At 65.0% G+C, this 55,494-nt stretch carries 59 protein-coding genes and 3 pseudogenes (1 of these 62 only partly in view); 28 read left to right on the forward strand and 34 right to left on the reverse strand.

What is annotated here, in order from left to right; all coding sequences use genetic code 11:
- Positions 1–107: 107 nt before the first annotated feature.
- On the forward strand, positions 108–890 hold the full coding sequence (locus GJ631_RS09685) for a hypothetical protein (RefSeq protein ID WP_156708961.1): 783 nt from the start codon (positions 108–110) through the stop codon (positions 888–890).
- A 15-nt stretch (positions 891–905) separates the two neighbouring features.
- Here the strand turns inward: GJ631_RS09685 and GJ631_RS09690 are convergent, their stop codons facing one another.
- Positions 906–1,175, reverse strand: coding sequence for a hypothetical protein (locus tag GJ631_RS09690; protein ID WP_156708962.1), 270 nt, complete (start codon positions 1,173–1,175; stop codon positions 906–908).
- Between the two features lie 93 nt (positions 1,176–1,268).
- Between GJ631_RS09690 and GJ631_RS09695 the strand changes: the two genes are divergently transcribed.
- The gene (locus GJ631_RS09695) at positions 1,269–1,790 is read left to right on the forward strand and encodes a metal-dependent hydrolase (RefSeq protein ID WP_156708963.1); all 522 of its coding nucleotides are present in this window, start codon (positions 1,269–1,271) and stop codon (positions 1,788–1,790) included.
- A 1-nt stretch (position 1,791) separates the two neighbouring features.
- Here the strand turns inward: GJ631_RS09695 and GJ631_RS09700 are convergent, their stop codons facing one another.
- Positions 1,792–2,247 (reverse strand): plastocyanin/azurin family copper-binding protein, encoded by a 456-nt coding sequence (locus GJ631_RS09700; RefSeq protein WP_156708964.1) that lies wholly within the window; start codon positions 2,245–2,247, stop codon positions 1,792–1,794.
- A gap of 160 nt (positions 2,248–2,407) precedes the next feature.
- On the opposite strand from GJ631_RS09700, the gene GJ631_RS09705 reads away from it, so the two are divergent.
- Together GJ631_RS09705 and GJ631_RS09710 are read left to right on the forward strand one after the other, a co-directional pair.
- On the forward strand, positions 2,408–4,399 hold the full coding sequence (locus GJ631_RS09705; protein ID WP_156708965.1) for a hypothetical protein: 1,992 nt from the start codon (positions 2,408–2,410) through the stop codon (positions 4,397–4,399).
- Positions 4,396–6,060: a hypothetical protein gene (locus tag GJ631_RS09710; protein ID WP_156708966.1), complete on the forward strand. Its 1,665-nt coding sequence runs from the start codon at positions 4,396–4,398 to the stop codon at positions 6,058–6,060. The genes GJ631_RS09705 and GJ631_RS09710 overlap by 4 nt, the downstream gene beginning before the upstream one ends.
- On the opposite strand, the gene GJ631_RS09715 is transcribed toward GJ631_RS09710, so the two are convergent.
- The 8 genes from GJ631_RS09715 to GJ631_RS09750 all read right to left on the reverse strand — a co-directional run bounded on the left by GJ631_RS09715 (position 6,053) and on the right by GJ631_RS09750 (position 15,212).
- Positions 6,053–6,826, reverse strand: a complete 774-nt coding sequence (locus GJ631_RS09715) for a glycosyltransferase (protein WP_156708967.1) — start codon at positions 6,824–6,826, stop codon at positions 6,053–6,055. The two genes, GJ631_RS09710 and GJ631_RS09715, sit on opposite strands and share 8 nt — an antisense overlap.
- Complete coding sequence (locus tag GJ631_RS09720) at positions 6,823–7,761, reverse strand: glycosyltransferase family 2 protein (RefSeq protein ID WP_370518627.1); 939 nt, start codon at positions 7,759–7,761, stop codon at positions 6,823–6,825. The genes GJ631_RS09715 and GJ631_RS09720 overlap by 4 nt, the downstream gene beginning before the upstream one ends.
- Positions 7,762–7,768: 7 nt before the next feature.
- Positions 7,769–9,004: a glycosyltransferase family 4 protein gene (locus tag GJ631_RS09725; protein ID WP_156708968.1), complete on the reverse strand. Its 1,236-nt coding sequence runs from the start codon at positions 9,002–9,004 to the stop codon at positions 7,769–7,771.
- Entirely contained in the window at positions 9,001–10,236 is a 1,236-nt protein-coding gene (locus GJ631_RS09730; protein ID WP_156708969.1) for a glycosyltransferase family 4 protein, read from the reverse strand. Before GJ631_RS09730 ends, GJ631_RS09725 begins: the two co-directional genes overlap by 4 nt.
- Complete coding sequence (wecB, locus tag GJ631_RS09735; RefSeq protein ID WP_156708970.1) at positions 10,223–11,326, reverse strand: non-hydrolyzing UDP-N-acetylglucosamine 2-epimerase; 1,104 nt, start codon at positions 11,324–11,326, stop codon at positions 10,223–10,225. Before wecB ends, GJ631_RS09730 begins: the two co-directional genes overlap by 14 nt.
- A 108-nt stretch (positions 11,327–11,434) precedes the next feature.
- Positions 11,435–12,697 carry a hypothetical protein gene (locus GJ631_RS09740; RefSeq protein WP_156708971.1) on the reverse strand — a complete coding sequence of 421 codons (1,263 nt, stop codon included), beginning with the start codon at positions 12,695–12,697 and terminating at the stop codon, positions 11,435–11,437.
- Positions 12,698–12,772: 75 nt separating this feature from the next.
- Positions 12,773–14,089 (reverse strand): hypothetical protein, encoded by a 1,317-nt coding sequence (locus GJ631_RS09745; RefSeq protein ID WP_156708972.1) that lies wholly within the window; start codon positions 14,087–14,089, stop codon positions 12,773–12,775.
- A 7-nt stretch (positions 14,090–14,096) separates the two neighbouring features.
- Entirely contained in the window at positions 14,097–15,212 is a 1,116-nt protein-coding gene (locus GJ631_RS09750) for a LamG domain-containing protein (protein WP_197424964.1), read from the reverse strand.
- Positions 15,213–15,743: 531 nt separating this feature from the next.
- Here GJ631_RS09750 and GJ631_RS09755 point away from each other — a divergent pair.
- The 8 genes from GJ631_RS09755 (at position 15,744) to GJ631_RS09790 (ending at position 23,950) form a co-directional block, all read left to right on the forward strand.
- Positions 15,744–16,943: a LeuA family protein gene (locus GJ631_RS09755; RefSeq protein WP_370518632.1), complete on the forward strand. Its 1,200-nt coding sequence runs from the start codon at positions 15,744–15,746 to the stop codon at positions 16,941–16,943.
- Positions 16,944–17,257: 314 nt separating this feature from the next.
- Positions 17,258–19,003 (forward strand): biosynthetic-type acetolactate synthase large subunit, encoded by a 1,746-nt coding sequence (gene ilvB, locus GJ631_RS09760; protein WP_156708973.1) that lies wholly within the window; start codon positions 17,258–17,260, stop codon positions 19,001–19,003.
- Complete coding sequence (ilvN, locus tag GJ631_RS09765; protein ID WP_156708974.1) at positions 19,000–19,632, forward strand: acetolactate synthase small subunit; 633 nt, start codon at positions 19,000–19,002, stop codon at positions 19,630–19,632. The genes ilvB and ilvN overlap by 4 nt, the downstream gene beginning before the upstream one ends.
- A complete protein-coding gene (gene ilvC, locus GJ631_RS09770; RefSeq protein WP_156708975.1) occupies positions 19,629–20,624 on the forward strand; it encodes a ketol-acid reductoisomerase in 996 nt (331 codons plus the stop codon). Before ilvN ends, ilvC begins: the two co-directional genes overlap by 4 nt.
- Before the next feature lies 1 nt (position 20,625).
- Positions 20,626–20,928 (forward strand): hypothetical protein, encoded by a 303-nt coding sequence (locus GJ631_RS09775; RefSeq protein ID WP_197424966.1) that lies wholly within the window; start codon positions 20,626–20,628, stop codon positions 20,926–20,928.
- Complete coding sequence (gene leuC, locus GJ631_RS09780; protein WP_156708976.1) at positions 20,921–22,345, forward strand: 3-isopropylmalate dehydratase large subunit; 1,425 nt, start codon at positions 20,921–20,923, stop codon at positions 22,343–22,345. Before GJ631_RS09775 ends, leuC begins: the two co-directional genes overlap by 8 nt.
- Positions 22,342–22,980, forward strand: a complete 639-nt coding sequence (gene leuD, locus GJ631_RS09785; RefSeq protein WP_156708977.1) for a 3-isopropylmalate dehydratase small subunit — start codon at positions 22,342–22,344, stop codon at positions 22,978–22,980. Before leuC ends, leuD begins: the two co-directional genes overlap by 4 nt.
- Complete coding sequence (locus GJ631_RS09790) at positions 22,973–23,950, forward strand: isocitrate/isopropylmalate family dehydrogenase (protein WP_156708978.1); 978 nt, start codon at positions 22,973–22,975, stop codon at positions 23,948–23,950. Before leuD ends, GJ631_RS09790 begins: the two co-directional genes overlap by 8 nt.
- Here GJ631_RS09790 and GJ631_RS09795 read toward each other — a convergent pair whose 3' ends face one another.
- Together GJ631_RS09795 and GJ631_RS09800 are read right to left on the reverse strand one after the other, a co-directional pair.
- Positions 23,951–24,409 carry a DUF5799 family protein gene (locus tag GJ631_RS09795; protein ID WP_156708979.1) on the reverse strand — a complete coding sequence of 153 codons (459 nt, stop codon included), beginning with the start codon at positions 24,407–24,409 and terminating at the stop codon, positions 23,951–23,953.
- A gap of 78 nt (positions 24,410–24,487) precedes the next feature.
- Complete coding sequence (locus tag GJ631_RS09800) at positions 24,488–24,892, reverse strand: translation initiation factor IF-2 subunit beta (protein ID WP_156708980.1); 405 nt, start codon at positions 24,890–24,892, stop codon at positions 24,488–24,490.
- A 164-nt stretch (positions 24,893–25,056) separates the two neighbouring features.
- On the opposite strand from GJ631_RS09800, the gene GJ631_RS09805 reads away from it, so the two are divergent.
- The gene (locus GJ631_RS09805; protein ID WP_156708981.1) at positions 25,057–25,293 is read left to right on the forward strand and encodes a UPF0058 family protein; all 237 of its coding nucleotides are present in this window, start codon (positions 25,057–25,059) and stop codon (positions 25,291–25,293) included.
- A gap of 52 nt (positions 25,294–25,345) precedes the next feature.
- On the opposite strand, the gene GJ631_RS09810 is transcribed toward GJ631_RS09805, so the two are convergent.
- A complete protein-coding gene (locus tag GJ631_RS09810; RefSeq protein ID WP_156708982.1) occupies positions 25,346–25,837 on the reverse strand; it encodes a DUF555 domain-containing protein in 492 nt (163 codons plus the stop codon).
- Between the two features lie 110 nt (positions 25,838–25,947).
- On the opposite strand from GJ631_RS09810, the gene GJ631_RS09815 reads away from it, so the two are divergent.
- From GJ631_RS09815 to moaC, 5 genes and pseudogenes are all read left to right on the forward strand, one after another.
- Positions 25,948–26,865, forward strand: a complete 918-nt coding sequence (locus tag GJ631_RS09815; RefSeq protein WP_156708983.1) for a DNA-3-methyladenine glycosylase — start codon at positions 25,948–25,950, stop codon at positions 26,863–26,865.
- A 42-nt stretch (positions 26,866–26,907) separates the two neighbouring features.
- Entirely contained in the window at positions 26,908–27,249 is a 342-nt protein-coding gene (locus tag GJ631_RS09820) for a hypothetical protein (RefSeq protein ID WP_156708984.1), read from the forward strand.
- Positions 27,250–27,285: 36 nt separating this feature from the next.
- Positions 27,286–27,564, forward strand: a complete 279-nt coding sequence (locus GJ631_RS09825) for an acylphosphatase (protein ID WP_156708985.1) — start codon at positions 27,286–27,288, stop codon at positions 27,562–27,564.
- 40 nt (positions 27,565–27,604) lie between these two features.
- Positions 27,605–29,037, forward strand: a pseudogene (locus tag GJ631_RS09830) (NAD(P)H-hydrate dehydratase).
- Between the two features lie 42 nt (positions 29,038–29,079).
- A complete protein-coding gene (moaC, locus tag GJ631_RS09835; RefSeq protein WP_156708986.1) occupies positions 29,080–29,571 on the forward strand; it encodes a cyclic pyranopterin monophosphate synthase MoaC in 492 nt (163 codons plus the stop codon).
- Between the two features lie 26 nt (positions 29,572–29,597).
- On the opposite strand, the gene hflX is transcribed toward moaC, so the two are convergent.
- From hflX to GJ631_RS09855, 4 genes are all read right to left on the reverse strand, one after another.
- Positions 29,598–30,905 (reverse strand): GTPase HflX, encoded by a 1,308-nt coding sequence (hflX, locus tag GJ631_RS09840; protein ID WP_370518628.1) that lies wholly within the window; start codon positions 30,903–30,905, stop codon positions 29,598–29,600.
- A 72-nt stretch (positions 30,906–30,977) separates the two neighbouring features.
- On the reverse strand, positions 30,978–31,703 hold the full coding sequence (locus GJ631_RS09845) for a ribosome assembly factor SBDS (protein ID WP_156708987.1): 726 nt from the start codon (positions 31,701–31,703) through the stop codon (positions 30,978–30,980).
- A gap of 80 nt (positions 31,704–31,783) precedes the next feature.
- A complete protein-coding gene (gene psmA / locus GJ631_RS09850; RefSeq protein ID WP_156708988.1) occupies positions 31,784–32,533 on the reverse strand; it encodes an archaeal proteasome endopeptidase complex subunit alpha in 750 nt (249 codons plus the stop codon).
- Between the two features lie 2 nt (positions 32,534–32,535).
- Entirely contained in the window at positions 32,536–33,021 is a 486-nt protein-coding gene (locus tag GJ631_RS09855; protein WP_370518629.1) for an Rpp14/Pop5 family protein, read from the reverse strand.
- 168 nt (positions 33,022–33,189) lie between these two features.
- Between GJ631_RS09855 and GJ631_RS09860 the strand changes: the two genes are divergently transcribed.
- Positions 33,190–33,558, forward strand: a complete 369-nt coding sequence (locus GJ631_RS09860) for a HEPN domain-containing protein (protein ID WP_156708990.1) — start codon at positions 33,190–33,192, stop codon at positions 33,556–33,558.
- 6 nt (positions 33,559–33,564) lie between these two features.
- On the opposite strand, the gene GJ631_RS09865 is transcribed toward GJ631_RS09860, so the two are convergent.
- Genes GJ631_RS09865 through GJ631_RS09875 form a run of 3 tightly spaced genes read right to left on the reverse strand, consistent with a single transcriptional unit; the run spans position 33,565 to position 35,883 of the window.
- On the reverse strand, positions 33,565–34,170 hold the full coding sequence (locus tag GJ631_RS09865; protein WP_156708991.1) for a class I SAM-dependent methyltransferase: 606 nt from the start codon (positions 34,168–34,170) through the stop codon (positions 33,565–33,567).
- On the reverse strand, positions 34,154–34,849 hold the full coding sequence (locus tag GJ631_RS09870; RefSeq protein WP_156708992.1) for an RNase P subunit p30 family protein: 696 nt from the start codon (positions 34,847–34,849) through the stop codon (positions 34,154–34,156). Before GJ631_RS09870 ends, GJ631_RS09865 begins: the two co-directional genes overlap by 17 nt.
- A 44-nt stretch (positions 34,850–34,893) precedes the next feature.
- The gene (locus tag GJ631_RS09875) at positions 34,894–35,883 is read right to left on the reverse strand and encodes a PLP-dependent cysteine synthase family protein (RefSeq protein ID WP_156708993.1); all 990 of its coding nucleotides are present in this window, start codon (positions 35,881–35,883) and stop codon (positions 34,894–34,896) included.
- Positions 35,884–35,961: 78 nt separating this feature from the next.
- Here GJ631_RS09875 and GJ631_RS09880 point away from each other — a divergent pair, with 78 nt between their 5' ends.
- On the forward strand, positions 35,962–37,152 hold the full coding sequence (locus tag GJ631_RS09880) for an FAD-dependent oxidoreductase (RefSeq protein WP_156708994.1): 1,191 nt from the start codon (positions 35,962–35,964) through the stop codon (positions 37,150–37,152).
- Between the two features lie 3 nt (positions 37,153–37,155).
- On the opposite strand, the gene GJ631_RS09885 is transcribed toward GJ631_RS09880, so the two are convergent.
- From GJ631_RS09885 to GJ631_RS09900, 4 genes and pseudogenes are all read right to left on the reverse strand, one after another.
- Entirely contained in the window at positions 37,156–37,383 is a 228-nt protein-coding gene (locus tag GJ631_RS09885; RefSeq protein ID WP_156708995.1) for a hypothetical protein, read from the reverse strand.
- A gap of 32 nt (positions 37,384–37,415) precedes the next feature.
- A pseudogene (locus GJ631_RS09890) lies at positions 37,416–38,004 on the reverse strand (rhomboid family intramembrane serine protease).
- 25 nt (positions 38,005–38,029) lie between these two features.
- Positions 38,030–38,974, reverse strand: a complete 945-nt coding sequence (locus GJ631_RS09895; RefSeq protein WP_156708996.1) for a DUF368 domain-containing protein — start codon at positions 38,972–38,974, stop codon at positions 38,030–38,032.
- Entirely contained in the window at positions 38,975–41,767 is a 2,793-nt protein-coding gene (locus GJ631_RS09900; RefSeq protein ID WP_156708997.1) for an oligosaccharyl transferase, archaeosortase A system-associated, read from the reverse strand.
- A 120-nt stretch (positions 41,768–41,887) separates the two neighbouring features.
- Here GJ631_RS09900 and aglJ point away from each other — a divergent pair, with 120 nt between their 5' ends.
- Positions 41,888–42,823, forward strand: a complete 936-nt coding sequence (gene aglJ / locus GJ631_RS09905) for an S-layer glycoprotein N-glycosyltransferase AglJ (RefSeq protein WP_156708998.1) — start codon at positions 41,888–41,890, stop codon at positions 42,821–42,823.
- Here the strand turns inward: aglJ and GJ631_RS09910 are convergent.
- Entirely contained in the window at positions 42,820–43,149 is a 330-nt protein-coding gene (locus tag GJ631_RS09910; protein ID WP_156708999.1) for a hypothetical protein, read from the reverse strand. The two genes, aglJ and GJ631_RS09910, sit on opposite strands and share 4 nt — an antisense overlap.
- Positions 43,150–43,244: 95 nt before the next feature.
- Between GJ631_RS09910 and GJ631_RS09915 the strand changes: the two genes are divergently transcribed.
- A complete protein-coding gene (locus GJ631_RS09915; RefSeq protein ID WP_156709000.1) occupies positions 43,245–43,454 on the forward strand; it encodes a ribbon-helix-helix domain-containing protein in 210 nt (69 codons plus the stop codon).
- Here GJ631_RS09915 and GJ631_RS09920 read toward each other — a convergent pair.
- Positions 43,442–43,855 (reverse strand): hypothetical protein, encoded by a 414-nt coding sequence (locus GJ631_RS09920; protein ID WP_370518630.1) that lies wholly within the window; start codon positions 43,853–43,855, stop codon positions 43,442–43,444. The genes GJ631_RS09915 and GJ631_RS09920 overlap by 13 nt on opposite strands.
- Positions 43,856–44,089: 234 nt before the next feature.
- Between GJ631_RS09920 and GJ631_RS18565 the strand changes: the two genes are divergently transcribed.
- A complete protein-coding gene (locus GJ631_RS18565) occupies positions 44,090–44,245 on the forward strand; it encodes a hypothetical protein (RefSeq protein WP_197424968.1) in 156 nt (51 codons plus the stop codon).
- A gap of 27 nt (positions 44,246–44,272) precedes the next feature.
- On the opposite strand, the gene GJ631_RS09925 is transcribed toward GJ631_RS18565, so the two are convergent.
- Both GJ631_RS09925 and GJ631_RS09930 read right to left on the reverse strand, forming a co-directional pair.
- Positions 44,273–46,357 (reverse strand): hypothetical protein, encoded by a 2,085-nt coding sequence (locus GJ631_RS09925; protein WP_231753944.1) that lies wholly within the window; start codon positions 46,355–46,357, stop codon positions 44,273–44,275.
- Between the two features lie 91 nt (positions 46,358–46,448).
- On the reverse strand, positions 46,449–47,114 hold the full coding sequence (locus GJ631_RS09930) for a hypothetical protein (RefSeq protein WP_156709003.1): 666 nt from the start codon (positions 47,112–47,114) through the stop codon (positions 46,449–46,451).
- Positions 47,115–47,221: 107 nt separating this feature from the next.
- Between GJ631_RS09930 and GJ631_RS09935 the strand changes: the two genes are divergently transcribed.
- On the forward strand, positions 47,222–47,920 hold the full coding sequence (locus GJ631_RS09935) for a VOC family protein (RefSeq protein WP_156709004.1): 699 nt from the start codon (positions 47,222–47,224) through the stop codon (positions 47,918–47,920).
- Here GJ631_RS09935 and GJ631_RS09940 read toward each other — a convergent pair.
- Entirely contained in the window at positions 47,913–48,203 is a 291-nt protein-coding gene (locus GJ631_RS09940; protein ID WP_156709005.1) for a DUF5779 family protein, read from the reverse strand. The genes GJ631_RS09935 and GJ631_RS09940 overlap by 8 nt on opposite strands.
- 57 nt (positions 48,204–48,260) lie before the next feature.
- Positions 48,261–48,524: a hypothetical protein gene (locus GJ631_RS09945; protein ID WP_156709006.1), complete on the reverse strand. Its 264-nt coding sequence runs from the start codon at positions 48,522–48,524 to the stop codon at positions 48,261–48,263.
- Positions 48,525–48,643: 119 nt separating this feature from the next.
- On the opposite strand from GJ631_RS09945, the gene GJ631_RS09950 reads away from it, so the two are divergent.
- The 3 genes and pseudogenes from GJ631_RS09950 (at position 48,644) to GJ631_RS09960 (ending at position 51,389) form a co-directional block, all read left to right on the forward strand.
- Complete coding sequence (locus GJ631_RS09950; protein ID WP_156709007.1) at positions 48,644–48,889, forward strand: Rdx family protein; 246 nt, start codon at positions 48,644–48,646, stop codon at positions 48,887–48,889.
- Positions 48,890–48,948: 59 nt separating this feature from the next.
- Positions 48,949–50,832, forward strand: a complete 1,884-nt coding sequence (locus GJ631_RS09955; protein ID WP_370518631.1) for a DEAD/DEAH box helicase — start codon at positions 48,949–48,951, stop codon at positions 50,830–50,832.
- Between the two features lie 31 nt (positions 50,833–50,863).
- Positions 50,864–51,389: pseudogene (locus tag GJ631_RS09960) on the forward strand (acyltransferase).
- A gap of 16 nt (positions 51,390–51,405) precedes the next feature.
- Here GJ631_RS09960 and GJ631_RS09965 read toward each other — a convergent pair.
- From GJ631_RS09965 to dacZ, 3 genes are read right to left on the reverse strand one after another with little or no spacing between them, the layout of a single operon-like run.
- Positions 51,406–51,912, reverse strand: a complete 507-nt coding sequence (locus GJ631_RS09965; protein ID WP_156709009.1) for a redoxin domain-containing protein — start codon at positions 51,910–51,912, stop codon at positions 51,406–51,408.
- A gap of 58 nt (positions 51,913–51,970) precedes the next feature.
- The gene (locus GJ631_RS09970) at positions 51,971–52,765 is read right to left on the reverse strand and encodes a mechanosensitive ion channel domain-containing protein (protein WP_156709010.1); all 795 of its coding nucleotides are present in this window, start codon (positions 52,763–52,765) and stop codon (positions 51,971–51,973) included.
- On the reverse strand, positions 52,765–53,574 hold the full coding sequence (dacZ, locus tag GJ631_RS09975) for a diadenylate cyclase DacZ (protein WP_156709011.1): 810 nt from the start codon (positions 53,572–53,574) through the stop codon (positions 52,765–52,767). Before dacZ ends, GJ631_RS09970 begins: the two co-directional genes overlap by 1 nt.
- A 136-nt stretch (positions 53,575–53,710) precedes the next feature.
- On the opposite strand from dacZ, the gene GJ631_RS09980 reads away from it, so the two are divergent.
- A complete protein-coding gene (locus GJ631_RS09980; RefSeq protein WP_156709012.1) occupies positions 53,711–54,523 on the forward strand; it encodes an alpha/beta fold hydrolase in 813 nt (270 codons plus the stop codon).
- A gap of 10 nt (positions 54,524–54,533) precedes the next feature.
- Here the strand turns inward: GJ631_RS09980 and GJ631_RS09985 are convergent, their stop codons facing one another.
- On the reverse strand, positions 54,534–55,494 hold the 3' portion of the coding sequence (locus GJ631_RS09985; protein WP_156709013.1) for an archaellin/type IV pilin N-terminal domain-containing protein. Its footprint extends 461 nt past the window's final position; 961 of the gene's 1,422 nt are visible here — the last part of the coding sequence; its start codon lies off the right edge, out of view — the gene reads right to left on this strand; the stop codon is at positions 54,534–54,536.

Genomic DNA, 55,494 nt, shown 5'->3' on the forward strand with positions numbered 1-55,494 from the left:
AAGACGCCGGCCGGTCGTCGGTTGCCCTGATAGATGCGCCACACAGACCGCGTTCGTGCCCGGTGTTCCGCCATGCGCCGAGTAGCGTCGTCGGAGCGGGTCACCCTATGAGCGGCGATGGCTCGTCTCCCCGGCGCCGTCGGGCGGAGGCGTCGAGTCACGCCCTCGGCACGCCCGGCGTCGTCCGCCGACCGTCGGTGCCGACGGCGCTGCTCGTTAGCCTCGGCGCGGTCGGCGTCGCCGCGTCGTTCACCGCCCCAGTCGCCGCGGCCGGGTTCACGGCGACCGTCGCGACACTGGCCGGAACTGCCCTCGTCGCCGGCCTGTTGAATCACCTGCTCGTCTCCGGCCGGGAACTCCCGCCGGCCGTGACCGAGAGCGTCTACACGGCCTTCGCATCGGCCGCAGAGAACGTCGTCGCCGAACGCGGACTTTCGGAACACCGGGTGTACGTGCCTGCGAGCGGTCGCTCGTCGGCCCGTCTCGTCGTGCCAGCCACCAGCGCCGACCCGTTACAGCGAGACTGGGGAGCAGACGACGCGGTCGGCCCCGACGACGCCGTGTTCACGCCGACCGGCGAACCCCTCTACCGTAGCTTCCGGCGAACGCGACCCCCTGCCGACGCCACCGACCCCGAGCGGACGCTGTCACGCCTCGGTGACGCTCTCGACAACGGGTTCGAACTCGTCGACGGCGTGGCGGTCACTGCCGAGGATGGCGAGGCGGCAGTGTCCTTCGAGGCGTGTGTGCTCCCGGACGCCGACCGCATCGACCACCCGGTTCCGTCTTTTTTGGCCGTCGGTTTCGCACGGGAGTTCGGTCGTCCGGTCGTCGTCGATTCGGTCCGTTCCGACACCGATGGCTCGGGAACCGTCGTATTGCGGTGGTGATGGGGACGGACCGAACTACAGCGCGCCGACCTGTACGGAGAGGTCGTAGACGACCGCCGCGAGGAACGCGAGAATCGAGAGCGCAAGCGGCAACCGAAGCCGGCGGCGCCACACCGGAAGCACCGAGAGCGGTGCCGTCCACTGGACGACCACGAGTGCCCCGAGCACCGAGACGACGACCCAGTGTGACACCGTGAGGGCGTCTACGGCCGCGAGTCCGGCGACCGACACCAGCAGCCAGCCGACGAGCAATCGGAGCGTCCGGCGCTGTGCGTGGGTTGCCACGCACCGACGTTCGTCGTCAACCTTTTTAAACTCTCCCGCGGCCGAGACGCCGTCGCCGACGGGGTTTTATCGACACCCGGTGTACGGACGGTAATGTGGCCGTGGGGACATCTCGCGTTCGGGTACGTCGGATACTTGCTCGTCCGGCCGTGGGCGATACGGCGTGCCGACCGGGTGGCGGTTCTCGCGGCGCTTTTCGGCTCGCTGTTTCCCGACCTGGTCGACAAACCGCTCGCGTGGGGGTTGGCCGTCCTCCCCTCCGGCCGGTCGCTCGCGCATTCGGTGTTCGCGCTCATCATCGTCTCGGCGGTCGTCTGGGTAGTCGCCGTCGAATACGACCGACGAGAAGCCGGCATCGCCTTCCCAATCGGCTACGTCACGCATCTCGTCGGCGACGGGTTGGTCCCGATTTACGAGGGCTCCTACGGCGAGTTGAGTTACCTGCTGTGGCCGTTGCTCCCGGCGCCGGCGTACGACGAACCGACCGGCATCCTCGATGCCCTCGCCGTGTTCGGCAATCCGGAGTTCTCGCCGATGTTCCTCGCGGAAGTCGCCGTCGCCGCCGGATTCGGACTCCTCTGTGCGTATCACTTCGTCTTCCGGGCGGAGTGGTGAGTTACCCGACGACGACGCTTCCGACCATGTTCCCCGATTCGTGAGGGATGCAGTAGTACTCGTAGGTTCCCGGGGTCTCGAAGGTGTACGCGTAGGACTCCTCGCGTCCGATACTGCCTCCCTCGGGGTAGGCCCGGTTCGCCGCTGCCTCGTCGTCGAAGCCGCCACTGGCGAAGTAGTCGGCTTCGGCGGGGATGCGGTCGGCGTAGGCCGTCACGCTGTGGGCGACGACGCCGACGTTCTCCCACGTGACGGCCCCACCGACGGCGATTTCGACGGTTTCGGGGACGAACTTCAGGTCGTCGGTCATATCGACGGTTACCTCAGTCGGGAGGTCGTCGCCGTCGGGCGTCGGACCGTCGGTATCGTCACTGGAACACCCGGCAATTCCGGCTGCTGCGCCGACGGTACACAGCCCACCGAGTTGGCGGAGCAGTCGTCGGCGTGAACGGTTCATACGTTCCGAAGTCGTGGACAGCGTATAAATTCGCCGTCGACCCGGCCCTCCAGTAGTGTTTTGACGGTGCCCTCCGACGGACTGGTATGCTTCGGTCAACCGTGCGGACGAACACACCCGACGCAGTCCGACATCGGCCGGACCCGACTGTGGCCAGTCGATGACGGACCGAGACCGAGTCCTCCTCGCCGCGGTCGGCCTGTTCGTCGCGGTTGTGACCGCCATCGCTGCCGTGGGCTACCTCGGTGTCATCGCCCCACCGACGGCGATTCGGACTGGGTTCGCCGTCGTCGCTGCCGCCATCGGCCTCGTCGTCTACCTCGGCACTCGCGGCGTCGACTCGGAGGCGCCTATCGGGACGCCCGCCGTTTCGGCACCCCAGACGGCGAAACTCGTCGTCGCCGGTGGCGCACTCGCCGTCGCTGCGACCGCCTGGACGGGCGAACGCCTCCTTCCGCTTCTCGCATTTCTTCCCCTCGGGTACCTGCTCGTCGCCGAGCAGGTTCGTCGCGACGGGGCGCCCGCTCCGACGCTCCTTTCGGCGGTGACGCTGTTCGTCGTCCCCGTTTACACGAAGTACCTGACAACGGGCTTTTATTTCGGCGGCACAGACACCTTCGCCCACGTCGACGGCCTCAACCGACTGCTCTCGGTTGGGTACAGCTCCGCGCTCCCGCACGGCTACGACTACTTCCCCGGGTTTCACTTCTTCGTCGGGGCGGTGTCGCTGTTCGGCGACCTCGCCCCCTACGACGCCATCGTCCTGACCGGCATCGCCGTCCTCGCGGTGCTGGTTCCGGTCGCATACCTGCTTGTCACTCGCGTCTTCGGCGATAGCCGACTCGGACTCGCGGCCGCGGTCGGCGTCACCGTCTTCGAGTACGTCGCCTACCACGCGCTGTACTTCTTCCCACAGGCACTGGCGTTCGTTCTCGTCGTCGTCGCGGGGTACGCGATGGTGTCGCTGCCCGGCGCAGCGACGACGCGACGCTTCCGACGGTACGTGACGTATTCGGTCGGTATGGTGTTCGTTCTCGTCTCGATACACCACCTGACGTACGTCCTGCTGCTCGTCCCGCTGGCTGGCGTCGCGGTCGTCTCGCGGGTGGGTGCCTCGGTCGCCGGCCGACTCGACGTCCCTCAACTGGCCGACCTCGCCGACGTTCACGTCCGTCTCCGGTGGGCGTTCCCGGCGGTGTTCGGCGCCGCCGTCCTCGTGGCGTATCTCGTCTACTCGCCGAGTCTCATCCTCTTCGGCATCGCCGGCTTCGCCTACGCGCTGACGACCGGGCTGGTCGCCGTCGGGGACGGCGTGTCAGCGTTCTTCTACGGCGCGGCACCCATCGCAGACAGCGTCGCCCGCGGGCTGACGTGGCTCCGTACGCCGACCGGCATCTACTACTCCGTCCTCGGCGGCGTCCTGCTGGCCGGCCTGTACGAGTGTCTGTCGTCGCTGGACCGCTACGCCCGCTACGCCGGACTCCTCGTCGTCTCCTTCGGAGCCGTCCCGCTTTTCTTCCCACTACCCGTCGAGGTGCCGCAACTCGAACGGCTCGTGTTCACGCTGACGGCGTTCGTGGTGTTCCCGCTGGGTATCGGCATCGCGCGCACGCTCCGGACCTCACAGAGACACCGTCGGTATGCGGTCGTCGGCCTCGTCCTCGTCGCCACGCTGGGGACGACCGGCGCGTTCACCCAACTGACGGCCGACGACATCGGGGCGGTGTACCTCGAGGAGCGCGACACCCAATCCGCGATGACCGACGCGGAGTACGCTGCCGTCGTCGACACCGCTGCGTTCCTCGAGACACATGGACGGGCGCCCGCCACCTCGGATTACGTCACCCGCCGGAGCGTCGAGTCGGCGACGTTCCCCTCGCCGATGAACGACGGCCTCCGGACCGAAGCCGATGGCCTGAGCGCACCGCCCGGCTACCTGGTCGTCCGGTCGTCGTGGGCCGACCACACCGTTCCGGTGATTGCCGGCGAGGAACTTCTCGAGACTCGGGAGACGTTCTTTTCGGTCTCCGAAAGCCGCCTCGACGCCGAACTCGCCGACAGGAACGTCGTCCACGCGACCGACGAGACGTACGTGCTGTACGACGACGACAGTTACGAGGGCGTCTTCGGCGAGAGAGGGGACCAGTCGTGAGCGACGACACGCTCCGATTGGGCGTCGTCTGCTCGGGACCGACGATGCCGGCCTGGCAGGCGGAGTGTCTCCGCCGTCTCGAGGCGACGACCGACACACGGCTGGCGTGTCTCCTCGTCGACGATAGCCCTGTGGACTCGAACGGTTCAGGCCCCCGACGCTCGGGAGGCCTTTCGCGTCGGTTACTGGACGACCACTGTCAGTCGATGACGCCCGTCGACACCGCCGAAGAACTGCGCGACATCGAGCAGTTCGGTTGCTCGATACGGACCAGAGACGGCCGTCGACGCCTCGACGAAGTCGACGACGCCGTCGTTGCGGACGCCGGTATCGACGCTCTGCTCGCCTTCGCAGTCGACCGTGCGGCCGACAGCGTGTTGGCCGCGCCCCCGCTCGGCGTCTGGGCGTTCTCCCACGACGGAGCGGGGAGTCCACCGCCTGGCTTCGACGAACTCCTGGCCGGCGATCCCGTCACGACCGCCGAACTGTGGCGGCTCGCTCCCGACGGCGAGGCGGTTCCGCTCAGACGTGGGCACTTCGCGACGGTCGAACACTCGCTTCGAGTGACCGCCGACCAGGTCCGCTTCGGGACGGCGCGGTGGCCGGCACAGGTCGTGACGGACGTCCAGAACGGCCACGGCGAGTACGTCGACGGTGACCCCGTTTCCGTCGAGTGGGGCGGCGACCGAACGCCGACGGCCGGACGCGTCGCCCTCGCGTTCGGCAAACAGACGAAGGCACTCGCCGATATCGCACTCCAAGGGGCCGCCAACTGGACGGTCGGCGTCATCGACGCCCCGATAGCCGAAGTCGCCGCCGACCCCGACGGTGTAGAGGTCGAGTGGCTCCAGTTGTCGGAACGGAACCGTATCGTCGCCGACCCCTTCGTCGCCCCCGTCGGCGGGAACCCGTATCTCTTCTTCGAGGACCTCCGATACGACGACGGCAAGGGAACCATCTCGTATCTCCCGCTGGACGGCGACTACCGACCCGACCGCATCCGACCCGCCTTCGAGACGCCGTATCACCTCTCGTATCCCTACCCGGTCGTTCACGAAGACACAACGTACGTCGTCCCGGAGATGGCCGAGAGCAGCGACATCACGATGTACGAGCTGCACGCCCCCGACGAGTGGGAGCGGGTCGCGACCCTCGTGTCGGGAAACCGCGGCATCGACCCGACGATAGTCGAGTACGGCGACCGCTTTTGGCTGTTCTGTACGCGCCTCGACGACTTGCCCCAGACGAACCTCTACGTGTATCACGCGCCCCATCCGACCGGCGAGTGGGTCCCGCACGCGAACAACCCGGTGAAAACCGACGTTCGGTCGGCCCGTCCAGCCGGAACGCCGTGGGTCGACGACGGAACGTTATACAGACCCTCCCAGTACTGCGCCGGCGGCTACGGCAAGAAGGTCATCGTCAACCGCATTCAGACGCTGACGCCGACTGAGTTCGCCGAGCGACGTGTCGGCGAACTCACGCCCGACCCGGAGGGGCCGTACCCGGACGGCCTCCACACGCTCTCCGGATACGGTGACGTGACGGTCATCGACGGCAACCGAAGCGTACGGGACACCTACCACGCCCGTCGTCGATTGCAACTCGCTGGCCGGGCGGCGCTCGGACGCCTCCCCCCGTCGCCGAACGTAGTCAGGTGACGGCACGACGAACGGCACTCCGGAGGAGATGCCACACCGTCATCGGGTGCGGCGAGATGCGGAGCGCCCGGAGGTAGTAGTCGACGGCGCGGTCGTAGTCGCCTTCCTCGTGGGCGAGGGTGCCGGCCTGCGTGAACGTCTGGACGTAGTAGGTGTACAGATACGGCTGGGCCTCCGGAACGCGCTGGCTGACGAGGTACGCAAAGCGCTTGTCGTGTTTCAGGAACGCTTCGGCGGAAATCCCGCTGGCCATGACGCTTCCCTCGTGGAGTCGACGGGTGAACAACTCCGGACAGAGACAGACGCCCGCCTCCGAGGCCGCCTCCAGGACGTACAACAGGTCCTCGCCGCGCTCCAATCCGGCCTCGAAGCGGGCGTCCACCGAGTCGGTGTCGACCAGTACCGACGACATCACGGCTGTCAAATCACCGACGAAGGCGCGATAGACGAACTCGTCGGTCGCCATTGGGTTACCCTGCACGCAGATGCCTGCGCCCGTCTCGGCCAGCCGGTCGAGTTGGCGTTCGAGTTTGTCGGGTTCCCAGAGGTCGTCGGCGTCGAGGAAGGCGACGTACCGGGTGTCGGCCCGGTCGAGGCCGAGATTTCGAGCCACTGCCGGCCCCGCCCCGCCGTCGTCGTCGACGACGACCAACTCGGTGGGAACGGTCTGGGCGGCCACGGTCTCTTTGGCCTCTTCGAGCATCGATTCCGGCGTGTACGTCGGGCTGTACGGTATCACGACCGAGACGGTCGGATGCGAGGTCATCGATTCACGCCTCCGAGTCGTCGCCGCAACCCCGTAAGCGTCCACCACGGCACTCGGAGCCAGTTGCGGGGGTCGCGGAGCGTCTCCCAGCCGAGATACCGCCTCGCATCGAGGGGTCGACCCTCCCGAAGGAACACCCCGGCGACGGAAACGCGGTGTATCGAACGGATATCGGTTCCTTCGGCCTCGAAGCCGTCGATTCGGTCGGCGTGGCGGTCGAGGAACCTGCGCTTTGCGTCGGCGAGCGTCTCGGCAGGTGGGTCGCCACCAGATTCCGGCACCACCACGAGCGGTTCGTCGACGTGGGCTATCTTTCCGCGGTCGAGCAACTGAAGCACGAAATCCCAGTCCTCGTGGTCGACGAGTCCCTCGTCGAAGCGGAGTCCATCCAGCGCGTCCCGACGAACGAGCAGCGTCGACCCCGGCCCCATCAGGACGTTCATCGTCAGGATTTCTCGCGCCAACTCCCGGCCGCCTTCTCGGACTGCCGGATTCGCGAAGACGCGCCGCGAGAGCCAATCGAGTGCCTCACCGAACCGCGAGGGAGCAGGCGTGAGGAACTCACAGTAGACGCCGACCCACTCGGTCGAACACCGGGGCAGACGGTCGAGTTGTCGTTCGAGTTTGTGGGGAAGCCAGCGGTCGTCGGAATCGAGGAAAGCGACGTACTCGCCGCGAGCGGCGTCGATGCCGGTGTTTCTGGCGGCGCTTCGGCCGCGGTTGCGGTCGTGGGCGAGATAGCGGACCCGAGCGTCGTCGTAGCCCTCGACGACAGCGGCAGTGTCGTCGGTGGACCCGTCGTCGACGACGAGCACCTCGATGTCGTCGACGGTCTGTGCGAGGGCGCTGTCGATGGCCCGACGGAGTACGCCAGCGCGGTTGTACGCTGGAATCACGACCGAAACGAGCGGAGCGTCGTCGGCGGTGTCGGTCACGCTAGCATCACTCCATCACGTCGCGGTGAATGTCGGTCACCTGCTCGGCGTGTTGTTGCCAGGTCCAGCCCTGTTCGAGCAGGCGCTCGTGACCCGCCGCACCCATCTCGCGGAGGCGGTCGGGGTCGTCCAACAGCCGGTCGATGGCCGCCGCCAGCGCGTCGGGGTCTTTCGGTTCGAGGAGTTCGCCCGTCTCGCCGTCCGCGACCATCTCGGGGATCCCGCCAACGTTCGAGGCCAGCACCGGTGTCTTCGCGGCCATCGCCTCGTAGATGACCGTCGGCCGGGCTTCGACCCAACTCGGATGGACCAGCAGGTCGGCGGCGATTTGCCACCGTCGGAGTGCAACGGGGTCGAGGCGCCAAAACGAGTGGGCGGGATGTGGCAGTTCGCCGAGGTGGTCGAGCAGCCACCACCGGAGGTCGCCCTCGTGGCCCACCGTGGCGAGATACACGTCGTCACGGTCGAGCAGCCCCATCGCTTCGACGAGGTCCTCGATGCCTTTCTGTTCGACGTAGGCGCCGACGAACAGCAGGAGTTTCGTATCGGGGTCGACGCCGAGTTCGTAGCGAATCGCCTCGCGTTGGTCGGTTGGGAACTTCTTGGGGTCCTCGCCGATGGGGACGGTCTCGACTTTCGCGGGGTCGGCCAACTCGCGGGCGACCTCGGCGAGTTCCTCGCTGACCGTAATCACGCGGGAGGCGTACTCGACGGTCTCCCGGAGGCGGGCCTGTGCCTCCTCGTTGAACCGGTCGTAGTTCTTCAAATCGCCTGCGTGGCTGGTGACCACGAGCGGGATGTCGTGTTTCCGGCAGTACGGCAACATCCCGTAGCCGTCCATGTAGATGTCGCAGGCGTGGACGATGTCGTGTGGCGTCCCGAAGGTCCGCTCGACGTAGTTCGAGACGCGCTTCTGCATCGAGTCCCCGGAGACGTGGTAGAACTGCTTTTTCGGCAGCATGTAGAGGAACCGGGGGTAGTGCGCGGTGTAGGTGCCCCAGCGTTCGGTCTGGGGCACGTCGCTGTACTCGGAGTGAGGACCGACCGGCGGTGCGAACGGCGTCGGTACCACCACGTCGAGGTCGGCGTCGGTCCGGTTGATGGCGTCCAACGAACGGTGGTTGAACGGCGCACGAACCTGGAAGACGTGGCTCTGGTGGTGGGTCGCACAGGCGAGTACCCGGTATGGGTCGCCCTCGCGGTCGGTCGTCCGGTCGTCGGTCGGGTGGTTCGAATCCGTCATAGCTGTGAGTCGATGAGTTCGGTGAGCGTCGAGTCGAGTTTCTCGCCGACTGCGCGCCGGTCGTAGCGAGCCTCGACGTGTTGTCTCCCCCGTTCGCCCATCCGCTCGCGGAGGTCCGAATCCGAGAGGAGTCGGTCGAAGGCCGCCGCCAGCGCTTCGGGGTCGGAGTCGACGGCGAGGCCGCCGCCGGACTCCTCCAGTAGTTCCGCCAGCGCGCCGATGTCGGTCCCGACGACGGGGAGGCCGCAGGCCATGTACTCGTAGGTCTTCGAGGGGACGGCGTACCGAAGCCCCTCGCTGTCTTTGAGCGTCGCGATGCCGACGGCCGCCGACGCCAGAAGCGGCGGTATCTCCGAGCGGGGAACCGGTTTCTCGATGGAGACGCGGCCGGCCACCTCGAGTTCCTCGATTAGCGATTCGAGTCGGCCCCGAAGGTCGCCATCGCCGACGAGTCGGAGGTGGGCGTCCGACTCGACGTACTGCATCGCACGCACGCAGGCTTCGAGGTCCTGTGCGTGGCCGAAGTTGCCCGTGTAGACGATGCTCCGGCCGTCGTCGCCGTCGCCTGCGTCGGGCGTGAACCGGCGGACGTCGACGGCGTTCGGAATCACGACCAATCGGCGGGCGATTGCCGGGCCGTGGCCGCGTTCGAGCAGTCGACTCATCTCGTCGGTCGTCGTGAGTACGCGGTCGGCGCGCAACAGGACGAGGTGTTCGTACCGTCGGGTGAGTCGCGTCGAGAGACTCGTCTCGCGGATAAATCCGAGACTCGCCGCCGCGTCTATCCAGAGGTCACCCACGTCGACGACGAACGGTTTTCGAGTGAGTTCGCTGGCGATGAGGCCCGGCATCGACGTGAACGGCGGCGGCGTCGTACAGAGGTAGGCGTCGAACCGGTTCCGGTGGTACAACAGCCACAGCGTCGCGTGGACGGCGAAGACGAGGTAGTAGGCCAACCGTTCGAGGGCGTTCGGGTCGGCACGGGTCGGCTGCCAACTCCACAGTCGGTGCACGTCGACGCCATCCTCGACGACGTGCTCGTGTCGCTGCCAACTCCGCGGGTAGTTCTCCGGCGGGTACGACCGCGGCGGCGCGAGGACTGACACGTCCCATCCCACCCGGGCCAGTTCTCGGGCGCTGTCACCGACGCGAGTAGCGTTGCCGCCGAGTTCCGGGGGGTACTGCTGGCTGACGACGGCGACGTGGCCACGGCTGTCGTCAGTCGTCGCCATCGCCCACCTCCTGTAGCACGTCGAGGATTCGCTCGGCGGCGTGGCCGTCGCCGTACGGTGGCTCCCAGTCGGTCGGCGCCGAGAGGGCCTCCGCGACCGACTGTCGGATGTCCTCGGGGTCGGTTCCGGCCAGCCGATTCGCGCCGATTTCGACCGTCTCCTGCCGTTCGGTGTTGTCCCGGACGGTCACACACGGCGTTCCGAGGACGGCCGCCTCCTCTTGGACACCGCCGGAGTCGGTGACGACGACCGCGGCCCGGTCTTCGAGCAACAGGAAACTCAGGAAGTCCTCGGGGTCGACGACCCGAATCGGTGCCGGAATGTCGATGTGGAACTCGCGTATTCGGCCGACGCTCCGAGGGTGGGCCGGGAACACGCAGTCGAGGTCGTTGTCCGCGGCGGCCGCCGCGACGCCCTCGAGAACGTTTCGGAACCGGGTTTCGTCGTCGACGTTCTCGGCGCGGTGGGCCGTCAGGAGGAGGAACTCGCGGTCGTCGAGGCCGAGTCGGTCGAGGACATCGCTCTCTCGGGCGGCGATATCGGCATGCTGTCGAACTGCGTCGACGACGGTGTTACCGGTGACCCAGACGCCGGCTTCGATGCCCTCCTCGGCGAGCTGTCGCCGTGCTCGCTCGGTCGGTGCGAACAGGTAATCGGCGGCGTGGTCGGTCAGCACGCGATTGTGCTCTTCGGGCATCGAGCGGTCGAAGCTCCGAAGGCCCGCCTCGACGTGGGCGAGTGCCGGGTCGAGTTTGCAGGTCGTAATCGCTCCCGCGAGCGTCGAGTTCGTGTCGCCGTGGACGACGACGACGTCGGGGTCGACGTCGGTCACGACGGGGTCGAGTGCGGACACCATCGAACCGGTCTGTCGGCCGGGGGTATCGGACCCGACGCGGAGTTCGTAGTCGGGAACCGGAAGCCCGAGTCCCTCGAAGAACACGTCGTCGAGTTCCCGGGAGTAGTGTTGGCCGGTGTGGACGAGGGTGAACGGCATCCCGCGGCGCTCTGCCTCCCGAATCAGCGGCGCACACTTGATAATCTCTGGACGGGTGCCGAAGACGAACGCCAGCGACGGCGGTTCAGTAGCCATCGAACACGGGCGCTGTCTGTTTGGTGAACGTGAGATTCGACACTGCTCTTCTTTCGACAACTCCTACTGGCTGTTTATGTCTTCCGGGCAGGCGGCCGAGCGCGACGTTCAGGGCGTATCGACGCCGGTGCCGGCGTCGCCGAGCGCTCGGAACCCACCAGTTCCCGGGTGCTCGTGGGTGACGGTCACGTCCACGGCCGGCCCGTCGTAAAACGACGGACTGTCGGGGTCGTTCGGTGCGGTGAGGTTCACTACGTTCTCCGAGAGCCGCGCCTCGGTGCCGACCCGGTAGTACGACCCGAGACGTTTCCTCGCGGGAGGTGTCCCGCTTTCGGGGTCGGTTCCCACCTCGTAAACGTAGCGTGCCGTCCCGGTGGCTTGCTTGATGTTTCCGATGGTCGCCGGGCCGCGACCGAGGAGTCGAACGATGGCCTCCGGAACGGCCCGCTGGTCGACGGGTTCCCAGTGGATGCCCTCCGCGTGGAACTGGCTGCCGCCGGTCTGGTGGACCGCTGGGCCGACTGTACCACCGAGCGTCAGTTGGTCGATGTGCTGGGTGCCGCCGCGGGTGAAAACCGCAGTCGAGTCCCGGCTGCTCTCGGTCGCCGTCGGATAGGCGGCGACGGTGCCGAACCAGTTGGCCGGACCGTACGACGACCGAAACTCGAAGAGGCCGTCGGCGTCACCGGCGTCACAGTCGTAAACCGTCAGGTGGTCGTGACGACACTGGAATGGACCCGTCCCCGACTCGACGCGATAGACGCTGTCGTTCCAGCCCCAAAAGAGGAGTCGGCCGACTGAGAGGTCCTGTGTGTTGCCGCCGCTGTGTCGTATCGCAACGCCCGACGGTTCGCCCGGACCGGGACCGTTCAGTGCGAAGCCGTCGAGTCGAATTCGGTTGACACCAGCATCGCGGTCGAACCGAATCCCGTCGGTGCTTGGTGGGACGCCGACCTCCGAGACGCCGGGTCCGAAGCCGACGATTGCGGTGTCGGAGTACGGCCGAATCGCTCCACGTTCGAAAACGGAGGCGGGCGGAAGCCGAAGCTCGCCACCGCGGTTCGCCCCGAGAAAATCGAGGCCGTCTTGAATCGGTGTGTCCGTCGTCTCGGGGTCAATCTCACCTGCCGTCTCCGACCCCCTGGTGAGGACGACCACCTTCCCATCGAGCAGTGCGGAATCGACGTTGTCGACGCGCTCGACGGCGGCGCCATCACCGTTTCCGTCGCCGTTCTGATTGGCACCGTCACCGTTGGTCACTCCAAGCGATTCGAGACAGCCGGCTGTGGCCGACAGCGCTGCGGCGCCGGCAGCGAGATACGAACGGCGAGAGAAGGTCGGCGGACCACCGTCCGTGGAGGGTCGGGTCATGATTATGAAAGAACTGCAGAGCGGATATAGATAGTCGTCGCTTACCGGTGGGTCGCAGAAGGCCAGTCCAGTTCGCTATCCCATCGGGGTCCCGGCGGTCCCGAGCGCACGGAGCCCGCCGGTGTCGGCCTCGGAGTGGGAGACGGTCACGTCGTCGGGGTCGCCGAGGTAGAACGACTGCATCCCGGAGTCGTTCGCAGACGAGAGGTTGACGACGTTTTCGGAGATGTCGGCCTCGGCGCCCCGCTCGTAGTAGGGGCCGAGCCACTTTCGGGCTGGGGCGTTGGCGTTGTAGGAATCGTAGGCCAGTTCGTAGACGTACTCCGCGACGCCGGTGACGTGTTTGACGCTCCCGATTTCGGCGGGCCCGTGACCCTCCAACAGGACGACCCGCTGGGGCGTCGACTCCAAGCCGATGGGCTCCCAGTGGACGTTGCCGAACCGAACCTGGGCGTCCCACGTCTGGTGGATTGCCGTTCCGGATGTGCCGCCCATCGTGAGGTAATCGACCGTCTGGGTTCCGCCCCGGGTGAAAAACACCGTCGAGTTCGACCCGGAGAACTGCGAGGTCGGGTAGGCGGCGATGGTGCCGAACCAGTTGGCCGGGCCGTACCACGAGTTGAACTCGAAAAGACCGTCTTCGTTGCCCGCGTCGCACTCGTAGATGGTCAACAGGTCGTGGCGACACTGGAAGGGACCGACGCCTTCGTCGACGCGGTAGACGGCGTTGTTCCAGCCCCAAAACACCATCCGACCGACGTAGAGGTCCTGTGTGTCGCCGCCGCTGTGTCGAATCGCGGCGCCGGATTCGGAGTTCAATCCGGGGCCGTTCAGCCCGAATCCGTCGAGTTTCACGCGGCTGACGCCGCTGGAAGACTCGAACCTGATGCCGCCGATTCCGGGTTCGGTAATCGATATTTCGGAGACGGTCGGGCCGAATCCCGTAATCGCCGTATCCGGATATGGGTAGATGGTTTCGCTCTCGGAGACCGGATTCGGCGGAAGCCGAATCTCGCCACCTCCGCCGTTACCGAGTATCTCCATCGCGTCACCGACGGGCGTCGACGTGTCGTCGGGGTCGACGAACTGCGGGGTCGAGGCGTTGCTGGCGAGCGCGACCACGAAGCCGCTGATGAGCGCTTCGGTGATGCTGCTGTCGACGGCACTACCGAAGGCCCCGAGTTCGTTCCAGTCGGTTCCGTCGCCGAGATAGACGCGGCCGGTGTCGGTTGCGAGGAACTTCGCTCCCTGCTTCGGCGTGTAGTCGTCCCTGTTCGCCTGTACGTCTCGAACCTCGACGTCGGTGTCGATGCGCTCGAAGTTCTCGTTGAGGGGAACGTGCCAGTCTAGGGTACCTTCCTGCGGTGTGTCGTAGTCGTGGTTTTCGGTCATGAGGGTGTTAGTTGGTCGTACCGCCGTAGCCGCCTTCGCCGTAGCCCAGTCGGCCGTACTCGCTGTCGTCGGCTGGGGTTGGTGTCGGGGTCGGCGTCGGTTCGGGTGTCGCAGTTTCGGTGGGTGTTTGCGTCGGTTCGGGTGTGGGGGTTGCAGTCGGTGTCGCGGTCGGCTCCGGTGTCGGAGTAGGCGTCGCGGTTGGTTCGGGTGTGGGCGTTGGTGTCGCGGTCGGTTCCGGTGTCGAAGTGGACGTTACCTCGTCGGCGTCGTCGGTGCCCTCGTAGACGGCGGCAACATCCTCGGCCGCCAATGCCGTCGCGTAGACCCGAACGTCGTCGATACCTCCGGCCATCTCGTAGGTGGAACTCCAGCCGTTGTCGCCGCGGGCGACGTACAGCGGGTTCGTCGAGTGCTGAATCTCCCCCGACTGCGATTCGTCGCGGGCGAGTTCCTCACCATCGAGATAACAGACGAAGGCGTCACCATCCCACGTCAGCATGATGTGATGCCACTCGCCGTCGTGGGTCGCGACCCCCCAGGGGTTGAGTCGGGCGGTTCCGCTGTCGACGCCGAGGTGTGCCCGCAGGCTATTTTCGGTTTGCACGTCGACGGCGTAGCCGACATCGCCGGTTAGCGAATCCGCCTTCTGGAGGACGGTCTGACTCGTCGCGCCGCTTTCGGTCCTGTACCAGGCCCCGAAGCTCATCTGCTGTCGGGGTCGGAGTGCAGCGTCGTCGGCGACGACGACGTAGTTGCCGGTGCTGTCGCGGAAGTCGAACGCGCCCGCGCCTCTGACGCCCGACGCGCCGAGCACCGGGTCGCCGCGAATCTCGCCGTCGAGTCCGCCGACAGCGTCGTGTGCGGTCGTGCCGTCAGCCTCGTCGAACGTCCACCGACTCACGGCCGGCGGCAGCGAGGAATAGTCCTCGACAGCAGTAACGGCCATTGGAACGCCGCCGTACCCGTATCGAATCGTGTCGGTGGACCTGCCGGGCAGCGACAGGTCGTCGGTGACACAACCCGCCGTCCCGACGGCCGTCGCTGCGAGCCCGGTGAGCTTCACGTACGCCCGCCTCGACAGGTCGGACCCCGACTGCCTATCGCTGGGTGGTTCTTCGGCCATCCTGTCCGGTTAAGCAATTGTTAATATATAACCTAAGTGGTAACTGTAAGCGAGTACGTATCTTAAAACAGGACGTAAGACTCCGCATGGCGAATTAAGTAGAAATTTACTCAGGACACAGAATATGATTAATTGTAAATATTTAGTGATATGATAAATAGCTGCACCAGCCTCTATCCACAGTCGATTGGAGAGGAAGCGTTCTCTACGGTCGGCTGGCTCGCGTGGAGTCGGCGCCGAGCCGATGTGGATGTTTGTCCGATTGTACGGCGCGCGCGAGCCGACGAATTAGTTGTTTCCTAAAATATTTCCTGCAAATATCTCCCTCACGATTATTTAAACGGCGGGTTCGGACGGTTGGGTGACGAATGATACAAGGCAGGATAAACCCGTATTAGGCGTTTACGTCCGGTGGTTTCGGGGTTCGAGCGATTCGCGAGGGTGGATGACCTGCACCGGCTATCGCCAGCCGCAAGGGTAGATTTAAATACCTGCAAGACACTCCATCAGTTGCTATGACACAGCACGAGGATACGTCGCCTTCGGCGGCGGATCGAGTTCTTCCAGGGCACGCTAGATAGTACCTCGGAGATAAGCGAGGCCCGAATTTTCGACACGACGCTGCGCGACGGCGAACAGTCCCCGCGAACCTCGTTCAGTTACGAGGACAAACGCGAAATCGCGGCCGTCCTCGACGACATGGGCACCCACGTCATCGAGGCCGGCTTCCCCGTGAACTCCGACGCGGAGTTCGAAGCGGTGCGGGACATCGCCGAAGCCACGTCGTCCACAGTCTGCGGGTTGGCCCGCGTCGTGGACAAAGATATCGACGCCGCGTTGGATTCCGGCGTCGGCATGGTACACGTGTTCTGTTCGACGAGCGACGTACAGCTACAGGATTCGATGCACACCAGCCGAGAGGAGGCGCTGGAGCGGTCCATCGAGGCCGTCGAGCGCGTCAAAGACGCCGGTGTGACCTGCATGTACTCGCCGATGGACGCCACGCGTACCGACGAATCGTTCCTGATTGATGTCATCGAGGGCGTCTCCGACGCGGGGACGGACTGGATAAACATTCCCGACACCTGTGGGGTTGCGACGCCACGGCGGTTCTACGACATGGTCGAGACCGTCTGTGAGCACACGGACGCCGACATCGACGTCCACACCCACGACGACTTCGGATTGGCAGCCGCCAACGCGCTGTCCGGCTACGAGGCCGGCGCCGCTCAGGCGCAGGTGTCGGTCAACGGCATCGGCGAACGCGCCGGCAACGCGGCCTACGAAGAGGTCGTGATGGCGCTGGAGTCGCTGTACGACGTCGACACCGGCATCAAAACCGAGCGCATCACGGAACTGGCGCGTCTCGTGGAGGGCAAAAGCGACATCGCCATCCCGGCGAACAAGCCCATAGTGGGCGACAACGCCTTCTCTCACGAGTCCGGCATCCACGCCGCCGGCATCATCGAGAACGCCGACACGTTCGAGCCGGGCGTGATGACGCCGCAGATGGTCGGTGCGACACGCGAGTTGGTGCTGGGGAAACACACCGGCACCCACTCCGTCCGCCAACGGCTGGAAGAAGCCGGGTTCGACCCGAGCGACGCCGAGGTCCGCGAAGTGACCCGGATGGTCAAGGACCGCGGCGCGGCCGACGAGAAGGTCACCTTCGAGACGCTCAAGGAGTTGGCCCGGGATGTAGGCGTCCGACGCGAGGAGGTTCGCGCATAGGGATGCCCCCCGCGGACGGTTTCGCCCCGTGGCAGCGACCGGTGAGTGGCCACGCCGGCGGACCGTCGGGCAACGCTCGCGCGACACGGAATCCTTATGTCGGTTCACGGCACAACATCGACTGTAATGAATGCGACCGCTGGACCCGGCACGCTCGCGCTTGCCCCCCAGCGTCGCGACGATTATTGTAGGGGCGGCCTAGCCCCTACACACCCTTCTTTCCGACGCGGTTCGCATCGCTTTCAGCCGATTACAGACAGGACAATGGACACACGACACAGCAATCGACGGTATCGCACGCGAGGTGACGCCTCATGAGCGGCGAACAGGCACAGGCACCACAGGACGCCGAAACGTCCGAAACGACCACCGGTGACATCGAGACGGGCGCGGATGCGGTCGTCCGCGCACTCGAGAACGCCGGGGTCGAACACCTCTTCGGCGTGCAGGGAGGGGCCATCATGCCCGTCTACGATGCCCTGTATCACTCCGAGATGGACCACATCACGATGGCCCACGAACAGGGCGCCGCCCACGCCGCCGACGCCTACGGCATCGTCTCCGGCGAGCCGGGCGTCTGTATGGCTACGTCGGGACCGGGGGCGACGAACCTCGTCACCGGCATCGCCGACGCCAACATGGACTCGGACCCCCTCATCGCGCTGACGGGACAGGTCCCCACGGAGTTCGTCGGCAACGACGCCTTCCAGGAGACCGACACCATCGGCGTCACCAGCCCAATCACGAAGGCGAACTTCTTCGCCGACGATTCCGAAGCGGTCGGCACCGACGTCGGCACCGCCTTCGCGCTCGCGAAACGCGGCCGGCAGGGACCGACGCTGGTCGACCTGCCGAAGGACGTGACGAAAGGCGACGCCAGCGAAGACCCCGGCACTCCGGAGACGCCGGACACGTACAACCCGCCGGAGACGGCCGAACCCGAAGCGGTCGCCGAGGCCGCCGACGTGCTCGCCGAGGCGGACCGACCGGTCATCCTCGCCGGCGGCGGCGTCATCAAAGCCGAAGCCTCCGAGGAGATTCGGGAATTCGCGAAGGAACACGAGATTCCGGTCGTCACGACGATGCCCGGCATCGGCGCGTTCCCCGAAGACCACGAACTCTCCCTGGAGATGGCCGGAATGCACGGTACCGGCTACGCCAACATGGCCATCACGATGACCGACTGTATGCTCGCAGTCGGGACGCGCTTCGACGACCGCCTGACCGGTGGGCTGGAGACGTTCGCGCCCGACGCGGAGGTCATCCACGTCGAAATCGACCCCGCGGAGGTCTCGAAGAACGTCGAGGCCGACTACCCGCTCATCGGCGACGCCAAAGCCGTCACCAAACAACTGGCGACGGCGATGCCACGGTCGCCGGCCTGCGACGAGTGGCGCGAGCAGGTCCAGCAGTGGAAAGACGAGTATCCGATGGACTACGCTGCGCCCGAAGACGACCCGGTCAAACCGCAGTACGTCGTCGAGGCCTTCGACAATGCGACCGACGACGACGCCATCGTCACGACCGGCGTCGGCCAACACCAGATGTGGGCCTGCCAGTACTGGACGTACAAGGAGCCCCGCACATGGGTGTCCTCTCACGGCCTCGGTGCGATGGGCTACGGCGTTCCCGCCACCATCGGCGCGAAACTGGCCGCGCCCGACAAGGACGTGGTCTGTTTCGACGGCGACGGCTCGTTCCTGATGACGTGTCAGGGACTCTCGGTTGCGGTGCGTGAGAACCTCGACATCACCATCGTCGTGTTGAACAACGCGGCCATTGGGATGGTCCGACAGTGGCAGGACGCCTTCTTCGGCGAGCGCCACATGGCCTCGGAGTACCCGTGGATTCCGGACTTCGACACGCTCGCCGAGGCCTTCGGCGCACGCGGCTTCCGCATCGACACCTACGACGAGGTCGAAGAGGTCGTCGAGGAGGCGCTGGCCTACGACGGGCCGAGCGTCGTCGACGCACACATCGACCCCGGCGAGAACGTCTACCCGATGGTTCCCAGCGGCGGCGACAACGGGCTGTTCGCCCTCTCGGAGGACCAACTATGAGTCGGAATCAGGACCTCCACCGGAACGGGCTGGAAGGTCCGGCGCCGGAAGAGCGAACCCGACCGGTCGGACGGCGGAACAAACAGGGCATCCGCGTCGACCCCGACGTGGAGGCCGAACACGAACCGCGCCGGACCATCATCTCGGCGTACGTCAAGGACGAACCCGGCGTGCTCGCGCGCGTCTCGGGGCTGTTCCACCGCCGGCAGTTCAACATCGAGTCGCTGACCGTCGGGCCGACCCAAAACGAGGGCTACTCCCGCATCACGTTGGTCATCGAAGAGCCCGACCCCGGCATCGACCAGGCGAAAAAGCAGTTGAACAAACTGCTGCCCGTGGTCCACGTCCGTGAGTTGGACGCCGAACCCGTCGCCCGCGAGTTGGTCATCCTGAAGGTCAACGGGGACGAACCGGACAAGGTCCAGGCTATCACGGAGATGTACGGCGGCGAGACGCTCGACGCCGGCCCACGGACGATTACGGTCCAGATTACCGGCGACGAGGGGAAGATAGACGACGCTATCGACGCCTACGAGCAGTTCGGCATCCGGGAAATCGCCCGAACCGGACAGGCAGCGCTGGCACGAGGCGAAGAGGAAACCGCACGAGTTGACGAGACCCATACATGACTGACGCAACTATCTACTACGACGACGACGCAGACAGCACCGTACTCGACGACAAGACCGTAGCCGTTCTCGGCTACGGCAGCCAGGGCCACGCCCACGCACAGAACCTCGACGAATCGGGCGTGGACGTGGTTGTCGGTCTCCGTGAGGATTCCTCTTCCCGCAGCGCCGCTGAATCCGACGGCCTCGACGTGGCGACGCCGCGACAGGCAGCCGAACAGGCCGACCTCGTTTCGGTTCTCGTCCCCGACACGGTCCAGCCGGCCGTCTACGAGGAGATACAGGACGTGCTGACGCCCGGCGACACGCTGCAGTTCGCCCACGGCTTCAACATCCACTACGGCCAAATCGAGCCGAAGGAGTCGGTCAACGTCACGATGGTCGCACCGAAGTCCCCCGGCCATCTCGTTCGACGGAACTACGAGAACGACGAGGGGACGCCCGGCCTGCTGGCGGTCTATCAGGACCCCAGTGGCGAGGCCCACGACATCGGGCTGGCCTACGCGAAGGCCATCGGCTGTACGCGGGCGGGCGTCGTCGAGACCTCCTTCCGCGAGGAGACCGAAACGGACCTCTTCGGCGAGCAGGCCGTCCTCTGTGGCGGCGTCACCTCGCTGGTCAAGCAGGGCTACGAGACGCTGGTCGAAGCCGGCTACTCCCGGGAGATGGCGTACTTCGAGTGCCTGAACGAACTGAAACTGATTGTCGACCTGATGTACGAGGGCGGCAACAGCGAGATGTGGGATTCCGTCTCCGACACCGCCGAGTACGGCGGGTTGACTCGCGGCGACCGCGTGGTCGACGAACACGCCCGCGAGCGGATGGAGGAAGTCCTCGAAGAGGTACAGGACGGCACCTTCGCGAAAGAATGGATTACCGAGAACCAGGCCGGCCGCCCGAGTTACAAGCAACTGCGGGCCGCCGAGAAGAACCACGACATCGAGGACGTGGGCGAGGACCTGCGCGCGCTGTTCGCGTGGGGTGAGGAGTGAGATGACAGAGGACACCGACATGACAGACGACGACACACCGGAGACACTGGGCGAGATGAGCCACACCAACCCCATCACGGGCGAGGTGTTCGGCAGCACACAGACGTACAGTCGCGGGAAGACCGTCGCGGCCGACGGTGGCGAGGCGAACGCAGTGAGCCGACCCTCGTCGGAGTCGTCCGACGGTGGCGAGGCGAACGCGGTTCCCGACGAGACCGAGACGCTGGGCGACGTGAGCCACACGCCGCCGGGCGACAGCGACGGCGCACAACGCGCCTACGACCGTGGTGTAAACGATGAGTGACGGGACGCTGTACGACAAGGTCTGGGACCGACACAAGGTGACGACCCTGCCGAACGGACAGGACCAGCTGTTCGTCGGCCTCCACCTCATCCACGAGGTGACCAGCCCCCAGGCCTTCGGGATGCTCCGAGAGCGCGACATCGAAGTCGCCCGTCCGGACCTGACCCACGCCACCGTCGACCACATCGTCCCGACCGGCGACCAATCGCGGCCGCTGGACAACGAGGCGGCCGAGGAGATGATGGCGGAACTCGAAGAGAACGTCCGCGAAGCGGGCATTCAACTCGACGACCCGACGACGGGCAATCAGGGTATCGTCCACGTCATCGGGCCGGAGCAGGGCATCACCCAACCCGGCAAGACCATCGTCTGTGGCGACAGCCACACCTCCACCCACGGCGCCTTCGGCGCGTTGGCGTTCGGCATCGGCACCTCCCAGATTCGGGACGTGCTGGCGACCCAGACGGTCGCCATGGAGAAGAAGAAGGTCCGCAAAATCGAGGTCACCGGCGAACTCGGTGAGGGCGTCACCGCCAAAGACATCATTCTGACCATCATCCGACGGCTCGGTACCGACGGCGGCGTCGGCTACGTCTACGAGTACGCCGGCGAGGCAATCGAGAGCCTCGGCATGGAAGGTCGAATGAGCATCTGTAACATGTCCATCGAAGGTGGTGCGCGAGCGGGCTACGTCAATCCCGACGAGACCACCTACGAGTGGCTGGCGGAGACCGACGAGTTCACGGACGACCCCGAGCGCTTCGAGGAACTGAAGCCCTACTGGGAGTCCATCAAATCCGACGACGACGCCGAGTACGACGACGTGGTCACCATCGACGGTTCGGAAATCGAACCCGTCGTCACGTGGGGCACCACACCCGGTCAGGGTATCGGCATCTCCGAGGAGATTCCGGCACCGGAAGACCTGCCCGCCGACAAACAGGACACCGCACGACGCGCTCAGGAACACATGCGCGTCGAACCCGGCAACACGATGGAAGGCTACAACATCGACGTGGCCTTCCTCGGCTCCTGTACGAACGCCCGACTGCCCGACCTGCGTGCGGCAGCGGAAATCGTCAAAGGCCGAGAGGTCGACGACTCCGTCCGTGGAATGGTCGTCCCCGGCAGCCAGCGCGTGAAGGCCGCCGCCGAGGCAGAGGGCCTCGACGAGGTCTTCAAGGAGGCCGGCTTCGATTGGCGTGAAGCCGGCTGTTCGATGTGTCTCGGCATGAACGACGACCAACTGGAGGGAGACGAGGCGTGTGCCTCCTCCTCGAACCGGAACTTCGTCGGCCGACAGGGCTCGAAGGACGGCCGGACCGTCCTGATGAGTCCCGAGATGGTCGCCGCCGCGGCAGTCACCGGCGAAGTGACCGACGTCCGTGAACTGCCGAAGACGGAGGTGGAAGCATGAGCGAGGAGATTCCGAGCGTCGACTACGTCGAGGGGACCGGCATTCCGGTGCGCGGCAACGACATCGACACCGACCAGATAATCCCGGCGCGGTTCATGAAGGTCGTCACCTTCGACGGTCTCGGCGAGTTCGCCTTCTTCGACCAGCGCTTCGACGACGAGGACAACGAGAAGGACCACCCGTTCAACGAAGAGCAGTATCAGGACGCCAACGTCCTGGTCGTCAACTCCAACTTCGGCTGTGGCTCCTCCCGTGAGCACGCCCCGCAGGCGCTGCAGCGGTGGGGCATCGACGCCATCATCGGCGAGTCCTTCGCCGAGATTTTCGCGGGCAACTGCCTCGCGTTGGGCGTCCCGACCGTCACTGCCGACACCGAGACCATCGAGGAACTACAGGACTACGTCGAGAAGTACCCCGACGCCGACATCGAAATCGACGTCGAGGCGGAGACCGTCTCCTACGACGACCGGGTCGTCGAGGTGACCGTCGACGACGCCCAGCGGAAAGCCCTCGTCGAGGGCATCTGGGACACGACGGCGCTGATGAAGTCCAACACGAACGCCATCGAGGAGACGGCGAAGTCGCTGCCGTACGTCGAGGACCCCGAACCCCGGAAAGGGCACGCCGATGACTGAGGAAATCGTCGTCATCCCCGGCGACGGTATCGGTCAGGAGGTCGTTCCCGCCGCCGTCGAAGTGCTGGATGCAGTCGCGGACTTCGAGTTTCTCGAGGCGGAAGCGGGCGACCACGTTCTGGAATCGACCGGCGAGGCGCTCCCCAAGGAGACCTACGACCTCGCGGCCGATGCGGACGCGACGCTGTTCGGCGCCGCGGGCGAGTCAGCCGCCGACGTCATCCTCCCGCTTCGGGAGGCCGTCGGCTCCTTCGCCAACATCCGCCCTGCCCGTGCGTATCCGGGCGTCGACGCGCTTCGGCCCGAGACGGACCTCGTGTTCGTCCGGGAGAACACGGAGGGCGTCTACTCCGGCATCGAGTCAGAAATCGCCGACGGCGTGACGACGCTCACCCGCGTCATCACCGAAGACGCCTCTCGGCGCATCGCCGAGTACGGCTTCGAGTACGCCGATGCGAACGGATACGACGACGTGACCCTCGCCCACAAGGCGAACGTGATGCGGGTCACCGACGGGCAGTTCCTCGACGCTGCGCGCGCAGTCGGCGACGAGCGCGGCGCCGACTACGACGACGCGCTGATGGACGCCCTCGCGATGCATCTCCTGCTCCGACCCGAGGAGTACGGCGTCGTCATCTGTCCGAACCTCGCGGGCGACATGCTGTCGGACCTTGCGGCTGGACTCGTTGGCGGCCTCGGCTTGCTCCCGAGTGCCAACGTCGGCGACGACAACGCGCTGTTCGAGCCGGTTCACGGCTCCGCACCCGACATCGCCGGCGAGGGTATCGCAAACCCCGCGGCGACGATTCTGTCGGCCGCGATGCTGCTCGAACACCTCGGCTACGGTGAAGAAGCAACGTCGGTTCGTACAGCCGTCGAGAGCGTTCTGGAGTCGGGACCGCGGACGCCGGACCTCGGCGGGTCGGCCTCCACCGAGGACGTGACCGCAGCTATCGTCGACGAACTGTAACTACTCCGCCCGTTCCGCGGCCGCGGCTGCCCGGACTTCTCCCCACCGACCTTCGGCTTCGAGGTGGGCCTGCAGTTCTTCGGCGTAGGCCGCCACGAGTTCCTCTGCGGCCTGCAGTTTTTCGGCATCGATTTCGTCGCCGTCGTCGCCTCCACCACCGAGACCGATGGCGTCGAACACCGAATCGAGGAGTCCGCCACCGCTGTCGTCGCTCGGCGGCTGACCCATCGGCCCCATGTTCGCGACGTTCTCCAGTTCCGGCATCACCGTCGGGAGGTCGGAGGTGTCGGCGACGATTCGAGCGGCCGCCTCGTCGTCGGCGTTCTCGATTTCGAAGGACGTCGCCGTCATGATGAGCCCCCACTCCTGCCGGGAGAACGGGGAGTTGTCGATTCGGGGGGCGAACTCACTGTCGACGTTCATCCGGTCGCCGACGACCATATCGCGCCATTCGCTCATAGACTGCGGTACGGCCTCGGGGCTCTTAGGTGGCGTGGACGGGACGGCCCGACGGCAGCGCCGACCGGAGCGTCCGCGTCACTCCCCGGTCGCCGAACGGGCACCGCAAGCTTCACACCGCAGGATTTCCGCGCCGTTTTCCGTCTCGATGCGCGTGTCGGGGAGGCCACATTCCGAACAGAGGACGTAGCCGTCGGCGTACTCCTCCATCGCCTCCCGGACGCGCTCCTGGCGGAACTCCCCTTTGAGGCGTAGCCGGCCGCGGTCGTCGATGTTCGCACTCGTCCCGAGTTCGTTTTGGAGGTACTTCATCACGTGGTCGGCCTCGCGGTCGAGCGTGTTCAGCGTCGACTGGAAGTTCTCGTAGACGGTCGACGAACCCTCCTGTCGAATCTCGGGGTCCGGCAGCGAGAACCGACTCGACGTTCCCTCGATATCGGGCGTCTCCTCGATTGCGCGGTCGAGTTGTTTCTCGTAATCCATACCGGACGGTACGACGGCCGGGCCGAAAAGTCTTACAGGTAGAATCAAGTTCCACTAAAATCCGAAACTATTGGTAACGTTACGCACGGGGCCTGAAACGGCGTTGTGTGTTAACCTGTGTCAGGATAGTTCTATATGTCCCGAGTCGCTACGCGCAATTGACCATGAAGAAGCAGGAGCTCATTCATCTCCACGGCCTGCTTGCGGAGGTTTGTAACCACTACGAGCAGATGGTAGAGTGTGAAGTCGACCACGTCAAGTACAGCGAACTCGGTGTCCGACCGACATCGATTCACAAATCGAAAACCGACCACAAAGCAGCCGTCTTCGCGCTCGCGGACGGCATCACCGAAGAAATGGAGAGCGAAACCGAACAGCCCGTTTCTGCGACCGCGGATTAATTCGGCCGACACAACCCGGATTCTCACATCCAGCGACCGGTAAGCGGCCGCGCTACTCGTCGATTAGCTCCTCGAACTCCGGTAGTACGTCGTCGTCTTCGTCTGCCTCCTCTTCGCTTTCGACATCGTCGGTTTCTGGCGACTCGTCGGCGTCGGTCGTCTCGCTGCCGTCGTTTTCGTCTTCCCCACTCAACTCTTCGTCCTCGGATTCGATGACCTCGACTTCGAGTACCTCAAGCGGGATGTTGTCGAGCCGTTGGCCGATTTCCTTGCGAGCGATGCGGGCGGCGTGTTGGTCGCGTTCGACGTTGAAGACTGTCATCTCCAGTTCGAGGGCGACTAACCCCTCGTCGGCCGCGATGAACGCCGGTTCGAGTGACTCCTCACAGTGTGGACAGGACCGACTCCCCATGTTGATTTCGACGTAGTTGAGGTCGGGATTCAACATTGCCCCCGTTTTCGAGATGGCGATTCGCACCGCCTCGTCCGCCGTGGCTACGTCGTACACCGGCACTGCGGCTTCGACGACGACTCGACAGTCCATGGTATGCTATTGCACCCCCATCGCAAAGAACCTTCGCCCACACCGGAATCCGGGGGAGAAAACCGGCCGGGACTCGAAAGGCCGAAGCCCTCCCGTCGCGTGAAATGCACATGGACACGGGGGACATTTCCGTCGACGAACTCGACGGAGGTTTCGATTTACAGGCGACCGTCGAGAGCGGACAGTCGTACCTGTGGCGACGCGAGGACGGTCGGATGTACGACCGAACCGATGCCCATGGTAGCAACGCGTGGTACTACACTGTTCTTCCGTCGACGGAGACCGAGACGAACGAGCCGGAAGTCCTCCGCGCGCGCCAGACCGACGGCCGACTCGAGTGGGTGGCCTCGACGCCGAACGCCTACCGACACCTCGAAGAACTCCTCCGACTGGACGACGACCTCGACGCCATCATCGGGGCGACGCCGGACGACGACCTCGTCGACCGCGCCTACGACGCTTACCGGGGAATGCGGCTCGTCCGGGACCCCTCCTTCGCGTGTCTCGTCTCGTTCATCTGTTCGGCTCAGATGCGGGTCGCCCGAATCCACGACATGCAGACGGCACTGGCCGAAACCTACGGCGAGACGGTAGCGTTCGACGGTCAGACGTACGCTGCCTTCCCGACCGCCGAGGAGTTGGCGGCGACGACCGAAGCGGAACTCCGGGACCTCTCACTGGGATACCGCGCGCCGTACGTACAGCGGACCGCAGAGATGGTCGCAAGCGGTGAGGCTCATCCGGATGAGGCACGCAATCTTGACTACGAGGCTGCCCGCGAGTCGCTGACCCGGTTCGTCGGCGTCGGCGAGAAGGTCGCCGACTGCGTGTTGCTCTTCTCGTTGGGCTACCTCGAAGCCGTGCCGCTTGATACGTGGATTCAAACAGCAATCGAAGACCACTACCCGGACTGCGAGCGGGGTAACTACACCGATACCTCCCGAGCCATCCGCGAACAGTTCGGCGGACGGTACGCTGGATACGCCCAAACGTACGTCTTCCACTACCTCCGTGCTGGCGGAGAGTAGTCGCCGAAGGTTTATGGACGGAAACGCGGGCAACCCAATTCGATGGACGCCCAATCCGACGACAGTTGGCCGGTTTCGCTGACCGTCGAACGCCACCTCGACGGAACTCACCGCGCGCCCGCGGCCGACGACGCGGTCGTAGTCTGTCTCGACGATGACCTCCCGGAGTCGTTCGGAGCGACCGACGTGACGCTCGCCCCGCTGTGTGCGACGAAGGCACTCGGTAGTGGTCCGAACTACCTCGTCTGTCGGCGCGTGGATTCGACGGAGTCGGAAGGTACAGACGCAGACGCTGATGCGAGTAACGCCGGAACCGACCGTCTCGATGCGACCGAGCCATCCCGAATCGGCCGGCGGAACGACCTCCTCGTGAGGCGACCGTGACGGGCGTTTTTGGCGGTCGGTCACGAACGGTCCCTCATGAGCGACCGAACCCGAGCGCACGTCTTCGTCACCGGCAAGGTACAGGGCGTCTACTATCGGGCGACCACCCGCGACACCGCAACAGAGGTCGGCGTCGATGGCTGGGTCCGCAATCTCGACGACGGCCGCGTCGAAGCGGTCTTCGAAGGCGAGACAGCGGCCGTCGAGGAGATGATCGAGTGGTGTCACACGGGCAGTCCACGCGCCCGTGTCGACGACCTCGAGGTCGAGTACGAGGACCCCGAAGGGCTCACTGGCTTCGAGGTTCGCTGGTAGCCCCACAACAGTTACCGCCCGAGCGGTCGAAGCGGGTACCATGATTACGAGCGAGGAGATGGCAGTTGTCGACGCGAACGCCGAGGCGCTTGGCGTCCCGCGAAAGCAGTTGATGGAGTCGTCCGGCAACGCCGTCGCCCGCGTCGTCCGCGAGTGGCCGCCTTCGGCGACGAAGTCGTTTTCGTCTGCGGCCGCGGCAACAACGGCGGCGACGCGTTCGTCGCCGCGCGCTTCCTCGGCGACTACGACGTGTCGGTCCACCTGCTCGGCCGCGCCGAGACGATTACGACCGACATCGCCGCGGAGAACTGGGCCGCTCTCCAGCGGGCCGAACTGAATGCCGAGGAAGTTCGTGACGCTGCCGACCTCGACTTCGGCTCCCCGGACGTAATCGTCGACGCGATGCTCGGCACGGGCGTGACCGGCGCGCTCCGGGAGCCCGAAGCGACCGCCACCGAGGCTATCAACGAGGCTGACACCACCGTCGTCGCCGTCGACGTGCCCTCGGGCGTCGACGCAGACACCGGCGAGGCCGTCGGCACAGCAGTCGACGCCGACCACGTCGTCACCTTCCACGACGACAAACCCGGTCTCTCGAACGTCGACGCGGATGTGACCGTCGCCGACATCGGTATTCCGGAAGCAGCCGAGCGGTTCGTCGAACGCGGTGACCTCCTCCGACTGTCGCGGGACCCGACAGCTCACAAGGGAGATTTCGGGAGCGTCCTCATCGTCGGTGGCGGCCCCTACACTGGCGCGCCGGCGCTTTCCGCCCAATCCACGCTCCGTGCCGGTGCTGACCTCGCCTTCGTCGCCTGTCCGTCCGGTGTCGCCCGCGAGATACAGGGGTACAGCGAGAACCTCATCGTTCGCCCCTTCGACGGCGAGTATCTCGCACCCGACCACGTCGACTCGCTGCTGGCGGAGGCCGAAGAACACGACACGGTCGTCTTCGGTCCCGGCCTCGGGAGTCGCGACGAGACACTTTCGGCCGTCGAATCGTTCCTCGAATCCTTCTCCGGAACCGCAGTCGTCGACGCCGACGCCCTACAGGTCGTCCCGTCGGTCGACACCGACGCCACGCTCGTCTGTACGCCCCATCAGGGCGAACTCGAGAAGATGGGCGGAGAGACGGCCGACGACTGGGCCGAACGGGCCGACCTCGTCGAGTCCTTCGCGGCCGACCTCGGTCACACGCTGCTCGTAAAGGGTGCCTACGACGTAATTTCGGACGGCAAGACGACGCGCGTCAATCGGACCGGCAACCCCGGCATGACCGTCGGCGGGACCGGCGACGTACTCGCGGGAGTCACCGGCGCACTCGCCTGTGTTCTCGACCCACTGTCGGCCGGTGCAGTCGGCGCCTACGCCAACGGTCGCTCCGGCGATATCGTCGTCGACGAACAGGGGTACGGCCTCGTGGCGACGGACCTACTCGACGCGCTCCCGCGTGCGCTGTGGCCCGACGCCTAATCTGTCGGTGGGTTCTTCGCCCTGCCGATTCGAAGGGCAGATATGAGCGACGATTCAGACCTCACGCACGTCACCGACGAAGGTGACGCACAGATGGTCGACGTTGGCAAAAAGCCCGACACCGCGCGTCGAGCGGTCGCACGCGGACACATCCGGCTTCAGGAATCGACCGTCGACGCCATCCGGGAGAACGGTATCGGGAAGGGTGACGTACTCGCCGTCGCTCGCGTCGGTGCGATTCAGGCGGTCAAACACACCTGGGAGACGATTCCGATGTGTCACCAGATTCCGATTACCAACGTCGACACGTCTTTCGACGTGACCGACGACCGGGTGACCCTCGATGTGGCCGTCGAGACAACCGGAAAAACGGGCTGTGAGATGGAGGCACTGGAGGGCGTCACGACGGGGCTCAACGTCGTCTGGGACATGGTGAAAGCCGCCGAAAAGGACGCCGAAGGACAGTATCCCGGGACGCGAATCTCGGACGTTGAGGTAGTTTCGAAGGAGAAACGGACGCTCGGAGACACCTAACGAACGCCGAAAACTGGTAGCTGAGCCTACTCCACCGGCGCTGCCGTGAGGTCGCTGGCCTTCGCTCGGGCCTGTTCGATTATCGACGGTCGCGCCTCGAAGTCGACGATGACCTCGTCGCCGTAATCGACATTCTCGACGTGGGCGTGGTCGTGGACCCACGAGACGAGACTCATCGTGTCGTCGGTCATCGGGACGACGAGCCGCTCACGGCGCCAGTCCGGCAGCTCGCGGTCGATGCGCTCCCGGAGTTCGTCGATGTTCTCGCCCTCCTTCGCGCTGATGGCAACCGGCGTCGGTGCCAGCGCCGACAGCGCCTCCTTCTTGCGCTCGAGTTCCTCGTCGTCGACCGCGTCGATTTTGTTCAACACGGTGACGATGGGGGCCTCGTTGCGCTCGTAGAGGGTGTCGTGACACGTCACCAGTTTCTCCCGTATCTCCTCGATTGGGTCGGACACGTCGACGACGAGCAACACGAGGTCGGCCCGGTACACCTCCGAGAGCGTCGATTTGAACGATTCGACGAGCCAGTGGGGCAAATCGGAGATGAAGCCAACCGTGTCGGTGACGAGCACGTCGCGTCGGTCGAACTCCGCCCGCCGCGTCGTCGTCCCAAGCGTCGTGAACAGTCGGTTCTCCGACTCGGCGGTCGAATCGAGGTCCGGATGAAGCCCCTCGTTCTCGTCGATATCGAGGTCGGCCGCGAGTCGGCGCAGCAGCGTCGACTTCCCGGCGTTGGTGTAGCCGGCCAGCGCCACGAGGTCGAATCCCGACTCCCGGCGCTGTTCGCGGCGGTGCTGTTCGGTCTGCTCGATGCGCTCCAGTTCGTCGCTGATGCGGCTAATCTGGGCCTTGATGTCGCGTTCGCGCGACTCGTCGTACTCGCCGAGGCCCATGAACCCGGGCCGCTCGTCGCGTTTCGCGAGCGAAGCCTTCGCCTCCGCCCGCGGCAGTTCGTAGCGCAACTCCGCGAGTTCGACCTGCAGTTGGGCCTTTTTCGTCTGGGCACGCTGGCCGAAGATGTCGAGGATGAGCTTGAATCTGTCAACTACCTCGACGCCCTCGGGCAGTTTGTTGCCGAGGTTGTACGTCTGATACGGTCCGAGACGGTTGTCGAAGATGACTGTCGTTGCGTCGGTTTGGGCGACGAGCGTCGCCAACTCCTCGACTTTCCCCTCCCCGAGACAGAGCGCGGGGTCTTCGGTTCTCGTCTGGGTCACCTCACCGGCGACCGTGTAACCGGCCGCACGCGCGAGGTCTCGGATTTCTTCGGTGTCGGGTGTGCCGTCGTCGACTCGCTTCGCGACGACGGCCGTTCCGTTAGTCCCTGTCACTCACCGAGGGATACGCGACGGCGATATTTAAGCGCCGGGTAATCGTGTTACTGACTGACAGACGAACGCGGTTCAGCGGGTTCCGATTTCGTCTTCGTCTTTGACGATTCGCGTTTCGGCTTCCCCGCTGGTGTGTTCGTTGACGAGTTCGTAGAACTCGTTCTGGAGGCCCGCAGGGAACTTCAGAACGCCGACCCACGAGCCGTCGGACTGCCACTCCTCGCGTTGCAGTTCGCCGAACTGTCGAATCTGGGCCTGGGCGCTGCCGGCGTAGTCGGCCGGGACCTGCACGGCGACGACGACCTCGTCGAATCGAATCGGGATGACCGGCCGGAGTTCGTCGAGAGCGTCGTCAACCTGATTTTCGACCGGCTCCATGGGGTCGACCTGAAAGCCCGCCTCCTCTAAGGCGCGCTCGATTCGCTCCGGTGGATGCGGAGCGTCGTCCATCTGGGGGTTGACCGCGTTGCGGGCAATCTGGTTGACGAGCTGTTTGTGCTTCTGCTCCTGCATCTCCCGTCGCTGTTCGGCGGTAATCTGAATCTCCCCGCGTTTGATGACCTCCGGGATGATTTCGAGGGGGTCCGTGGTCCCGAACACCTCTTCGAGGGAACTCTCCGGCGGACGGTCTCCGGAGGAGGCGTCCTCGAAGACGTCCTCGGCGGCGATTACGTCCTCGAGTTCGCCGTCGAACTCGTCGCGTTTGATGGTAAGCGCCGCGTCGGGGTCGACGAGCACTTCGAACCGCTGGCCGTGGGATTCGAGCCGTGCGGTTACCGCCTCGTCAAGGGATATCATGTATCCCGGTACGCGCGGCCCGGGCTAAAAGGTGTTTGCTACGGTGGCCGTCGAAAACGAGTGCGGTCGGCGCCGCCGTATTATTCTTCGTCCGTCTCGGACGCCAGCAGGTCGTGTTCGGAGAGGTGCGCCTCGGTCTCTTCGTCGGAGAGTTCGTGGAACTGCTCGTCGCCGACGGAGATGGTCGCGACGCCGATGCCTTCCGGCGCCAACTCGCCGTCGTTGACCGACGCCAGCGCCTCCAGTGCGAGCCCGACGCCCGAATCGAGGTCCATCTCCTCGTCGTAGTGCTCTTCGAGGTAGTCCTCGATTTCGCCGCGGTCGGCGCCGACGGCCAAGGCCTGCCACTCGTAGGGGGTCCCGGAGGGGTCCGTCTCGTAGAGGCGGGGTTCGCCGTCCTCGATGCCGCCGATGATGAGCGCGACGCCGAAGGGGCGGGCGCCACCGACCTGCGTGTACTGCTGAATGTGGTCGGTGACGGCCTTCGTCAGCGTCTCGACGCCGATGGGTTCGCCGTAGCGGAGGGTGTTCACCTGCGCCTGCCGGCGGGCGAAGTCGATGAGTTGCCGTGCGTCGGCGACGTGGCCGGCGCTCGCGATGCCGATGTGGTCGTCGGCTTTGTGGATTTTCTCGACGCTCGTCCGCTCCATCAACGGACTGCGGATGCGCTTGTCGACCGCCAACACGACTCCGTCGGCCGTCCGAATCCCGATGGACGCCGTGCCTCGTTTGACCGCCTCTCGCGCGTACTCGACCTGGTACAGACGGCCGTCCGGGGAGAAGATGGTAATCCCCCGGTCGTACGCCTGCTGCTGCGATTGTCCCTGCATTGTTAGTTGTCGCGGATATCGAGTGCTGTCGCGCCCACGTTACCGCCGGAGAGGTCCACGTCGACTCGGTCGTTCCGGACGACTGCGGGCCGGTCGGCGTCGGCGAACGCGACGGTTCTCTCTTCGATTTCTTCCCCCGGGCGTCCTATATACTTTTCCTCACACGCACGGACCGTCCCGCTGACGCCCCGGACGAACACCCCCAACGGCTGGCCGTCGATTTCGTCGACGGTCGCCAACACCGCCCGGAGCTGTTCGACTTCGTCCCGTCGAGCCCGGATGACCGCTTCGCCGTCGCCGTCCTCGAAGTGGAAGTGCAGCACCGACCCATCGAGGTCGGCGCTTCCGGCGTCACCGATGAGGTTCTGGGCGGCGAACCACAGCTCTCGCTGGAACGACCGCCGGTCGAGGTCGGCCTCGGGCCACGACTCCAACCCGACCGCCAGATACCGCCACCGCGGACGCAGGTGCTTCGGGAGGTGTTTCACGGACCTATGTACGTCACGGACCGACAAAGAGTCGGCGGTCGTTGCCGACAACAACCGCGGGATTGATTACGGAAACTGTTCATCGAATACACATGTGTCACGAGACACGAACGAACGAGTCGGGACGTTCCGAACACGACACCGAGACCACGACGGACGGGGGAAGCCATGTCTGAACACGTCGACGCCGAACTGGAGAAAGCCCGCGAAGCACTCGCGGACGCCCGAATACTCAACGAGAACGACGGCTCAACTGCCGGCGTCGTCAACCGCGTCTACTACGCGGCGTTTCACGCTGCACAGGCCGTCCTCTCCGAGCGTGGGAACCTCCCCGAAGACGAAGACCACGTTCCCTCACACTTCGCCGAGGACGTGGTCATGGTCGAAGAGATTCCGATGGAGGAGGCCCAGTTCCTCAACAGCATGCGAGCCTACCGCAAGAAGGCCGACTACGAACACGAAACCGTCGAACTGGACCTCGATGCGAAAATCGTCCGGGCCGAGCGGTTCGTCGACGAGATGACGGACTTCTGTTGAGCCGTCTTACGCGGTCCGTTCGGCCACCAGCACGCCGACTTGCTCGTGGACCATCTCGACGGCCGTCAGCGAAAACCCACTCTCGGTGAGTGCATCGGCGAGAACCCCGACCGTGGCCGGGTCGTCGACCTCGGGGCTGTAGAAGGGTTCCTCCGGGTCGGGTTCGCCGAAGAACATCACGTCGCCGAGGACGAACCGTCGCGGACCGAGGTCGGCGATGACCCCGATTGCCGCCCGTTTCTCCTCGTCGGAGAGGTGATGCATCGCGAAGTTCGAGACGACGATGTCGACCGACTCCTCGACATTGGGATCTCGGAACGTCCCCGCCTCGATTGAGACGTTGTCGAGACCCCGCGCTGCGGCTTTCTCCCGGGCTTCTGCCATCATCCCCTCGCTGATGTCCCGCCCGAGAACGCGACCGGCATCCTCGGCGAGGGCCAACCCGATGGCGCCGGTTCCACAGCCCAAATCGAGAACGGTGTCCTCGGCAGTTGGGTCGGCGTACTCGACGACGAGCGAGACACAGGCGCGGTACTCCTCGGTCTTGTCGTCGTCGTACTCCGGTGCCACGTCGTCGAACCGCGCTGCGTGTTCCTCAAGCGTCTTCTTCATGCTCTTCGATACGGACGCCCGGCTCTATGAACGTCTCGGAGCGCCGCTGTCGGTTCGTTGTGACGATATCGCCCCACGCGGACAGCCCGACTTCGATGGCCTCCCTGTCGAAGCCGACGGTCGCCCCGACCGCGAGTAACTCCCGCGGGCCGCGCAGGCCGAGATGCGAGGAGGCGTCCGCGGAGACGACGTACGGCACGTCGTACTGGTCGACGAGCTCCCGGAGTTTTCGAAGCCCCTGAATCGCCTGTACCCGGGGACCGCCGTCGTCACGAAGCACTCGCCCGAAGTTGAACTCGAGGTGGACGCCGTTTTCGGCAGCCTCCTTCGCGAGGACGTGGTTCACGTCGCCGTCCCGCATCGGATGGGCGAGGACATCGACTTTCGCCTGCTCGACGGCGAAGCGGTTGAGGTCGCCACCGTGGACACAGACGACGTCCCGCTTCGAGCGGTAGTTACCGATGAGGCCGCTGGCCTGTCCGGCGTCGTCGGTTCTGATTTCGATGCCGGAGGCCACGTCGATATCGTAGGTGTCTTCGATGGCATCGGCGTCGTAATTCGCTTGGGCGTCGCCGTGGTTCCGAACGACCACGCCGTCGTACCCGTACTCCGCGGCCGTCCGTGCGAGTCGCGCAACGGTCGCTTCGCCGTCCGGGTGTGCGTGGACGCCCTCGTACATGTGACAGCGTGTGGCCGGCGCGCTCTTTGGTGTTGTGTCTTCCCTCAAAGGTACGCCGACCACAGCGCCCGGTCGGGGTAACGGTCTCCACGGTCGGCGAGCGGAATCACGACAGTCTCGTCTGTGCCGATGATTCCCCGGCGAGTCAACCGCTCGACCAACGCGGCAGCCCCACCGCTGGAGGGGCCGACGAGGAACTCGCCGTCGACGCGGAGGTGGTCTCGAACCGCCTCGACCGACCACTGCCCGGTGTCGCGAATCGATATCTCCGTCGCTTCGTGACGGTTCCGGAGCACTCGAGCGTACTCGTGGGCCGCATCGGTTTCGACGGCGTGTCGCGAATCGAGGGCCTCGAACTCGACTGTGTCGGGGACGAACGTTTCGGGTGAACGCATCCGCTTGAGACCGGCGATGTCGTGGTCAGTGCTGGCCGGTTCGAATCCGTGGACCGAAACGCCGCGGTCGGCCAGCGCGTGTGCAACGCCCGTGATAGTTCCGCCGGTACCGGCGCCCGCAACGAAATGATCTACCTCGGTGTCGGTACCGCGGTACAGTTCCGGCCCCGTCGTCGCGGCGTGGACCGCCGGATTCGCGGGGTTTTGGTACTGGTTCGGCCAGTAATACCGACCGGAAGAGTCCTCGTACCGCCGGCGAGCGACCTCGACGAACCCGTCGTACCCACGGTCCTCGTCGACGAACTGAACCGAGGCGCCCGCGTCCCGAATCGCGTCGACCTTGCCACGGCCGGCGTGTTCCGGGACGACGATTTCGACATCGTACCCCCGTTCGGCACCGAATCGCGCGACTGCGGTACCGGTGTTGCCGCTCGAGGCCTCCAGTATTGTTTCCCCCTCCGCGATGCCGTCCGGTGCCGCCTCCGCGGCGTCGAGCATCGCCTTTCCGATGCGGGTCTTTATCGACCCACCGCCGTGGTCCCGGCCCGCGGCGTTGAACCACTCGACTTTCCCGTACACGTCCGGCCCGATACCGAGGTCGAGTTCGACGAGCGGCGTCTCACCGACTGCGCCGTTCATACACTCCACGTCGCCAGCCAACAGGAAAAGCGGTGTGGCGACGAACACACTGAAGCGGCCACCCCTCGAAGCGACGATATGACCGTGACGGACGTCGTCGTCATCGGCGGTGGCGCGACGGGCGTCGGCGTCGCCCGCGACCTCGCGATGCGCGGCGTCGACGTAGTGCTGTGCGAACGCGGCGGCCTCGGGGCTGGAACGACCGGTCGGTCCCACGGCCTGTTGCACAGCGGTGCCCGGTACGCGACGGTCGACCCCGAGGGCGCTGCCGAGTGCATCCGTGAGAGCCGCGTGCTTCGGGATATCGCCGGCGAAGCAGTCGAACGAACGGGAGGACTGTTCGTCCAACTTCCGGACGACGACCCCGCCGCATTCGACGCTCGCATCGAAGCCTGCCGAGACGTTGGCGTGCCCACGGAAACGCTATCCGCCGACGCCGCCCGCGAAACCGAACCGGAACTCGCTTCGGACGTGACACGTGCCTTCCGCGTTCCCGATGGCGTCATCTACCCCTCCCGGCTCGTCGCTGCGACCGCGGAAAGCGCCCGACGGCACGGCGCCGATATACGTCCGAACGCGCCTGTGACCGACATCGTCGTCACGGAGGGGACGGTCACGGCCGTCGAGACCGACGCCGAACGAATCGAGGCCGACCACGTCGTCAACGCGGGCGGCGCGTGGGCCGGCCGTATTGCCGACCTCGCCGGGGTCGAAGTTCCGATGGCCCCGACGACGGGCGTCATGGTCGCCGTCGACGTTGGCGGCGTCGATTCAGTCGTCAACCGCTGTCGGCCGCCGGACGACGGGGACATCGTCGTCCCACACGAGAACCGCGTCGTCCTCGGGACGACCAGCACGCCGGTCGAAGACCCAGAGGAGTCCCCGACCGACGAGGCCGCCGTCGAGGCGATGCTGTCGGAGGGGGCCGCGATGGTTCCTGCCGTCGCCGACGCCGACGTTGTGGACGTGTACTGGGGCGTCCGCCCCCTGTATGCGGGCGACGACGGCGGGCGGGGTCGAGACGCCTCTCGGGGCTTTCAGGTACACGGCCACGACGTAGCGAGGTTGACGACGGTCACCGGCGGCAAACTGACGACGTATCGACTGATGGCCGAGGCCGTCTCCGACGCCGTCTGTGAGCGGTTGGGCATCTCTGAACCGTGTCGGACCGCCGACGCGGAACTGCCGGCCGGAGACGCCGAAGAACTCGACGTGCTGGTCGAGGAGTTCGATGCTGCTGGGCCGGCGGACACCGACATCGTCGGTTGAACGTCACCGCCGACCGTATCGGTGACCGACCGCGAGGACGAGAAGGTGCAAGACGACGAGCGACGTGAACAGGCCGGCCCCTCGGAGTCCACCGATGCCGTCGACGAGCACCGGGACGTAGGCGACCGGGAGGAGAACGGCCGCCCAGAACGCCGCAGCCTCGATTGGTTTCCGAACCCGAGTGAAACCGCCCAGTGAATCTCCTTCACGATTCCCTCCCCATCTGACCATACGATGCGATTCCGCCACGCCCATATCAGGGTTTACCCAATTTCGGGCCGACTGTCTCCCACGTGGAGCACTCGGAGCCGACCACAGAGGGCACCGAGAAGGAAGCCGACGAAGTGTGCGACCACGGCGACGCCGGGGGGCAGCCGTCGCCAGCGTGACGCCGACCGCCAAGAGCAGAAACACCGCGAGTCGGCCGCGGCGACCGACCGGCAGCCACGACAACACTCGCTCGGAAGCCCGATTGCCGACGAGGAGATAGCCGAACAGCGCAAAAATCGCACCGCTGGCGCCGAGTACTGCCGACGGACCGAACACCGCCGTGACGACGACCTGCGTGACGCCCGCCAACGCTCCCGTCGCGAGAAAGAACGCGTGAAAGCGTACCGGTGTCGTCACGCGTGCGACCAGCGGTCCCACGACCACGAGTGCAAGAGCGTTCGCGGCGAGATGCGTAAGGTCGCCGTGGGCGTACACGCTCACGACGAGCGTCCACGGGTGGCGTTCGAGCGGCAACGCGAGGGTGAACGCCCACGACCCCACCCCGACCGCGCCGCCGACCGTTTGGGCGACGAAGACGACCCCGAACAGAGACAGCGTCGTCAGCGTCGGGCGGTCGGCCATAGACGGTCTTCGAGCGCCGTGGTAATCAGTATTCGAGGTCGTCGGTATGGCGGTCGAGGAAGAGTACCGCGACGATGCCGACGGTGGCCGGAACGATTATCGAAACGACCGATACGGCCGTCACCTCCCCCACGTTCACGAGAACTTCCGTCGCCGGCAGTCGGAGGGCACCGACCATGAGGCTGACCAGGAACGTCAGCGTCGCCTCGCGATACCGACGTAGTGCCGCTCGTACGGCGTAGGCGACCGAAAACACGCCGACGAGAGCGCCGGACATGAACGCCACGAACGGTGCGAGCGCGTCGAGAAGCGGCGCGGTGTTGCCCCCGATGGCTTCCAGAATGCCCGAGAGAATCGCCCGCGGGATGCCGCTGACGAACTCGTATTGACCGAGCACCAACAGCAGGAATGCCCCGGAGACGCCCGGCAACACCATCGCGGAGATGGCGATGGCGCCGGCGACGAACAGCACGGGAAGCGTCGACGGCGTCGACCCGCTCAGCGAAGGGTCGGTGACGAGAAACGCGAGGACGAAGCCGATTGCGGCGACCGCGATGCGGCGTGGCGTCCCCACGTCGACGTACCGGTAGAGGACGACCGCCGACGCCGCGATGAGGCCGAAAAAGAAGGCGTAGGTTGGCGCCCGGTACAGTTGAAGCGCGGCGTTCATCGCCGTCGCGATGGTCGCCGCTGCAGACAGCAGACCGGCCCCGAGGACGAGCAGGAACGGAACGTCCATCCGGACGAGTTCCGCCGCGACTGCGGCGCGGCCCTCCGCCGTGTGGACGCGGGCCAGAAGCCGAAGCGACGACGGGTCGAAGGAGGTCAGCGCCGTGATGAGTCGTTCGTAGATACCGACGATGACGGCGATAGTTCCCCCGGAAACGCCCGGGACAGTGTCCGCGGCGCCCATGCAGGCGCCCTTGAGATACACCGCCAGCCATCCACGGAGGCCGGCGGAATCCGACATCTATGCTGGTGGCGCGTAGGTCGCCTGGCGACCCTGGGTGCTGTTTTCGCTTTCGTCAACGGGGTTTACTTCGGCCCGCTGTTCCAGTTCGACACTGACTGCGCTATCGTCCTCACCGAGGACCTGTCCCTCGGTCACGTTGGCATCGCCGGTCCACGCGACGAGGTCGCCCTCTCCGAACGCGACGAACTGGTAGGAACCGTTTGCCCGGACCGAGACGTTCGTGTAACCCGACTCAGTGCCGTACTCGTCGTACCCGGTCGTCGAGTACGGCACCGTCATTTCGAAGTTACCGTTCTCATCGGTTTGTGCGAACTGCCTGTAGACGAACGTTTCACCCGTGGAGCCAACCTCCATTTCGACCTGTGTTTCGACCTCGGCGTTGGCGGGGCCGGTTCCCTCGATGGTGGCGCCGTCGACGCGTTCGAAGGTCTTGACCCAGGATTCGGGTTGGGTTTGCTGACCTGTTGCGCGCTCGAACGGCGAGCGAGCGCCCGCTTCGCTGCCATGAACCAGTCGGAAGTGCTCCAGCGCGTTGACGCGTTCGCTCGGTTGACCCATCACGCCGCCGTGAATCGCGTTGGGGTTCTGCTGGGCCGCCTCACGAGCCTCCTCGCTGCTGTTGTACGAGCGAATGACCGACCCCTCTTCGGGCGGCGTCGCGACGCCGTTTTCGGGGTCGTACTGTCCGAACCGGGAGACGAACCGCGCCGGTTCGACAGCAGAGCCGTGGAATTGGTACAGCCGAACGCGCATGCTCTCGTAGGCGCGTTGGGTGTGGACGCCGTACAGCGGTTGCCGGTTCTGGTTGATGACGGTCACGCCGACGTCTCCCGAGGAAACGTCGTGACGCGACTCGAAGGCCGTGGGAGCGTTGTACTTCGTCGTGCCCGCGTAGCCGAGCTGGTAGTCGACCATGACGTAGCGGACCCCCTCGGCCTCACCGCTGTCCTCCTCCAGGATGTTCAGCGACTCGGTCTCGTTGTCCGCCAGCAGGAAGTCGGCGGATTCGGTGGCGTGCTGCTGGAAGGGGTTCGCCACCGGGACCCGGTCGCCGGCGACGGTTATCCAGTGGCCGTAGTCCCACCACGCCAACACGCCGTACTCTCCGCTCTGGTACTCGAAGTCGTCAGTCCTGTCGTAGGTGCCGTACGGTTCCAGTCGGGGTTCGTCACCCGTCGAGTACGACCCCATCTGGGGCGTCTCCTCGGAGAGCCAATCGAGGCTGCCCTCCCAGTTCTGGACCCCGCCGGGACCAACGTTCTCCGTCGCGGCGACCGGTGCCTGTATGACGAGAAGGGGTCCGGCGACGACGGCGAGCAGTGCGACAACGACGAGTACCTGATACGGTTGGACGTTGGTAACGTCCCGCCGAACCGCTTCGAGGTCGACGAAGCCGAACACCCAGTGGACGACGTATGCGTTGAGGACGGCGACCGAGATGACGAAGTAGTAGTCGAACCGTCGCTGGGTCAGCGTCGCCAGCAGCATGAAGACGGTGAACACGAGGATGAGAGAGTCCTCACCCTTCGGCCGGTCCGAGACTACGAACCGGTATGCGAGGAGACCGAACCCGAAGAGGGCGGTGAAGATGGCGAAGCCGTAGGAACTGTAGAAGAACTGTCCGGGATTGGTTACGGCCTGTGCCTCACCGACCGTCGCAGCCGTGTCGGAGGTCGTGAGGCCGGCGACCCGGATGAACTGCGAGACTATGAAATCGAAAACATCCGGGAGTGCGACCGCGATGATGCCGAGTCCGACGACGCCGATACCGACGATGGTGACCGGATACAGCCGCGCAGCGAGGTCACGTCGGTCCCACTGTCGGGCAAGACCTGCCATGAACAGGACGCCGACGCCGACGGTGAGCGCGATGAGGGGTTGGACCAGCGAGTAATCCGTAGCGGAGAGTTCTGGAGTCTGGAGGAACAGCAACATGAGAACCGCGACGACGGCCATCGAAACGGCCGCGGGAATGGCAACGTGGTCGGGGCTGTGGCCCTTCAGGTACTCCATCGTGAGGTGAACGAGGAAGACGAAGCCGAGGATACCGACGAGGAAGATGCCGGGTGCCCACACGAGGATGTAAGCCGTCATCGCGAGGCCCGCGAGGACGGCCCACCCGAGCGGGCGTTTGAGTTCTTCGAACTCGCGGGCGGTGATGAATTCGTAGATGGGTTGGTCACGTTGGGCCGCCGTGAGCATCCCGATAATCGCCAACAGCGAGATGGACATGAACAGGGTCTCGGCGACGTGGTGGTCCGTGAATCCGGCGACGCTCCGCGAGAGGAAGGCTCCGGGCGTCAGTGCGAGGAGGGCGACGGCGACGATGCCGCCGAAGCGGCCACCGAACCGCTTTCCGAGGAAGTACAGCGGAATCGCACACAGGACGCCAAAGACGGCCGGCGCGAGGATGAACACGGTGTCGATGGTTCCTTGTGAGGGGTCACCAAGGCCGACGACGAGAATTGCCGTCGCGATGAGCTGGTCGTAGAGGGTCCCGAACTGTCCCGCGGTGGTTCCGGTGTCGAACCCTGTCCACACGTCGTAGGGCATGGTGAACGGGTAGTTTTCGAGGACGTAGTTCGTCGACCGGTAGTGATACCAGGCGTCGTTGCCGGCGAACAGCGCGCCGTCGTCGGTGAGGAAGCGCTCCCAATTGCGCACCCGGACCCACAACATGAACGCCATGAGGGCCACGATGACGGGGATGTGGTACAGTCGGTAGATGATGTCGAGTTGCGACTCGTACTCGTCGAGTCGCTCCTCTAGTTGGTCGAACCGCTGACTCATTGCCCTGACCCACTGTCAAAACGCGCATAAGCCTTTTCCATTGGTCTTCGAAAGGGTGGCCCGCGTGGGCGACCACGGAAAGCTTGGTCTTTTTAACCTTCGGTGTTCCAGACGGCGATAATGCCCGACCTCGCGGACGTGTGTGTCCTCCTGCCGACGCTGAACGAGGCCGAGACCATCGGCGACGTTATCGATGGGTTCCGCGCCGAGGGGTTCGAACACGTCCTCGTCGTCGACGGCGACTCCACTGACGGAACGCGCGACATCGCCCGCGAGCACGGGGCGCGTGTCCTCACTCAGTCCGGGTCGGGGAAGGGACAGGCCGTCCGCGAGGGCGTCGAACACGTCGAGAAGCCGTACGTGTTGATGGCCGACGGCGACGGGACGTATCGACCGGAAGACGCGGAAGCGATGCTCGAACCGCTGTTCGATGGGCGGGCAGAACACGTCATCGGAGACCGATTCGCCGACATGGAAGACGGCGCGATGAGTCGCCTCAACACCGTCGGCAACCGACTCATCAATCGGCTGTTCGCCGTCGTCCACGGACGAAACCTCCGTGACATCCTCTCTGGGTATCGAGCGTTCACCCGCGCCTCCTTCGAGCGATTCAAACTCGGTGCCGATGGGTTCGGCATCGAGACGGAACTCGCCGTCGAATGCATCAGACAGGGCGTCTCGACCGAGGTCGTTCCGATTCGATACGAGGCCCGCCCCGGCGGTTCCGAGACGAACCTCCATCCGCTGAAAGACGGCGGCCGAATCGTCCTCACGCTGTACACGCTTACGAAGACGAACAATCCCATCTTCTACTTCGGCAGCGTCGCCGTCGCCGGAACCACACTCGGGACCGTTCTAGCCGGCTACGTCGGCTACGAGTACTTCGTCCGTGGCATCTCACACGAGATTATCGCCCTGCTGTCGGCGTTCTTCATTCTCCTGTCGATGCAGTTGCTGATGTTCGGTGTGCTGTCGGATATCATCGTCTCGGTGAACCGAGAGCAGACGCGACGACTCGAGGAGATATCCGACCGGCTCCGGGAACTGGAAGATTAGAAGGGCAACAGGGACCGCAGTTGTCCAACGAGGCTCCCGTTGGCTGCTTGTCGTCGGGCCTCGAAGACGGGATGGAGTGCGTTCATGAGGTTCTGTTTTGTCTCGAAGTTGCTGACGTGGGTGTTGTCGAGAGCCTCCGACAGGGACAACGTGTTGCCTGCCGCGTCGTAGGGGATTTCCGGGTCGCCGAGCGCGTCGAGCAGTTCCCGCTGGGTCGCCGGAAACTGAACCTCCGCCTGGTCGAGGTGCTCGTCAAGCGCAGCGATACCGAAGGCGACTGTGTCGGGGACTTCGTCGTCCCCTTGCTGTGGTGGCCGGACTCCCATTACACTGAGGTTCGAGCCTCATCACCGTAAACCCTCACCTCTCGTCATCGCACGGATGGACAACGCCTATCCGGTCCGGCGCCGTCTCGGGTCACATGACGGACTACACGACGGTTTCGATTCCGAAGGACCTCGCCGAGCGCGTCGAGGAAACAATCGAAGGAACCAGTTTTTCGTCGACGAGCGACCTCGTTCGGTTTCTGCTCCGGAGTATCGTCATCCAGCACCAACAGCGCGGTGAACTCACCGAGGCGGAGTTCGAAGAGATAACCGACCAGCTCCAGGACCTCGGTTACCTGGAGTAGTCCTCGAGTTCTCCCGGCGGCGGGGCGGCATCGACGACTTCGATACCGTATTCTTCGCCGGAGCGGTCGAAGGCGGCGACGCACTCCTCCTCGTACGGTGGCACCGCGACGAAGACGACTTCGTGTAGGTCGTCGGCTTTCGTCACCGCCAACACGCCGTCCGGATGTGAGATGAAACGGCCGGCTGTGCCGGGCGTCGAGAGATCCATCCCGAAGACCGCAGTGACCGACCCGCCGGTGTCGGGGAGGTACATGTCGGTGAACACCGACGCCTCGGACGGAAGGTCGGCGTCGAGTTCCGTCGCTGGCGTCACCGCTAGTGCGACAGTCACCGAGGCGGGGTCGCGGTCCGCCGCCAGCTCAAACAGCGCAGTCAGCAGTCCCTGCGTGATGTAGACCACGAGGATAGTACGACGAACAGCGGTAAATGTCCGTCGAACAGCCAAATTTTCACGTCCTGAGACGGCCCGTCGGTAGAACTAACAGTTCATTAGCCGTATCGTGAGGGAAGTTAACACGTGATTATAAATAACCCGTGCGGGCGAGCGCCGAGACGGCAGACGGATGGCATACGTTAATTTTATCTTTAATTTGACAAAAACTTTATATGTATGCCCTCCTTTGAACGAAGTGTAATGTCCGCAAGCACTACCCCCGAGTCGGAGTCGAGTTCGATTAAGGCGTTCCTCGCAGAGCACCCCCGAATGGCCGGCGTCCTGTTCACGGCGCTGCTACTGCTGACGCAAGCCGGTAACGTCGCTGGCGGCGGCGGTGTCTACGCTGGTCCCTAAAATTACGAACGAATCGTCGATGCGCGATTAGAGCTGTTCTTCTTCGGAAATACGGTCCGACCAGGTGAACTCCCCGTCGAACCGGACTGGAAAGACTGCCGTCGAAAAGTACTGCTTCAACGTCGACTCCGAAACGTCGAACTCCGGGATTTGGCCGGGGCAAAGGTACACGTTTTGAACACCGTCTATGGCAGGCCTGAACTGAGCGCCCATCCCGATTCCCGTCGTCGCGTACGTCGTTATGTGCAACTCGTATCCATCGTCCCCACCATTCGAGGTAACGTCCGCGAGTAATGGCACACCTTGCGCCTGTGCGATATCCGCGTTCCCGTCACCGATGACGAGATACTGCGTCCCGACGATGCTCCGTTCGCGTGCGATGTTCAGCGCCGACCGCAGCGGGAACCCGTAGTTGAGCAGTTGTGCCAGCGTCTTCCCGATTCGGACCGCACCGCTGTTTATCACGTCGTCGAGCGTTACGACGCCGGAAATCGCGCCTTTCTCGATGAGTCGTCGCCCCTGTCGGTAGGAGCGACAGGCGTTCAAAAAAAAGATGTCGAGCTCGATGTCACCGACTGAATCGGCATCGAGCAGGCCGTCGGAGCACTCGAAGCCCCCCTCGTCGACGTGGCCGATGTAGTGGAAGAAATCCACGTCGGATTCGAGGACGAGCGCGAGGCGGTCGGTGGTCAAATCCTCGTAGAAGGTCACGTCGATGGGGAACTCCTCGCGGGAGCCGTACACCTCTGCGGCGACGTCGCGTTCCTCCAGCATCTCCTCGTCGTTGCAGACGACGACGATTTCGATGTCACCCTCACGCGGCTCTCGGTCCAGTCGGTTCCGGAACGCCTCCGGGATGGCCTTGCTGGCGCCCAATGGCGTTCCCTCTCCGACCCACGTCTGTTCGAGGGAGTCCGCCTGGTCGGGTTGGACGTGCTGGGTCGGTGTTGCCGAAGAATCCAATGGGGAGCGCGTCGTCGAACGGACGAACTCGCCGTCGTCGGGCGTCGACGCCTCGAACGGGTCGGCGTCCTGGGCGAACGGGTCGTCGCCCGCCACGGAGAGCTGTGACGGCGAGCGGACGACCGCGAGGTCGTCGACGAGGAACGGCAACACCTCGAGACTCGACCCGACGGGGTCGACGTGGGCTGTGAGTTTCCACGTCGGGACGAACGACGAAATCGTATCGTAATCGACGGTGTTGTACGCCGCGAGGCGCTCGGCGCCGGACCGTCCGTACAAATCGCTCAGGTCGATATCGAGCGACGACTCCACGGCGCGGCGCTCGTATAGCGGAATCGACCGGGGGCCTGCCGTCCGCACCACGCAGTCGAGGAAGAAGGTCCGCTTGAGCGTCCGCTCGACAGTCCGCTCGAAGCCGCCGTCCCCCTCCAGGGAGAACGGTTCCCCATCGACGACGAGCTGGGGGTCGGACCCAGGCACGACTTCGGCGCCGAGATAGTACGCCAGCGGTGCGACGGCGAGCGTTTCTAACAGCGACTCGGGGACTTCGATGTGAACGTCCGTCTCGGGTGGCTGTAGCCCGCTGGGGACGGACAGCGACGACCCTCGCTGGAGCGTAGGCGGGTGCCCGCGGAGTGTGGGGTACGACCGCTCGCTTCCGGTCGTCTTCATCGCGCTGCCGAACGTCGACACGGCGGCCATCACGTCCGTCGGGTCGTCGGTCGTGGTGACCGTCGCCGCCGGCTGTTCGTGATACGAGCGTGCGCCGATTCGGACCGACGCGGCCTCCGAGAGTGATACGTCCATCTCGGTGACCGTCGTCTGAACGTCTATCGCGCCTTCGAGTTCGACGTAGAGTTTCACCGGCCCCGACAGTTCGAGGGTGTAGTGGCCGTCGTCGAACGACACCGACTCGAAGTACTCAACCTCGGTAACGTCCGGGCCGTCGTGGACGAAGGTCCGGGAAAACCCTTCGAACGTGAGTCGCCCGGCCGTGAGTTGGACTGCCGTGTCGACGGGATACCTGAACTGCGTCTCGTCGGCTGGCGTCGGGTGGGACGGACGGTCCGTTCGAATCTCACAGTGGCGCCGTTCGATGCGGTCGTCGATGCGAATCCCGCACTCGCCATCGAGGGAGCGTACAGACACACGATTGATGTGTTCTCCCTCCCCACCGCTCGTGCCGGAACCCATTCCTGTCGGCGGTTCTCCTGTCACGAGGAAAAGCTTATCGACGGTGTCAGAATCCCAAAAACTGCTTGAAGCTCTTGATGTACATGTTGGGCGCCTTCGAGCGGGAGCCCTTGAGAGCCGTCCTGATGAGTTCGTTCGCGTCTTCGAAGACGCCGGGGCCGTGGCCGACGAGTAGCCGCTCGGCGTCGTACTCCCGCAGCGACCGCGGGGGAATCATCCGCAGCATCGGATGAACACCGAGGTCCTCGCTGGACGCTCGGAAGTAGTCGACGGTCCCGAGTGCCTCGGGAACGACGAGCGTCTCGCCGTCGTACAGGACCGCCTCCTGCCAGAGCGGATTGTCGACGAGTGCTTCGACCTCGAAATCGGCCAACCGGTCGCCGAACCGTTCGGTGGGCGCATCGAGGGCGTTGGCGACCCCGTTCATCCACTCGGGGACGAAGACGGGTACGTCGTGGCGGTTGGCGACGGCTGCAGAGTCACGCTTGTGTCGGTCCAAGAGCGTGACGACACCGGCGACCTCGCCGAACTCCGCCAGCAGTTCGTCGACCCCGTCGGCGTCGACTGGGTCGAGGACCCACACCTCGCCGTCGCTGACGACGGCGTGGGAGGCACGCTGCATCGTCTCCTCGGGGTGGGCGATCCAACCGACGCCCTCGTCGAAACGGTCTACGACTTCCATCTCCGCGGGCCCGGAGCTTTTAATCGGCATACCGACAAGAACGGCCCGACGCGGTATAAATATCGGAGTGCCGGCAGTCGTCACCACCCCCGCCGACCGCCCCCGGGGTTTATCGACGTGGCGGCCACATCTCCTGTATGCTCGGTGCGTGCCGCTGGCTGACGCTGGAGGTCAAGCATCTCGACCCGGTCGTCGAGTTCTACCGTACGCACCTCGACGTTCCGGTCGCTTCCGAGTCCGACCGGGAAGTCACTCTCGACGTCGGCGGTAACGCCGAACTCCGCCTTCGCCAACCCGACGGTGTTCCTCGGGGCGGACTCCACACCCACTACGCCTTCGCCTGCTCGGAAGACGACTACGATGCGTGGTGGGACCGCCTCGAAGACGACTTCGAACTACAGGAGGTCGACTTCGGCGGAATGCGCTCGCTGTACTTTTACGACCCCGAGGGTAACTGCGTCGAAATCGGGAGTGCGGGCGAGAGCACCGACCGCGACAGTCCGGCGCTTTCGGGGATTTTCGAAGTGGTCTTCGAGGTCGAAGACCTCCCGGGCGCGGAGGCGTTCTACACCGACCTCGGCTTCGAAATCGTCGACCAGGGCGACAACAGGCGACGGACGCGGCTGACGACGGGCCCGTTCGACATCGAGTTGTGGGAACCGCATCTGGGGCTGGCCGACGCCCGCGGCGGCGTCCACGTCGACGTGGGAGTGAACTCACAGGACCCCGAACGCGTGGCTGACTCCGTCGCCGCTCGCGTGACGAAACGGGAGTCGGTAGACGGCGGGGTCCGAATCCGTGACCCCGACGGCCACTATCTGACGTTTCTCAGCTGAGCCGGTCGGTGTCGATGTCCCGACCGGGTGGGGAGACGACGAGGAAGTCCCGGAAGTGCATCAACTCCCCGCCCATGTCCCGAATCTCGCGGGCGAACCCCGCCGCGAGTTCGTTGAGGTCGCCCTCGACGTTCAACACGAGTACGTCGCCGCTTTCGATGTGACCGACCCACTCCTCGGGGTCTGTCGTCCCGTCGAGGACGCCGAGGACGACCCGACCGCTCGATTCGGGTTCGTCGAGTTCTCCCTCCGCCGTCTGCAAGTCCAGGTCGAAGTCGCTCATACCCGATGCATCGAGCGCTGAAGAAAAAGCCTGCCGGCCTCACTTGCGGGCCGGAGTTCACTCGAATACCGCGCTTTCCTCCCGCAGCGCGTCGATGTCGTCTGCGACTGCAGCGGCTTGCTCGGGGTCGAGAGCTATCTGTACCTCGTTGCCCTCCGCATCGGTGGCGACGATTTTCACCCGTCGGTCACCGAATGCACGCCCCTCGACGGCGGTCACGTCGAACAGTTTGGCGGTCGCCGACTTGTCGGTCGGGCCGACGTTCTTGATGCTTCCGTCCTTGAACTCGACCATGAACGAATCGAGGTTGAGGTTGAGCATATCCTCGGTGGGTGTCGACGCGGGATAACCGTTGTCCGTTCCGGAATTCGACGGTGTGTGTTCTGGCAACGCCTGCCACCAACACCTGTCATTAAATTATCTGCGTGTTGTCGGTTGGTATGGTACGAATCGCCATCGAGTACTGCGCCCCGTGTCGGCTCGGGGCCGAGGCGGTCGCGACACAGCGAGTTCTCTCGGATTATCTCCGTGACTACGACGAAATCGACGGCGTCACGCTGGACCCCAGCGGCGAGGAGGTGTTCTGTGTTCACGTCGACGACGAACCGGTGTGGTCGGTCGACCCCGACGGCCGCGTCGACCCGATGGAGGCCGTCGCCGCCGTCCGTACTCGATTGGCCGTCTAACCCACACGGTGCGTCGATGACACGGGCCGCTTTTGTCCGCTCGACTCCTACGGCCGTCAGTGACCGACGAGTCCGCCACACCCGACGAACCCGACGACCCGGCGGTCGACGTTGGGACGTTCTTCGACGCCCTCGAACGCCACGAGCGACCGGTCGTCACCGCCAGCGAAGTCGCCCGCCTCGTCGACTGTTCGCAGTCGGCCGCCGTCGACGCCCTCGAATCCCTCGTCGAGACCGGCGACCTCCAGCGACTCGACGTCGAATCCGACCCGGTCGTCTGGTTCCCGAGCGACTACCGCGAAACCGCGACCCGCGAACGCATCACGGTGTTCCCGAAGCGTCGGGAAATCGTCGCCGACAACCCGACACAGTTCACCCGCGCGCGACTCTCCCAGTTCGCACACCTCCGGGATACGAACCGCGAACAGGGGTACATCTACGAACTCCGCGAACAGGACATCTGGAACGTTCCACACGACGACTACGAGGACCTCCGGACGACCATCCGCTCGGCGCTCGGTGGCCGTTACGACGCCTTAGAGGAGTGGGTCGAGGGACAGTGGACTCGCGCCCACCGGTTCCGACTGGCCACTCACGAGGACGGCTACGTCGTCCTCGAAGCACAGAGTGCGGACCTACTCGGCAACGTCGCCGAACAGCACCTCGCCGATGGCGTCCTCCGGGCTCGCATCGGCGACGAGACGGCGTGGGTCGCCGAGGAAAAAACAGCCGAACTCAAGCGAACGCTGTACGAGGCCGGCTATCCGGTACAGGACGACCGCCAGCTTGATTTGGGCGACGACCTTCCCCTCGAACTCGAACTCGACTTGCGCCCGTATCAGGCCGACTGGGTCGCTCGCTTCGCCGACGCGAAGTCGGGCGTCCTCGTCGGGCCACCGGGGTCCGGCAAGACCGTCGCCGCCCTCGGCATCATGGCCGACATCGAGGGGGAAACGCTAATCTTAGTCCCCTCCCGAGAGTTGGCCGCCCAGTGGCGCGAGCGAATCCTCGAAGACACCTCCCTCACTGCCGAGCAGGTCGGGGAGTACCACGGCGGCGAAAAGGAGATTCGTCCCGTCACCATCGCCACCTACCAGACGGCGGGTATGGACCGCCACCGGATGCTGTTCGACTCCCGGAAGTGGGGACTCATCGTCTACGACGAGGTCCACCACATCCCGGCGCCGATTAGCCGACGCAGCGCCGACCTGCAGACGAAACATCGGCTCGGGCTGTCGGCGACGCCCATCCGAGAGGACGACAAGGAACGCGACATCTACACCCTCGTCGGCCGGCCCATCGGTACCGACTGGGACGCGCTGTTCGACGCCGGCTACGTCGCCGAACCCGAAGTCGAGATTCGGTACCTCCCGTGGGCCTCCGAGACCCACCGCAACGAGTACGGCTCCAGCGAGGGCCACGAAAAGCGGCAACTCGCGGCGACCAACCCAGCCAAGATACAGGAAATCGAGGCGATTCTCCGCGACCACCGCGGTTCGAAAGCCATCGTCTTCGTGGAGTTCATCGAGCAAGGCGACGCGATTGCGGAGGCTCTCGGCGTGCCATTCATCAGCGGCGAGACGCCACACGCCCGTCGGAGTCGGCTGTTCGACCGGTTCCGAACCGGCCCACTCGACACCATCGTCGTCTCCCGGGTCGGCGACGAAGGCATCGACTTACCCGACACGGAGGTCGCCATCGCCGCCTCGGGACTCGGTGGGTCGCGCCGACAGGGCGCCCAACGGGCCGGCCGAACGATGCGCCCCGTCGGCAAAGCGCGGATGTACGTCCTCGCGACGCGAGGAACACGCGAGGAGGACTTCGCCCGCAAGCGGACACAACACCTCGCTTCGCGAGGCGTCCGCGTCCGGGAGGCCGACCCCGTCGCCTTCGGCGGGGGACGGGTGGCCGGCGACGACGCAATCCCCGCCGGCGAGGAGTAGGTTCAAATCGGTACCCCCCGATTGTCGATTCGTGACAGACGGCTCCGAGACGGACGGCCAGCCCCGCCACGAGCGACTCGCTCGCCATCCGACGCCGGGACCACGCAACTCCCTCCAGTCGTGGACCGACGCGAAACACCCCCTCCGCGTCGCGTTCAACTACGCGTTCATCGTCGCGGCGCGACACTCCCCGAGTCTGCGGCTGAAGAACTGGCTGCTGCGCCGCGTCGGTGTCGACGTCGGGACCGGCGTCTCGTGGGGGCTCGAGTCGACCCCGGACGTGTTCTGGCCCGAACTCATCACGGTCGGCGACGACGCCATCATCGGCTACGACGCGACGCTGCTGTGTCACGAGTTCCTCCAAGAGGAGTACCGAACCGGGGGAGATACACGTCGGCGAGCGAGCGATGATAGGCGCCGGCGCGGTCGTGTTACCGGGGGTCGAAATCGGCGCGGGGGCGCAGGTCGCCGCCAACTCGCTCGTCGCCGACGACGTGCCACCGGGAGAGACGTGGGCCGGCGTTCCCGCCGAGCCAGTCGACGGCGACGAGGAGTAAGTCGGGTTCCGGCCGTTCAGGCCCCTGCGGCGACCAACTCGTCGACGACCGCTTCGATGTCGGGGTCGACCCAGGGGTCGTCCGACTGCCAGGCGTACTCGATAGTCAAATCCGGTGCGAGGACGTACAGGGTCCGCTTGGCCAGTCCCGCTTCGACGCCGTCCCCCGCGTCCTCCTCGTGGATGGCGTCGTAGGCTGCACAGACGTCCCCTTCGACATCGCTCAAAAGCGGGAAATCGATGTCGTGGTCGTAGGCGAACGCCTCGTGCGTGAAGAGGCTGTCCCGGGAGATACCGTAGACATCTCGAGACGTATCGATGGCCGAAAGTGCGATATCGCGCAGCGAACAGAGTTCGTCGGTACAGACGGGGCTGAAATCGCCGGGGTAGAACGCGAGAAGTGTCGGGGTGCCGCGAGCGAACTCCTCGAGGTGGTATTCGGTCATCCTCCGTTCGTCGGCGTCGTTCGGCAGTCCGAGTCCAGAGAGGGTAAAGTCGGGCGCGGTCGTCCCTTCCGAGAGCATACGACGCCTTCGTCGGTTCGAGGCAAAATTCTGTGGGTCACCGAAGCCGCGAGCGCAATCAAGTCTCCCGAACTCGCATCGCACCCTCGCGAAGCACCATCCGGTTCGGTATCATGTACTCCTCGCCGTCGTCTTCGACGTAGGTGACGAACACGTCCATCTCCTGGACGATGCCGCGGTTGCCCGCGACTTCGACCTCGTCGCCGATGGTGTACGGTTCGGTCAAAAGCAGGTAGATACCGGCCGCGGCCGACGACAGGAGGTCTTTGAACGCCAGTCCGCCGAGGAAGAACACGCCGAAGGCGTAGGCCGCGAGCAGAACCAACAGCGCGCCGGTCGCGACGCCGAGTTGCGACAGCGCGATGAGTACCGCGACGTACAGCACCGACACCTTCACCAGCGTCGGTATGAGCGTCACTTCCGGGAGTTTGATGCTTCGGAGTTGTTCGCCGACGACGAGTTCTGCCTTGTCGGCGGCGATGAGGCCGACCATCACGACGAGGACGGCGATGAACACACGCGGGAGAAAGTCTACCAACTCCTGTATGAACAGTTCCGAGGGGAGGACGCCGAGGGTTCGGAGCGCGTACACCGCCGCGACGGTGAAGACGAACAGGCCACACAGTTGTGCGAGCAGGCGGACGCTGGAACTGCCGAGTTGCTGGGCGGTTCGCTCGAACGGCGTTCCTTCGACAGCCTCGTCGAGGCTGAAAGCGACGAGAACGCGACGGACGACCCATGCAGTCACCGCACCGAGTATCAGGCCACCGAGGACGACCGCGACGGCGACGGCGAGGTTCTGTTCGGCCGCCGTGAGGTCGCCGTACCACCCGCGTGCGGTACCCAACGGCATCAGTACTCCTCCGGGTCGAGTTCGAGGACGATTTCACCGCCCGAGAAGGCGCGAACCAGTCCGTCGGACTCCGAGAGGACGACCGCGACGGCGTTGGTGTCGCGAGTGATGGCGCCGGCAGCCATGTGACGGGCACCGAGTCCCTTCGGGATGTCGACCCCCTCGGCGGAGGGTTCGAGGTACCGGTACGCCGAGACGATTTTCCCGGCGTCACTGATGACGAAGGCGCCGTCCAACCGCGAGAACTCCTTGAGCATCACGTCGACGATGGGGTCGCCGACGTGGACGTGGCTCTTCTCGAAGGGGTTGTAGCTCAGCGGGCGGGACTTGTTCATCACCTTGCCGGCGTCGCCGACGACGAACAGCGCGCCGACGCGTTTGCCTTTCTGTCCCTTCTTCCCCAATTCGATTGCGACTTCGAGGACGTTCCGGATGACGTTGGGGTCGGCACGGCTGTTGACGAAGAGGTCGTACACCCCGGAGTGCTCGAAGTCCCCCGCGCGGACCCGAGACACCGTATCGATGTCGTCGGCGTACAGTTTCGTCGCACACGCGACTTGGTCGCCTTCCTCGAGGAATTCGTTGTCAAGGCCCCCCTCGATACCGAAGCGAATCCGCTCGCTGAGGTCCCGAAACTCCAGGGGGAGTTCGACGTAGTTGTCGGCGTCGACGTCGTTTTCCGGACTGACGACGACCACCGGCGTCTCGGCGTCGGCGAACCGCTCGAAAAGCGATGCGCTCGGGGAGAACAGGAACACACTATCCACGTCTGCTACGATATCGTCCAACAGGTCCCCGAGTTCACTCATCATTTGCCTATCGAATCAGACAGGAAAAAAGATTGCGGGCAGTACGACACGTGACTGACGAACCCCACCCAGCCGATAGGTTCGGAGTCAGTCGGTTCGCACACAATTATAAGGCCGTGGCACTCTCCCATGTGTCATGGCACCGTCTGACGACCTCTCGGTTGAACGCTATCGGAGACGCCCGGAAACAGTCGCCACGGACCGCGGCGACGGACCGCCCCTCGTGTTGTGTCACGGGACGCTCATGGACCGAACGATGTTCGCGCCCCAAATCGAGGCCCTCGAAGACGACTACCGCGTCGTCGCCTACGACACCCGGGCGCGAACCGACCGCTACGTCGGCCCCTACGACCTCTACGACCTCGCCGACGACTGCGCCGCGCTGATGGACGCGAAAGGTATCGACTCCTGTGTCCTCGGCGGCATGTCTATGGGTGGGTTCATGGCGCTGCGGTTCGCCGAGCGGTACCCCGACCGGGTCGACGGCCTCGTCATGATAGACACCACTGCCGGGCCACACGACGAGGACGAAATCGAGCGCTACGGAGAGATGATAGAGACGGCCCGGCAAGCGGGGGAGGTCCCCGAACAACTGGCCGGCGTCATCCAGCACATCCTCTTCGGGGCGACGACCAACGAGGAGAACACCGACCTCGCCGAGACGTGGGTCGACCGCTGGCGGACCTATCCCGGCGAATCGGTGTATCACGAGGTGAACTCGTGGCTCGAACGTCCCGACTTCACCGACGAACTCGACGGCATCGACGTGCCCACGCTCGTCGTCCACGGCGAGGAGGACGCGGCGTTGGAACCCGAGCGCTCCGACTCGCTCCTCAAGCGACTGGACGCCGAGCGGGTGATGGTTCCCGAGGCCGGCCACTCCTCGAACCTCGAAAACCCCGACCCCGTCAACGACGCACTCGCCGCGTTCCTCGACGGCGTGTACTGACCGCTGCCCGCTAATCGGCTCGTTCGATGTCGATTCTGTTTTCCGAAACGTGGAGGAACGTAATCTGGTTCTCCGTGTTGTTCAACTCCAACTCGTGGGTCATCGGTTCGTAAGCGAGTTTTCCGTTCCCATCGGCCTCGAAGGACTCTGCGACGACGCCGCCGACGATGTTGTCGTCAACCGCGCCGCCGCCGTTGATTTCGATTGTCGACCCTGGTGCGTACACTGCGCCGGTGAACTGCGCCGTACCGCTGAACGAGAGGGTATTGCTCTGGTTCGTATGAATCAGAACGAGCAAATCCGACGGGTCGCCGTTCGTGTTCGTCAATGGATTGCCACTGGCGTCGAGCGTCCCGTTTACGTAGACCGTGACAGTGCCACCACCGGTTATTTGCTGGTCTGCGCTGTGGGGGCCGCCCTGTCCCTTCAGAGTGAGGTCGCCGTTGACGACGACGTCGATATCACCGTCGCTGGTGTCGAAGGTCGTATCGGACCCGATGGTGACCGACTCGTCGGCGTAGTGGACCCCGTCCTCGATAACTTCGTTCTCGACGGTCCCGTCGAGGGACTCACATCCACCACTCCGGCAGTCGTCGACACGTGCCTCGATTTCGGAACTCGGAGACGGCCGGTCGACGCCGTCGATGGTCGGGCCATCGACCGCACTCTCGTCGATTCCGCCGACGGTCGTCGCCGCGACGGCGTGGTCGAACGTCTCCTCGAAGGGGACGGTTAGGTCAGCGACGACCGTCCGATTGTCGGGGAAGTGCTGGACGTTTCCTTCGGCACGACTCTCGAAGAACGTCGCCCACCCATCGTGGTAGTCGCTCTGGACCTCCACGTACACCGTGCCGTTGTCGAGTGGATTCCCCAACCCCCCATCAGGAAACACGACTTCCGTTCCATTGTCGGCCATCGTCCCCCGAACCGTTCCGGAGTCAGACCACGGCTGACCGGTCATTCGGACCAGT

Origin of the sequence: Natronomonas sp. CBA1123 (assembly GCF_009741925.1) — an archaeon.
Classification (GTDB): Archaea; Halobacteriota; Halobacteria; order Halobacteriales; family Haloarculaceae; genus Natronomonas.

Coding starts and splice junctions, on each gene's coding strand:
- GJ631_RS09685 (WP_156708961.1), top strand. CDS start 108: ATGAGCGGCGATGGCTCGTCTCCCCGGCGCCGTCGGGCGGAGGCGTCG.
- GJ631_RS09695 (WP_156708963.1), top strand. CDS start 1,269: ATGTGGCCGTGGGGACATCTCGCGTTCGGGTACGTCGGATACTTGCTC.
- GJ631_RS09700 (WP_156708964.1), bottom strand. CDS start 2,247: ATGAACCGTTCACGCCGACGACTGCTCCGCCAACTCGGTGGGCTGTGT.
- GJ631_RS09705 (WP_156708965.1), top strand. CDS start 2,408: ATGACGGACCGAGACCGAGTCCTCCTCGCCGCGGTCGGCCTGTTCGTC.
- GJ631_RS09715 (WP_156708967.1), bottom strand. CDS start 6,826: ATGACCTCGCATCCGACCGTCTCGGTCGTGATACCGTACAGCCCGACG.
- GJ631_RS09725 (WP_156708968.1), bottom strand. CDS start 9,004: ATGACGGATTCGAACCACCCGACCGACGACCGGACGACCGACCGCGAG.
- GJ631_RS09730 (WP_156708969.1), bottom strand. CDS start 10,236: ATGGCGACGACTGACGACAGCCGTGGCCACGTCGCCGTCGTCAGCCAG.
- wecB (WP_156708970.1), bottom strand. CDS start 11,326: ATGGCTACTGAACCGCCGTCGCTGGCGTTCGTCTTCGGCACCCGTCCA.
- GJ631_RS09740 (WP_156708971.1), bottom strand. CDS start 12,697: ATGACCCGACCCTCCACGGACGGTGGTCCGCCGACCTTCTCTCGCCGT.
- GJ631_RS09745 (WP_156708972.1), bottom strand. CDS start 14,089: ATGACCGAAAACCACGACTACGACACACCGCAGGAAGGTACCCTAGAC.
- GJ631_RS09750 (WP_197424964.1), bottom strand. CDS start 15,212: ATGGCCGAAGAACCACCCAGCGATAGGCAGTCGGGGTCCGACCTGTCG.
- ilvB (WP_156708973.1), top strand. CDS start 17,258: ATGAGCGGCGAACAGGCACAGGCACCACAGGACGCCGAAACGTCCGAA.
- ilvN (WP_156708974.1), top strand. CDS start 19,000: ATGAGTCGGAATCAGGACCTCCACCGGAACGGGCTGGAAGGTCCGGCG.
- ilvC (WP_156708975.1), top strand. CDS start 19,629: ATGACTGACGCAACTATCTACTACGACGACGACGCAGACAGCACCGTA.
- GJ631_RS09775 (WP_197424966.1), top strand. CDS start 20,626: ATGACAGAGGACACCGACATGACAGACGACGACACACCGGAGACACTG.
- leuC (WP_156708976.1), top strand. CDS start 20,921: ATGAGTGACGGGACGCTGTACGACAAGGTCTGGGACCGACACAAGGTG.
- leuD (WP_156708977.1), top strand. CDS start 22,342: ATGAGCGAGGAGATTCCGAGCGTCGACTACGTCGAGGGGACCGGCATT.
- GJ631_RS09790 (WP_156708978.1), top strand. CDS start 22,973: ATGACTGAGGAAATCGTCGTCATCCCCGGCGACGGTATCGGTCAGGAG.
- GJ631_RS09795 (WP_156708979.1), bottom strand. CDS start 24,409: ATGAGCGAATGGCGCGATATGGTCGTCGGCGACCGGATGAACGTCGAC.
- GJ631_RS09800 (WP_156708980.1), bottom strand. CDS start 24,892: ATGGATTACGAGAAACAACTCGACCGCGCAATCGAGGAGACGCCCGAT.
- GJ631_RS09805 (WP_156708981.1), top strand. CDS start 25,057: ATGAAGAAGCAGGAGCTCATTCATCTCCACGGCCTGCTTGCGGAGGTT.
- GJ631_RS09810 (WP_156708982.1), bottom strand. CDS start 25,837: ATGGACTGTCGAGTCGTCGTCGAAGCCGCAGTGCCGGTGTACGACGTA.
- GJ631_RS09815 (WP_156708983.1), top strand. CDS start 25,948: ATGGACACGGGGGACATTTCCGTCGACGAACTCGACGGAGGTTTCGAT.
- GJ631_RS09820 (WP_156708984.1), top strand. CDS start 26,908: ATGGACGCCCAATCCGACGACAGTTGGCCGGTTTCGCTGACCGTCGAA.
- GJ631_RS09825 (WP_156708985.1), top strand. CDS start 27,286: ATGAGCGACCGAACCCGAGCGCACGTCTTCGTCACCGGCAAGGTACAG.
- moaC (WP_156708986.1), top strand. CDS start 29,080: ATGAGCGACGATTCAGACCTCACGCACGTCACCGACGAAGGTGACGCA.
- GJ631_RS09845 (WP_156708987.1), bottom strand. CDS start 31,703: ATGATATCCCTTGACGAGGCGGTAACCGCACGGCTCGAATCCCACGGC.
- psmA (WP_156708988.1), bottom strand. CDS start 32,533: ATGCAGGGACAATCGCAGCAGCAGGCGTACGACCGGGGGATTACCATC.
- GJ631_RS09860 (WP_156708990.1), top strand. CDS start 33,190: ATGTCTGAACACGTCGACGCCGAACTGGAGAAAGCCCGCGAAGCACTC.
- GJ631_RS09865 (WP_156708991.1), bottom strand. CDS start 34,170: ATGAAGAAGACGCTTGAGGAACACGCAGCGCGGTTCGACGACGTGGCA.
- GJ631_RS09870 (WP_156708992.1), bottom strand. CDS start 34,849: ATGTACGAGGGCGTCCACGCACACCCGGACGGCGAAGCGACCGTTGCG.
- GJ631_RS09875 (WP_156708993.1), bottom strand. CDS start 35,883: ATGAACGGCGCAGTCGGTGAGACGCCGCTCGTCGAACTCGACCTCGGT.
- GJ631_RS09880 (WP_156708994.1), top strand. CDS start 35,962: ATGACCGTGACGGACGTCGTCGTCATCGGCGGTGGCGCGACGGGCGTC.
- GJ631_RS09885 (WP_156708995.1), bottom strand. CDS start 37,383: ATGGTCAGATGGGGAGGGAATCGTGAAGGAGATTCACTGGGCGGTTTC.
- GJ631_RS09895 (WP_156708996.1), bottom strand. CDS start 38,974: ATGTCGGATTCCGCCGGCCTCCGTGGATGGCTGGCGGTGTATCTCAAG.
- GJ631_RS09900 (WP_156708997.1), bottom strand. CDS start 41,767: ATGAGTCAGCGGTTCGACCAACTAGAGGAGCGACTCGACGAGTACGAG.
- aglJ (WP_156708998.1), top strand. CDS start 41,888: ATGCCCGACCTCGCGGACGTGTGTGTCCTCCTGCCGACGCTGAACGAG.
- GJ631_RS09910 (WP_156708999.1), bottom strand. CDS start 43,149: ATGGGAGTCCGGCCACCACAGCAAGGGGACGACGAAGTCCCCGACACA.
- GJ631_RS09915 (WP_156709000.1), top strand. CDS start 43,245: ATGACGGACTACACGACGGTTTCGATTCCGAAGGACCTCGCCGAGCGC.
- GJ631_RS18565 (WP_197424968.1), top strand. CDS start 44,090: ATGTCCGCAAGCACTACCCCCGAGTCGGAGTCGAGTTCGATTAAGGCG.
- GJ631_RS09930 (WP_156709003.1), bottom strand. CDS start 47,114: ATGCCGATTAAAAGCTCCGGGCCCGCGGAGATGGAAGTCGTAGACCGT.
- GJ631_RS09935 (WP_156709004.1), top strand. CDS start 47,222: ATGCTCGGTGCGTGCCGCTGGCTGACGCTGGAGGTCAAGCATCTCGAC.
- GJ631_RS09940 (WP_156709005.1), bottom strand. CDS start 48,203: ATGAGCGACTTCGACCTGGACTTGCAGACGGCGGAGGGAGAACTCGAC.
- GJ631_RS09945 (WP_156709006.1), bottom strand. CDS start 48,524: ATGCTCAACCTCAACCTCGATTCGTTCATGGTCGAGTTCAAGGACGGA.
- GJ631_RS09950 (WP_156709007.1), top strand. CDS start 48,644: ATGGTACGAATCGCCATCGAGTACTGCGCCCCGTGTCGGCTCGGGGCC.
- GJ631_RS09965 (WP_156709009.1), bottom strand. CDS start 51,912: ATGCTCTCGGAAGGGACGACCGCGCCCGACTTTACCCTCTCTGGACTC.
- GJ631_RS09970 (WP_156709010.1), bottom strand. CDS start 52,765: ATGCCGTTGGGTACCGCACGCGGGTGGTACGGCGACCTCACGGCGGCC.
- dacZ (WP_156709011.1), bottom strand. CDS start 53,574: ATGAGTGAACTCGGGGACCTGTTGGACGATATCGTAGCAGACGTGGAT.
- GJ631_RS09980 (WP_156709012.1), top strand. CDS start 53,711: ATGGCACCGTCTGACGACCTCTCGGTTGAACGCTATCGGAGACGCCCG.